The sequence below is a fragment of the Komagataeibacter rhaeticus genome, from assembly GCF_003207855.1.
Taxonomy (GTDB): Bacteria; Pseudomonadota; Alphaproteobacteria; order Acetobacterales; family Acetobacteraceae; genus Komagataeibacter; species Komagataeibacter rhaeticus.
This window is the reverse complement of record NZ_NKTZ01000016.1, coordinates 1-49,146: the sequence shown is the minus strand read 5'-3', so window position 1 is coordinate 49,146 and position 49,146 is coordinate 1. Positions and strand designations below refer to the sequence as shown.

At 56.6% G+C, this 49,146-nt stretch carries 51 protein-coding genes and 1 pseudogene; 31 read left to right on the top strand and 21 right to left on the bottom strand.

Going from position 1 to position 49,146, the window contains the following annotated elements:
- Nucleotides 1–76 precede the first annotated feature (76 nt).
- The 16 genes from CFR78_RS12760 to CFR78_RS12685 all read right to left on the bottom strand — a co-directional run bounded on the left by CFR78_RS12760 (nt 77) and on the right by CFR78_RS12685 (nt 14,263).
- Nucleotides 77–385 (bottom strand): LysR family transcriptional regulator, encoded by a 309-nt coding sequence (locus CFR78_RS12760; protein WP_110581244.1) that lies wholly within the window; start codon nt 383–385, stop codon nt 77–79.
- Nucleotides 386–564: 179 nt separating this feature from the next.
- Complete coding sequence (locus CFR78_RS12755) at nt 565–1,455, bottom strand: CopD family protein (RefSeq protein WP_034931184.1); 891 nt, start codon at nt 1,453–1,455, stop codon at nt 565–567.
- Nucleotides 1,452–1,829 (bottom strand): copper homeostasis periplasmic binding protein CopC, encoded by a 378-nt coding sequence (gene copC / locus CFR78_RS12750; protein WP_010517558.1) that lies wholly within the window; start codon nt 1,827–1,829, stop codon nt 1,452–1,454. Before copC ends, CFR78_RS12755 begins: the two co-directional genes overlap by 4 nt.
- A gap of 99 nt (nt 1,830–1,928) precedes the next feature.
- Nucleotides 1,929–3,269, bottom strand: a complete 1,341-nt coding sequence (locus tag CFR78_RS12745) for an aminotransferase class III-fold pyridoxal phosphate-dependent enzyme (protein WP_010517556.1) — start codon at nt 3,267–3,269, stop codon at nt 1,929–1,931.
- Complete coding sequence (locus CFR78_RS12740) at nt 3,266–4,411, bottom strand: methanobactin export MATE transporter MbnM (RefSeq protein WP_050800618.1); 1,146 nt, start codon at nt 4,409–4,411, stop codon at nt 3,266–3,268. The genes CFR78_RS12745 and CFR78_RS12740 overlap by 4 nt, the downstream gene beginning before the upstream one ends.
- Nucleotides 4,412–4,442: 31 nt before the next feature.
- On the bottom strand, nt 4,443–5,348 hold the full coding sequence (locus CFR78_RS12735; RefSeq protein WP_157132976.1) for an MbnP family copper-binding protein: 906 nt from the start codon (nt 5,346–5,348) through the stop codon (nt 4,443–4,445).
- Nucleotides 5,345–5,920, bottom strand: a complete 576-nt coding sequence (gene mbnC, locus CFR78_RS12730; RefSeq protein WP_010517452.1) for a methanobactin biosynthesis protein MbnC — start codon at nt 5,918–5,920, stop codon at nt 5,345–5,347. The genes CFR78_RS12735 and mbnC overlap by 4 nt, the downstream gene beginning before the upstream one ends.
- Nucleotides 5,907–6,728: a methanobactin biosynthesis protein MbnB gene (mbnB, locus tag CFR78_RS12725; protein ID WP_010517450.1), complete on the bottom strand. Its 822-nt coding sequence runs from the start codon at nt 6,726–6,728 to the stop codon at nt 5,907–5,909. Before mbnB ends, mbnC begins: the two co-directional genes overlap by 14 nt.
- Nucleotides 6,729–6,782: 54 nt before the next feature.
- Nucleotides 6,783–6,881, bottom strand: a complete 99-nt coding sequence (mbnA, locus tag CFR78_RS16750) for a methanobactin (protein WP_074448733.1) — start codon at nt 6,879–6,881, stop codon at nt 6,783–6,785.
- 125 nt (nt 6,882–7,006) lie between these two features.
- A complete protein-coding gene (locus tag CFR78_RS12715) occupies nt 7,007–9,187 on the bottom strand; it encodes a TonB-dependent receptor domain-containing protein (RefSeq protein ID WP_082770917.1) in 2,181 nt (726 codons plus the stop codon).
- Between the two features lie 145 nt (nt 9,188–9,332).
- Nucleotides 9,333–9,704 carry a DUF2946 family protein gene (locus tag CFR78_RS16680; RefSeq protein ID WP_228122168.1) on the bottom strand — a complete coding sequence of 124 codons (372 nt, stop codon included), beginning with the start codon at nt 9,702–9,704 and terminating at the stop codon, nt 9,333–9,335.
- Between the two features lie 478 nt (nt 9,705–10,182).
- The gene (locus CFR78_RS12705; protein ID WP_034931190.1) at nt 10,183–11,352 is read right to left on the bottom strand and encodes a site-specific integrase; all 1,170 of its coding nucleotides are present in this window, start codon (nt 11,350–11,352) and stop codon (nt 10,183–10,185) included.
- Nucleotides 11,353–11,526: 174 nt separating this feature from the next.
- Complete coding sequence (locus tag CFR78_RS12700) at nt 11,527–13,224, bottom strand: recombinase family protein (RefSeq protein ID WP_110581243.1); 1,698 nt, start codon at nt 13,222–13,224, stop codon at nt 11,527–11,529.
- A 14-nt stretch (nt 13,225–13,238) separates the two neighbouring features.
- Nucleotides 13,239–13,619 carry a helix-turn-helix domain-containing protein gene (locus CFR78_RS12695; RefSeq protein ID WP_034931849.1) on the bottom strand — a complete coding sequence of 127 codons (381 nt, stop codon included), beginning with the start codon at nt 13,617–13,619 and terminating at the stop codon, nt 13,239–13,241.
- The gene (locus CFR78_RS12690; RefSeq protein WP_110581242.1) at nt 13,609–13,932 is read right to left on the bottom strand and encodes a type II toxin-antitoxin system HigB family toxin; all 324 of its coding nucleotides are present in this window, start codon (nt 13,930–13,932) and stop codon (nt 13,609–13,611) included. The genes CFR78_RS12695 and CFR78_RS12690 overlap by 11 nt, the downstream gene beginning before the upstream one ends.
- A gap of 100 nt (nt 13,933–14,032) precedes the next feature.
- Nucleotides 14,033–14,263, bottom strand: a complete 231-nt coding sequence (locus CFR78_RS12685; RefSeq protein ID WP_110581241.1) for a hypothetical protein — start codon at nt 14,261–14,263, stop codon at nt 14,033–14,035.
- A gap of 107 nt (nt 14,264–14,370) precedes the next feature.
- On the opposite strand from CFR78_RS12685, the gene CFR78_RS12680 reads away from it, so the two are divergent.
- From CFR78_RS12680 to CFR78_RS16770, 4 genes are all read left to right on the top strand, one after another.
- On the top strand, nt 14,371–15,096 hold the full coding sequence (locus tag CFR78_RS12680) for a DUF2726 domain-containing protein (RefSeq protein ID WP_110581240.1): 726 nt from the start codon (nt 14,371–14,373) through the stop codon (nt 15,094–15,096).
- 203 nt (nt 15,097–15,299) lie between these two features.
- A complete protein-coding gene (locus CFR78_RS12675) occupies nt 15,300–15,980 on the top strand; it encodes a DNA methyltransferase (RefSeq protein ID WP_110581239.1) in 681 nt (226 codons plus the stop codon).
- A gap of 109 nt (nt 15,981–16,089) precedes the next feature.
- Complete coding sequence (locus tag CFR78_RS16775; RefSeq protein WP_408884607.1) at nt 16,090–16,539, top strand: transcriptional regulator domain-containing protein; 450 nt, start codon at nt 16,090–16,092, stop codon at nt 16,537–16,539.
- On the top strand, nt 16,505–17,074 hold the full coding sequence (locus CFR78_RS16770; RefSeq protein ID WP_110581237.1) for a DUF2285 domain-containing protein: 570 nt from the start codon (nt 16,505–16,507) through the stop codon (nt 17,072–17,074). The genes CFR78_RS16775 and CFR78_RS16770 overlap by 35 nt, the downstream gene beginning before the upstream one ends.
- Before the next feature lie 105 nt (nt 17,075–17,179).
- On the opposite strand, the gene CFR78_RS16060 is transcribed toward CFR78_RS16770, so the two are convergent.
- Entirely contained in the window at nt 17,180–19,366 is a 2,187-nt protein-coding gene (locus tag CFR78_RS16060; RefSeq protein ID WP_146221291.1) for a CHAT domain-containing protein, read from the bottom strand.
- Nucleotides 19,367–19,620: 254 nt separating this feature from the next.
- On the opposite strand from CFR78_RS16060, the gene CFR78_RS12660 reads away from it, so the two are divergent.
- From CFR78_RS12660 to CFR78_RS12630, 7 genes are all read left to right on the top strand, one after another.
- The gene (locus CFR78_RS12660) at nt 19,621–19,890 is read left to right on the top strand and encodes a helix-turn-helix transcriptional regulator (RefSeq protein WP_064274290.1); all 270 of its coding nucleotides are present in this window, start codon (nt 19,621–19,623) and stop codon (nt 19,888–19,890) included.
- Entirely contained in the window at nt 19,891–21,009 is a 1,119-nt protein-coding gene (locus tag CFR78_RS12655; RefSeq protein WP_110581236.1) for a replication initiator protein A, read from the top strand.
- The gene (locus tag CFR78_RS12650) at nt 21,006–21,521 is read left to right on the top strand and encodes a DUF2840 domain-containing protein (protein WP_110581235.1); all 516 of its coding nucleotides are present in this window, start codon (nt 21,006–21,008) and stop codon (nt 21,519–21,521) included. Before CFR78_RS12655 ends, CFR78_RS12650 begins: the two co-directional genes overlap by 4 nt.
- Nucleotides 21,518–22,123: a S26 family signal peptidase gene (locus tag CFR78_RS12645; protein WP_110581234.1), complete on the top strand. Its 606-nt coding sequence runs from the start codon at nt 21,518–21,520 to the stop codon at nt 22,121–22,123. The genes CFR78_RS12650 and CFR78_RS12645 overlap by 4 nt, the downstream gene beginning before the upstream one ends.
- The gene (locus CFR78_RS12640; protein ID WP_110581233.1) at nt 22,107–22,442 is read left to right on the top strand and encodes a DUF736 domain-containing protein; all 336 of its coding nucleotides are present in this window, start codon (nt 22,107–22,109) and stop codon (nt 22,440–22,442) included. The genes CFR78_RS12645 and CFR78_RS12640 overlap by 17 nt, the downstream gene beginning before the upstream one ends.
- A gap of 4 nt (nt 22,443–22,446) precedes the next feature.
- The gene (locus CFR78_RS12635) at nt 22,447–23,100 is read left to right on the top strand and encodes a lytic transglycosylase domain-containing protein (protein ID WP_110581232.1); all 654 of its coding nucleotides are present in this window, start codon (nt 22,447–22,449) and stop codon (nt 23,098–23,100) included.
- Between the two features lie 79 nt (nt 23,101–23,179).
- A complete protein-coding gene (locus CFR78_RS12630) occupies nt 23,180–25,393 on the top strand; it encodes a relaxase/mobilization nuclease domain-containing protein (RefSeq protein WP_408884606.1) in 2,214 nt (737 codons plus the stop codon).
- Here CFR78_RS12630 and CFR78_RS12625 read toward each other — a convergent pair.
- The gene (locus tag CFR78_RS12625; protein WP_220032405.1) at nt 25,385–26,305 is read right to left on the bottom strand and encodes a LysR family transcriptional regulator; all 921 of its coding nucleotides are present in this window, start codon (nt 26,303–26,305) and stop codon (nt 25,385–25,387) included. The genes CFR78_RS12630 and CFR78_RS12625 overlap by 9 nt on opposite strands.
- A gap of 41 nt (nt 26,306–26,346) precedes the next feature.
- Between CFR78_RS12625 and CFR78_RS12620 the strand changes: the two genes are divergently transcribed.
- The 3 genes from CFR78_RS12620 (at nt 26,347) to CFR78_RS12610 (ending at nt 29,065) form a co-directional block, all read left to right on the top strand.
- Nucleotides 26,347–27,321, top strand: coding sequence for a quinone oxidoreductase family protein (locus CFR78_RS12620; RefSeq protein ID WP_110581229.1), 975 nt, complete (start codon nt 26,347–26,349; stop codon nt 27,319–27,321).
- Nucleotides 27,322–27,454: 133 nt separating this feature from the next.
- Nucleotides 27,455–28,417 carry a LysR substrate-binding domain-containing protein gene (locus CFR78_RS12615; protein ID WP_258366115.1) on the top strand — a complete coding sequence of 321 codons (963 nt, stop codon included), beginning with the start codon at nt 27,455–27,457 and terminating at the stop codon, nt 28,415–28,417.
- A gap of 45 nt (nt 28,418–28,462) precedes the next feature.
- The gene (locus tag CFR78_RS12610) at nt 28,463–29,065 is read left to right on the top strand and encodes an isochorismatase family protein (RefSeq protein ID WP_110581227.1); all 603 of its coding nucleotides are present in this window, start codon (nt 28,463–28,465) and stop codon (nt 29,063–29,065) included.
- A 23-nt stretch (nt 29,066–29,088) separates the two neighbouring features.
- Here the strand turns inward: CFR78_RS12610 and CFR78_RS12605 are convergent, their stop codons facing one another.
- Together CFR78_RS12605 and CFR78_RS12600 are read right to left on the bottom strand one after the other, a co-directional pair.
- Nucleotides 29,089–29,313, bottom strand: a complete 225-nt coding sequence (locus tag CFR78_RS12605) for a helix-turn-helix domain-containing protein (protein WP_110581226.1) — start codon at nt 29,311–29,313, stop codon at nt 29,089–29,091.
- A gap of 49 nt (nt 29,314–29,362) precedes the next feature.
- On the bottom strand, nt 29,363–29,647 hold the full coding sequence (locus CFR78_RS12600; RefSeq protein WP_110581225.1) for a helix-turn-helix domain-containing protein: 285 nt from the start codon (nt 29,645–29,647) through the stop codon (nt 29,363–29,365).
- A 105-nt stretch (nt 29,648–29,752) separates the two neighbouring features.
- Between CFR78_RS12600 and CFR78_RS12595 the strand changes: the two genes are divergently transcribed.
- From CFR78_RS12595 to CFR78_RS12520, 17 genes are all read left to right on the top strand, one after another.
- Entirely contained in the window at nt 29,753–30,049 is a 297-nt protein-coding gene (locus CFR78_RS12595; RefSeq protein ID WP_110581224.1) for a DUF2285 domain-containing protein, read from the top strand.
- A gap of 118 nt (nt 30,050–30,167) precedes the next feature.
- Nucleotides 30,168–32,156: a conjugal transfer protein TraG gene (locus tag CFR78_RS12590; protein ID WP_110581223.1), complete on the top strand. Its 1,989-nt coding sequence runs from the start codon at nt 30,168–30,170 to the stop codon at nt 32,154–32,156.
- A gap of 2 nt (nt 32,157–32,158) precedes the next feature.
- Nucleotides 32,159–32,602, top strand: a complete 444-nt coding sequence (locus CFR78_RS12585; protein WP_456305885.1) for a ribbon-helix-helix domain-containing protein — start codon at nt 32,159–32,161, stop codon at nt 32,600–32,602.
- 172 nt (nt 32,603–32,774) lie between these two features.
- A complete protein-coding gene (gene trbB / locus CFR78_RS12580; RefSeq protein WP_110581222.1) occupies nt 32,775–33,752 on the top strand; it encodes a P-type conjugative transfer ATPase TrbB in 978 nt (325 codons plus the stop codon).
- Nucleotides 33,749–34,081: a TrbC/VirB2 family protein gene (locus CFR78_RS12575; RefSeq protein ID WP_110581221.1), complete on the top strand. Its 333-nt coding sequence runs from the start codon at nt 33,749–33,751 to the stop codon at nt 34,079–34,081. The genes trbB and CFR78_RS12575 overlap by 4 nt, the downstream gene beginning before the upstream one ends.
- Nucleotides 34,081–34,356, top strand: a complete 276-nt coding sequence (locus tag CFR78_RS12570) for a VirB3 family type IV secretion system protein (protein ID WP_110581220.1) — start codon at nt 34,081–34,083, stop codon at nt 34,354–34,356. Before CFR78_RS12575 ends, CFR78_RS12570 begins: the two co-directional genes overlap by 1 nt.
- Nucleotides 34,357–34,369: 13 nt before the next feature.
- The gene (gene trbE, locus CFR78_RS12565) at nt 34,370–36,811 is read left to right on the top strand and encodes a conjugal transfer protein TrbE (RefSeq protein ID WP_110581219.1); all 2,442 of its coding nucleotides are present in this window, start codon (nt 34,370–34,372) and stop codon (nt 36,809–36,811) included.
- Nucleotides 36,808–37,545, top strand: coding sequence for a P-type conjugative transfer protein TrbJ (trbJ, locus tag CFR78_RS12560; RefSeq protein ID WP_181417541.1), 738 nt, complete (start codon nt 36,808–36,810; stop codon nt 37,543–37,545). The genes trbE and trbJ overlap by 4 nt, the downstream gene beginning before the upstream one ends.
- Nucleotides 37,546–37,550: 5 nt before the next feature.
- A complete protein-coding gene (gene trbL / locus CFR78_RS12555; protein ID WP_110581217.1) occupies nt 37,551–38,966 on the top strand; it encodes a P-type conjugative transfer protein TrbL in 1,416 nt (471 codons plus the stop codon).
- A gap of 5 nt (nt 38,967–38,971) precedes the next feature.
- The gene (trbF, locus tag CFR78_RS12550) at nt 38,972–39,655 is read left to right on the top strand and encodes a conjugal transfer protein TrbF (RefSeq protein WP_110581216.1); all 684 of its coding nucleotides are present in this window, start codon (nt 38,972–38,974) and stop codon (nt 39,653–39,655) included.
- Nucleotides 39,652–40,653, top strand: coding sequence for a P-type conjugative transfer protein TrbG (gene trbG / locus CFR78_RS12545; RefSeq protein WP_110581215.1), 1,002 nt, complete (start codon nt 39,652–39,654; stop codon nt 40,651–40,653). The genes trbF and trbG overlap by 4 nt, the downstream gene beginning before the upstream one ends.
- Nucleotides 40,650–41,846, top strand: coding sequence for a TrbI/VirB10 family protein (locus CFR78_RS12540; RefSeq protein WP_110581214.1), 1,197 nt, complete (start codon nt 40,650–40,652; stop codon nt 41,844–41,846). Before trbG ends, CFR78_RS12540 begins: the two co-directional genes overlap by 4 nt.
- A complete protein-coding gene (locus CFR78_RS12535; RefSeq protein WP_110581213.1) occupies nt 41,843–42,061 on the top strand; it encodes a DUF2274 domain-containing protein in 219 nt (72 codons plus the stop codon). Before CFR78_RS12540 ends, CFR78_RS12535 begins: the two co-directional genes overlap by 4 nt.
- Before the next feature lie 231 nt (nt 42,062–42,292).
- Nucleotides 42,293–43,459, top strand: coding sequence for an AAA family ATPase (locus tag CFR78_RS12530; RefSeq protein WP_258366112.1), 1,167 nt, complete (start codon nt 42,293–42,295; stop codon nt 43,457–43,459).
- Complete coding sequence (locus CFR78_RS12525) at nt 43,452–45,947, top strand: S8 family peptidase (RefSeq protein WP_110581211.1); 2,496 nt, start codon at nt 43,452–43,454, stop codon at nt 45,945–45,947. Before CFR78_RS12530 ends, CFR78_RS12525 begins: the two co-directional genes overlap by 8 nt.
- 162 nt (nt 45,948–46,109) lie before the next feature.
- The gene (locus CFR78_RS16055; protein WP_146221290.1) at nt 46,110–46,982 is read left to right on the top strand and encodes a hypothetical protein; all 873 of its coding nucleotides are present in this window, start codon (nt 46,110–46,112) and stop codon (nt 46,980–46,982) included.
- A gap of 386 nt (nt 46,983–47,368) precedes the next feature.
- Nucleotides 47,369–48,736, top strand: coding sequence for a hypothetical protein (locus tag CFR78_RS12520; RefSeq protein WP_110581210.1), 1,368 nt, complete (start codon nt 47,369–47,371; stop codon nt 48,734–48,736).
- Between the two features lie 126 nt (nt 48,737–48,862).
- Here the strand turns inward: CFR78_RS12520 and CFR78_RS16665 are convergent.
- A pseudogene (locus CFR78_RS16665) lies at nt 48,863–49,146 on the bottom strand (hypothetical protein); the annotation flags it as partial.

Below are 49,146 nucleotides of genomic sequence, written 5' to 3'. Positions count from 1 at the left end.
TTCCTGGGTCATTCTTACCTCTCAAATGACGTCAATAACGACGTCGTTAACGACGGTAAGTTACCAGTCACAATCCTCAATCATAAGGCGGCCTCAAACGGCCGGTTACGGCGCATCTCCGAGTATATTCATAAAGAGCATTTGTGTCGTGCAACAGAGCCTCAGCTTGTCGGAGGAATGCTTCGCCGACTGGCGTAGGCGTTGTGCCAGATGATGTCCTGCGGAAAAGCTGAATTCCGACGCGCTCCTCAAGTAGCCGAAGTGAACGACTGACTGCGGACTGTTTGGAATTTAGAGCGCGTGCCGCGCCATGGATGCTTCCTTGAAGAGCAATTGCGCATACGCATTGCAGTTCCCGTAGATCAAGAGGAGGGTGTCTTACCATTCCATTTCTTTCCTCTCATACAAATTAAAATTCGACAGTTTGTAGTGTGAGTGTTGTAACGCACAATAATATAATTTATGTATACATGAAAAATATAATGTAATATTTATATATGTCTTATATACCACAATTAATACCTAGATATATTTATTCGCATCTATAGATATGCGCGCATGACTCTAGTTTGTAGGCAGAGATAAGATTGTCGGGTCCATTCTCCCAGCAACGGCAACAATTGCAATAACAGCAATAGAAAGTGCAATTTCGGCTATTGTTCCGCGTTGAAGATATTTAAGGCTAACCGTAATGTTTCTTTTCTGGCGTAGATTTTTCACGTATACATAGCGGTTGACGCAGGCGATACAGACCATACCGCTCGTTAATCCCAGCTTGAGAATGAGTAGTGTAGAATAGACAGTGACATGCTTCGGCCATCCCCCCAGGATATTCAGGCCGAGTCCAGAGCCGGTAAGCAGGACCAGAAGCACCGCGATATGCCCCGCAGCCGAGTACCGTGCTAACGCCACTTGCATGGAGCAATCCCACTTCTTTTTTCGTGTATCACTGACAAGCATGGCAACGGGGATGAGGCCCCCGCACCAGAAACTACCTGCAAGCAAATGCACGGCCTGGAAGAACATCGCGCCCACACCGATCATGCGCACGTGACCTGTCAAGGCTGTCGCCGTCAGAAGCACGCATGCGGGTATGACCGACAGGACCGCGCCGCATTTACGCCAAGTTAGAAGTAGAAGACAGACGCCAGCTACGGCCTGAATGATCCATGCCTGTCCAATGGTGGTGTCAACAAGCACGGCTTTGCTTAAAGTCGGCGAGAAGGCATCCTGCCATCCATCTCCGACCTCGGAGACTTCGGCTGGCAGTGTTGCAACGACGATTACCGTCGTAAAAACGCTCCCCCATGCCCAAAACTTTCCCAGGCGGGCAGAGAGTGCGTTTCCGAGTTTGCGCGGAGCCAGCCACCCTGCAAAAAGCAGGCTACCTGTAAGAAAGAGCGCCAGGCTGTCTCGTGCGGCGCGACATAGGATCAGGAAAGCATCCGGTGTCATCGGTTAGTAACTGTGAACCCGTAGACGCCATGAGTCTTGTGTCCATCGACGGCAAGGGCGTGCCAGGTTACGGAATATCGTCCAGGCACGAGGTCAATTTTGAGCGGGATCGTCAGAGTCTTGCCGTCATCCGACAGGGAAACGTTTCCTGTTTCTATAACATTACCCTTGGGGCCAGTGACAACGACGCCGGTGAGCTTGACAACTACTGCTTCAGTAAAGCCTAGCGTCAGGCTCTGCGGCGCCGTTCCCGTGCTATCCGCAGCGGGTATTTCGGCGTTCAGGTGGGCATGTGCATAGGCAGGGTCCGCCATCTGCAGAACGAAGTTCCCTGCGAGACACATAGAGGCAACGATTTTACGGATAGAAGTCATGTTTACTTTCCTTGCTTGGTGTGAATTACAGCAGAAAGACAAATATTTTCAGAGAAAAAAGTCTCTTATTGACCAACGAAAAGGATACCTTCGACGCAGCTATGCTGTTGAAAACAGAATAGTATTGAAAGCTTTCGTCATGCGTTGCTCAAGCTCATCAATGTCTTTTTTAGAAATAATGAGAGGTGGTGCTAAAATTATGCTATCGTGTGAGATTCTTATCAGGACGCCGTGTTCCATACATGCTTTCACAACTGACCGTTTGATGTCTCTCTTCTCATCATTTCGGAAATCAAGCTCCCTGTAGCTACGGAATCCGACTTCAATCGCGCTTAATAATCCGATTGTCCGTGTGGATCGGACCAGTTCGTGTGCCGCAAGTTTCGAAATCATCTTTATCCAATGTTCTGAAATATCCCGCACATGATCTACTATTCTTTCATCCTCATAGATTTTTAGCGTTTCAAGGGCGACGGCAGCGGCAACAGGATGTGCGTGATATGTGCCGCCATGATGAAACCCATGGTGCATAATCGAGCAGTCCACCAATGCGGAGTGAAAATCATCATTCATGACGACCGCCGAAATCGGTTGATAGGCCGCTGAAAGCCCCTTCGATGCGACGAGGCAGTCGGGCGTCTGGTTGACGGTCTGGCTTCCCCACATCTTTCCGGTTCGACCGAAGCCCGTCACGATTTCATCGAAATAAAGAGGAATATCGCGCATCGACAAGACGTTGCGGATTGCTTCAAAATATCCTTCCGGCGCTGGGTACATGCCGCCAGCAATCGAGACTGGCTCGCAGAGGAAGGCCGCGATATTTTCGGCACCCGTGTGATCTATCAGTTCTGCCAGTTCCAGCGCCAGGCGATGTGCATAATCTTCTTCTGTTTCTCCAGCCAACGCGTCACGTGGCCAGCGGGGTTGCGCAGCATACAGAATATCGTCACCCGTCAGATCGAATGAATTGATAATGCTTTCGATCCCGCCAAGTCTCGTGGCAAATATCGTCGATCCATGGTAGCTCCCCCGACGCGTGATTATTTTATGCCGTTTTGGATTTCGTTGTTTATTGATATACCAAGTCGTTTTAATGAGAGTTTCGATAGCTTCCGATCCGGTTGTGGCGAAAAGAACGTGAGCGTCCGGTATCGGCGCTGCCGCGCTGAGCGCGTCCGCAAGCGCGTGGACGACAGGGACCGTCCGGTTTAGCGCGGTGGGATAGACTGGCAGCTCTCGCATCTGGCGTGTGGCGGCTTCGATCAGGCGTTCATTATGAAAGCCGAGCGTAGCGCAAAACAGTGCCGACACCGCGTCGATATAGTCTTTACCCGAAGAATCGAAGACGAAGACACCAGATCCAGATACCATATCGACGCCTGATGACATGGCGGAGTTGCTAAGATGCGATAAGCCGTACACCAGTCGCGAAGTCATCATTGTGCGCCTTTACCAGAGGGAGAGGCTGAGGGCAGAGCCAAAGGGCAGGTCTTTCCCGGATCTGAGAACGCCGGGTTGGTGAGGAAGCTCTGATCCGTCAGGGAGTTCAGGAAGGCGATCACGTCCGCGATCTCCGCCTCGCTGATATCGAACGGCTCTATGAACTGGTCGCGCAACGGGTTCTCTCCGTGTGGCCCTGTCGCCGACCGACCTCCCTTCGAGTAATGTGCTGCCAGCACGTCGTGCAGCGTGGCGATGGAGCCATCATGCATATAGGGACCCGTCAGAGCGACGTTGCGCAGGCTTTCCGTGCGGAATTTCCCCTCGTCCTCGGCATTGCCTGTCACTGTCCGCAGCCCGTGATCACTGGCAGGATAGGCCCCCTTGCCGTCCTCGTTATACAAGCCGGTATTGTGAAAGCCTGTTTCTGGAAAGGGCATGTTAGCCGCGCGGATATTGTCGGTCAGATTCAGGCCATTATGGCAATGCGAACATTCGAGCTTCTCGCCGAAGAAGAGCGCCTCGCCTCGTTGCGCGGCCGGGGACAGCGCCGTCTTGTCGCCATGCAGCGAGTGGTCGTAGGGACTGTCGAAGGACAGCAGCGTGCGCTCGAAGGATGCAATCGCCTTCGTGACCGTGGAGAGTGTGATCGCGCCCTTCGCCTCGGGGAAGGCGACACGGAACAGGCGCGCATAGCAGGGATCATCCGAGAGCCGGGCAAACAGCGCCTTTTCCTGGCCGCCCATGCCCAGCTCGACCGGTTGGTCGCTGAACATCGGGATCAGCATCTGCTTTTCCAGAGTGGTGAGCTGTGGATTGGCCCAGGTGTAGCTCGGCAGATAGGCTACGTTCGCCAGTGGCATCGGCGTGCGTAGTCCCGGCTCGCCATGCGCGCCTACATGCGTCGGGACACCAGAGGCAAAGCCCAGTTTCTGGAGATGGCACGACGCGCAGGCGAGCGTCCCATTCTCCGATAGCCGTTTGTCATAAAACAGCCGCCGCCCCAGTGCGACCTTCTCTGCCCTCATCGGATTGTCGGACGGGACGACTGGCGCAGGCGCCCAGGAGGGGATGTCCCAATGCCACGTCGTGGGCCGGGTTGCGGCCGATAGAAGCAGCGCCCCCCCACCCAGAAGGGCCATCTGGAGAACTTTGCGAAATAACGTGCGCATCTTATCGACCCCGAAATACCGACTGAGCCGGCGGAGAGGTCTCTGATCCGAATGGCAGGCCGAACTCACGGAACACACCTGCGCAATCCTTGTCGTCCGGTCCAGACATGCAACCTGGCGCACTATTAATCTGGTTGGTGCTGACATTACTCAGAGCGAGCAGTCGACTTATGTCGAGCTTCACGGTCTGATGCGCCGGATCGAACTCCGGCAGCGTGACCGTGACGAGGTTCGGGGCCGTGCACGCGCCCTTCGGCGCCTCGACCGCGCTGGCGGACTCACAGCCGGTGCTCCCGATATGGACAGGGAAGCCGTGCGGTCGCGCTTTGTCGCCAGGCTTCGGAATCATCGTGATGTCGAGCGTGAAAAAACGATATCCTGACTGCCAGGTCCAGAACATGCTCGTCATGTTCAGTGGTGGCTGTGCAATCGTAGGATCGCCGTGATTGGCGGCCATAGGCAGCCCAACGGTGAAGCGCAGGCCGGTGAAATGGCCTTGCGGCCAAACAAAACTGATAGCCGAGTTCGGCGACGGAGTCGTATCGCTGCATGGAATATTGCGATCGATCAGGTCGATCAGCGCTATCCCGTCACGCTGCCAGAGGCCGGACGGCCCTGGCTTGACCAGCACCGCACGGCCGTCCTTCGTGAGCAGCGCCACATCGTGGATGTAGAAGCGTAGATCGTTGATGCGGACCGTATTGTCGCTTGTCCCCACCGGGCTTATGGTTCTAGCACAACTTACCGGCTGGTTTCCGAATGCCGCCTGGAAAGTAAGGCGCCCGAGCTTTGGTGCTGCGTGGGCTTCGTTTGAAGAAAAGGCCGGGAAAATAAATAGACCCATCCCAATGAATAACAAAAAAAAATTTATTCTATACACTGACGGCGCATAGGTCAAATTGCTCACAGTATGCGGCTCCATCCAGGGAATACAGAAATTTTGTTATCAAAAATAAGGAAATACGACGGAATATCATCTTCCGGGCTTAAATCCGCACCAATTTCAATTTCTTGAATTTCTCGTTGCAGATCTACCGCACGGCACTTCCAGCCGACAGTCCAGTTTTGTTTGATACCGCGGTAAATGGCGATGCCTAGTGCTTCTGTGCGATCAGATATGGCCCACCGAGCAGCTGCAGCTCCCGCCAATTCCGATAGAATGATTTCGGAATTAGAACTATTCAGCATCTCATTTTCTTGCAACCAAATGATAACCCAGAGGTGTAATGGCCAACCAAAACAAATTTTTCGCTCAGAACCCCACCTCATAAAGGGCCGAAAAATATTGAATCCGTCTTGATCACCAGAAAAATCCAGTAGGGATGGACATGGATCATAAAGAGCATGCCAATAACCGCGCCACGCAATATCTAATCGCACCAACGCGCGCCTGTTGTCAGAAAACAAAGAAAACTGATCTGGGCGCGACATAAAGTCTATGACATCGATATCACGCAAATATTTTCTATGATTGTTCATTGTATACACTCTGGTTTTTCGATTTCAAGCGAAGGCTGTTTAAATCTTCCACTATAAGGTCGTAATCAAAATTTCCGTCTCGTTCGTAAGTAATTGTAGTATTTTCACGAAAAAACAGATCAGCATAACGATCTATGAAGATCTCCGTTTCTGATGAAATCTGCTCCGAATGTGAATCAATTAAAATATTATTATCGCTTGGTGCTGGAGTGTATCCTGCAACATGATAGTGTAGCGTTTTCGATATTACATTCTTCCAGTCGTCTATGTCTGCGCCCGTATTCCTAGAGGCACAAACAGCATTGGATATATCAAACAACACATTACATTCAGTTTTCTTTGATATATGCTCGAAGAAAGTTGGAGCTTCATAAGAACCGTCGAGCAGTGAAGGATAATTCTCTAAATATAGAGTATGACCAAGCATATCCTGCCATCGCCGAATTTTATCAAAATATATTGACCCTATTGCATAATTTATTTCGGCGAGTTGATAAAAATTAGTTCCGTTATGCTCGAAAAGTGCGATATGATCGGAAATATAAAGTGGCTGAAACGCCTCAGACATTTGCGTTATTCTGCTTGATATATACTTTAATTCTTCCTCACCTCGCTCCAAAAAACGGGATTGCATAATATGGAATGCGACAGGGCAAGGAAATTTCTTTGCAATTTCTGTTGGATTGAGATGTAAAAAATTGTCGATCAGGAGTTCGACGTAATCTATATGTCCCTCGTCAATAAGGGACATAATAGATGAGTAAGATTGGCCGCCAGTGAAATTTATGCCAATAGAACCGTTACACATCGTATACCTCCTAGGGCGAGACTGGCGCGGAAAGGCGCCAGTCTCTGTATTGTTTTAAGCGTTATAACCGCAGACACCCGAACCACACTGCAGTCCGGCCCGGACAGGTACAGAAATTTGTTTGGTTTTAAGTATAGTTATAGTAATAGCCATTTCATACCTCCAGTAACCACAATAGACATTCTATGCGGCGTCTAATTATACATAAAAACAGGAAATAAATCAATGGAATTACGTGTAATAATTTGATTTATTTCAGAATAACCTCCTGGCGATTGTCAAAATCTATATGATAGATCAAAGCGAAAGCTGCGACCTACTTCAGGAAAATCAACGTTTGTGGAAGCCATTTTATACATACTGTATTCCTTGTCGAATAAGTTGGTAACAGCAAAATTAATTCGCCAAGGCTTGCGAGGAGGTGCCCAGGTTGCGAGTATGTCGTGCACCATATAGCCGGGACGCCGACGAATAATAGTTGCATCGTAGTTCTGAGCGTCTACGGCCATGAGGCTGTACATTAAAGTCAGTCCGATGTTCGGAAAACGGTAACGCATATCAGCGGCAACTTTATCTGGAGGCGAGTACAACCCAGCACCGGTCCGAGCGTTTGTGACTCTTATGTGGCTGAAGCTCAGATCAAACCCCCAGTTTCCTATGTCGTAATTACTATGTAGCTCAATACCGTAACGTGTGGCGTGTCCAACGTTCTGATATTGATAAATGGGTCTGTTTTTCCCATATTTTCCATTAAAACGCCCGATAGCAACTTCTTGAATGAGATTGGTTACGTCTTCGTAAAAACCTGTAGCGCGGACGCTCGCACGATCGTGCTCGCTAAACAGTGCGCTCTTTGTATAAGTAAATCCGCCTTCGTATGTTTTGGCAGATTCGGGTTTTAGATTTTTGTTAGAAACAAAATTTGCGAACCATTGATTGCCTGTCAAATCCATGTCGCTTTGCGCTGGGGTGGGAGCATTATAAGCTTTCCCCCAACTGAGATATATCATCCATTCGCGTGTTGGTTGCCACGATAATGTTATTTTTGGAAGAATAGCACCGTTTGAGCTATTTGAGAGACCTTTCCCGTGTTCAGGAAAGGTATTGTATCTATCGTAACGCAAGCTAGGGGAAAGAGTGACATGGTGGCGAAATTTTATTTCATCTTGCCCGTAAACCCCATATACCTGCTGTTGTGCGTTGGGTGTATTTGAACCAGATGTGGTGTACGTATAAAAATCGCGGTAGTAATTTACGCCTCCAGTAAATTTATGTCTTCCAAACAATCCGAAATTACGAAAGTATGATTTTTGTAAGTCGAAACCATAGGTCTCAAGGACAGTGGACCCGCCATTAGAGTCCATGCTGTTCGGCACCTGCTTTGAGGCCATTTTCGTTCTGTAAAGGGTCAGCCTTCCATCTTCCTCGCCTTGCTCGTTACGTGTTGTGAGGTGCAATGTTGACTCGTCCTGTCGGACATTTTGCTCTTGGCAGGTAGAACAGTGGTAAGTGGAAGGACCTTTTTGTGGCACTGAAGATCTATAGTTTTCATCAAGATAAAATTGCTGACCAAAATCTATTCTAATTCGGTCATTGATGTCATATCCAAGTTTAAGTAGTGCGCTGTGGCTTTGCCCGTCATTGGGTGAAAGTCTCTCGCCGCCCCCTAATCGTATCGAGTTGAAGGTTTGCCCAGAATAAGCAAGAAGCGCATCGAACTTGCCCCATTTTCCGTATATTTTTGCTGATCCCTTCCCATTTCCGTTGGCGCTTTGATAGCCGCCATCAATTTCTCCGCCCAAGCCTTGACCCGGTTTCAGAAGGGACTTTGCGTCAATAGTCTTAATTGACATAACTCCGCCGAGACCACCTGTTCCATAAAGAGTGGACGCTGATCCGGCGACAACTTCTACACTCTGGATAAAGGCGGGATCGATATAAAGCGGCGCTTCAATCCCTTGGGAATCCCAATTACGCCGTGCGCCATCGACCATCAAAATGATCTCGCGTCCCGCAAACCCACGGATTTGGGGAACCTGACCTTCCATACGCGCCGTGCCGACCATATCGACATCAGGCAAGCGATTGAGGGCATCTGAAATCGTGGAAGATTGCCTCATTTGGATGTCCTGACGTGTTATCAGGCTGACCGAGGCGGGAACGTCCTGGATCTGCTGTGGCGTTCGCGTGGCTGTGACAACGAGCCGCTCAGCTGCGTTGCTGGATATAGGGACGGCTGCTCCTGTTTTTACGTGAGCGCCGAGTTGTTTTGACGTGTTTCGTGATGACTGTTCCGGAGTTTTTTTAATCGCCGCCTGCCTGGTTGATGCGGCACTCTCACGCTCTTTTCCGGGCAGTTCATTGGCATGCGCCGCGAAGGACGGGATAAGAAAAATTGCGGCGGCAGAAAGTAAGTGCGCGCGATGGAACGTGTGTGCGCAAACATGTGTCGAAGACATGGAAGCTGATCCTGAGCTGAGAATATCGTTCAGCCAGCAGGACGGTCATTGTCTTTTTCGTCATTAGTTTATGACGTCAGCGACGCACTATGCGTTAAGTGAACGCGTACGGTCGATGAATGACAGCTTAAACGGCCTGCGGGCGCTAGAAGACCGCAGACACAGGGGGGCCACAGGAGAAAGGAACACCAAGTGTGATGACAGGTGGAGCACGGGGGTTAACGATGTTGACGTGGCGTTGCCAACGAATAAACGCCAGTGCCAGCAAGATCACGAGAGCTGTGAACAGGAATACTGGCAGGTGCAGGAGGGGGCATAACGGACAGCTTCCATCGTGATGAGAAGGATGCCCGGACATGTGGTCGTGGTCGCCCTCATTGTCGGCTGACACAGCCTGCGTCACATTGTCCATTGTCATGCCAGGCATATCCGCACAGACGGAGTGCTTATGTGGCGTGTGATAAAGATGTGGAGCGATATCAATGCCTGTCAGGCGCAGGATGGTAGCACGAGGCATTTCTCCCGGCATTGCCTGACTCTGGATCAGGAGTTGCCCCAGAAAGCCCATGAGCGTGAACGCGACCAGAAACCAGCGGCTCAATGAAGAGCGGGGCGCAGGATGTATGGCATGGGCCATCTTTTGAAAACATATGCTCCTGTCACGGTAGACTTTTTATAAAATCCATTATGGTTGCGAGCCTGTCAACCCGATATTGCACACACATGGCAGGCATTCCTACCAGGATGCTTGAAGAGCCCATTTTGGCTTGGCGGCGGCTTTGTTTCGCAAATACGTGGAAGATCGCCGAAGTTCACATCCACGTTGCTACTTTTAACCGCTTCACAACGCTCGGAACCTCAATCACTTAGGCGGTCGTATAACAAAAAACATAAGAGCGTTCAGCACGACCAATCAGTGAATTGTGCAACAAAGCCGAATATATTTTTAGGTATTTTTAAAAATAGTTCTGTGAGGCAGGGCATAATTGACGTGTTCAGATGTTGCTCTCGCTGCCTCCTGAAACAAGTGCCGTAAAAATTTTCAAATCGATCCCTTTGACTGCACGCTGGATTGGTTCTTTCTTGAGGTGAGCATAACGTGCGGTCGATTTGAGATCGCGATGACCCAGCAGTTTCCCGATCATGACCAGATCCTCGCCGAGTTCCAGCGCATCGGATGCAAAGGAATGGCGGAGATCGTGAATGCGGACATCATGCAGCCCGGCTTCCTTTCGGATGCGCCGCCACGGCTTCTCCAGATCGGTCAGGTGACCACCGTCTTTCCGTCCCGTGATGACATAGGGATTGCCCTCAACCCGCGTGATGTCTCCAAGCAAGCCGATCGCACTCTCGCCCAACTGAACCGTGCGGGCACCATTTTTGCTGTCAGGTAATCTGATTATCCCTTCGTCCAGAAAAACATATTCCCATTTCAGACGTTGGATTTCCCGCAGGCGGCAACCGGTTAAAAGCAGGAGTTGGAACGCGTTGACGGCTTCCGGCATTGCGGAACGGCCGTCGTCGAGTGCTTTGCCAAGACGCTGATGTTCTTCTGTTGTGAGGTAGCGCTCGCGCTTCTGCTCCTTATAGCGTTTCACGCCCCTGCATGGATTGACGTTGTCTGTCCGCACACCCCAGAGGATTGCCAGAGAGAACATTTTCGACAGCACACCCAGAGTCCGGTTCGCCTGATACGGGATATGGCGATAGGCGTGGTGGAATGCGACCACATCCGAGTGGGTCAGGGTGGCCACCATCCGGCTGCCAATTTTTTTTATAATGAACAGGTCAATCGCGCGTTGATATTCGGCTTGTGTGGTTGATTTCAGATGCGTCTTTACATGCCGTTCAATGAAAGTCTTGCAGAACTGACTGATTGTGGGGGAGGTCCGCTCTTCGCCGCGTTCGGTGTTTGGGTCGTTGCCGTCTTTCACACGAGCGAGGATTTTAATCGCTTCATCGCGTGCTTTGTCTGCCGTCCAGGGACCATGATGGCCGATCGTATAACGTCGGAACCGGCCATTGGCTCGATAATGAACCACGTAGCTCATCCGACCCGAAGGCCAGACCCGCAGGGCGAAGCCGGCGACCTGATCGTCCCAGACGATGTAGTCCTTCTCAGCAGGCTGGAGGGTGGCGATTATGCGCTTTGATATCCGGGGCATGGCTGCCTCCACAGGATGCGTATAGGATGCAAATGGGATTGAAACGTCAGCGTGAGTAAGCGTAGACAGAAGAGCCAAAATGAACGACTTATTCAATTAAAATAATAGGATAGTAGTGGTTCTTCGGGATGCGTCGGGGAATTTCGTGGCAGGGCGTAGCTCTTGCCTACAAACTCATAACCTGAAGGCCGCAGGTTCAAATCCTGCCCCCGCAACCACTGATACCGACACTCCCGTGAGGCCAGCTCCGGGAGTGTTTCTTTTTTCAGCCTTTTCAATGGCTTGCTGCTCGATCCAGCTCAGGATCGTGCCCAATTCCCCATACAGCATGGCGTCGATCTCGCCCCGGTTCGGGCCGGGTGTCAGCACGACCTTCTCGATCAGCGCCCGCAGTGCCTCGGCTGCTTCCAGCCGTTCCTCGGGGCGGTTGAGGGCGTCGGTCAGACGGCCGACCTTGCGGGCATAGATTGCCGAGGCACTCGGCAGCAGGTCCGGCACATCCTCGGGAACGTCGGACAGGAGGGTCGTCAACTCTGCTTTGCGGGCTTCGAGCGTATCCATCTCCGCCTTCATGCTGGGATGGAACATGCCCTCCTTGATAGCCTCAATGATGCCCCGGATCTGTTTCTCGACTTTCACCTGTTCGACCTGCCAGACATCGGCGTTGGAGCGGCGCTCGCGGTTGAGTCGGTTGGTCTCCTCGGCATAGGCGCGCATCGCCTCGGCCGCGATCTCCGGCGCCATCATCCGATCCTTCAGCCCGGAGAGTACCCGGCGTTCCAGGTCGGGGCGGGGGATGGTCCGGCTGTTGGTGCAGGAACCATTGGTGACGTGGGATGAGCAGGCGAAACGGTCGGAACCGCGCAGCGTGTAGGGACCACCGCACTGGCCGCAGAACAGCAGACCCGACAGGAGCGATTTCGGCCGACGTGTGCCATTCAGCCGGTTCCGCTTGTGATGCGCCCGCACGGCCTCGGTGACGTTGACGTATTTCTCGGCAATGACGCTCTGGCGCGCTTTGGTCGCCTGCCACAATGCGTCATCGACGATCCGTAGATCGGGAACCTCTGTTACCACCCATTCTGATTCCGGATTCAGACGCGAGACACGCTTGCCCGTGGACGGGTCTTTGACATAGCGCTGACGGTTCCAGACCAGCCGACCGATATACAGCTCATTGTTGATGATGCCGGTGCCACGCTTCACATGGCCCCGGATGGTGGTGTCGCTCCACAACTTGCCCTCGGGACCAGCGATGCCCTGGTCGTTGAGGGCTTTGGCAATGGCGCGCGGGCCGATGCCGGCGGCGAAGTCACAGAAGATGCGGCGGACGATCTCCGCCTGATGCGCGTCGATCTCGCGGTCGCCCCGGATCTGTTCGCCTTTGGCGTCGAACTGGCGGACGACACGATAGCCGTAGCACAGCCCACCGCCGGATTTGCCGTCCTCGACCCGGCCGCGCAGGCCGCGATGGGTCTTGGCCGCCAGGTCTTTGAGAAAGAGGGCATTCATCGTGCCCTTGAGGCCGACATGGAGTTCGCTTATCTCGCCTTCGGCCAGGGTGACGATCGGTACGCCCGCGAATTTCAGGTGCTTGAACAGTGTGGCCACGTCCGCCTGGTCGCGCGAGATGCGATCCAGTGCCTCGGCCAGCACGATGTCGAAGCGTCCGGCCTGGGCATCCTGCAACAGGGTCTGGATACCTGGACGCAGGATCATGCTGGCGCCGGAGATACCCGCATCCTTGTAGGCACCGATGACCTTCCATTTCTCGCGCTTCGCGTGTTCCCGGCAGATGCGGAACTGGTCCTCGATCGAGGCGTCGCGCTGGTTGTCGGACGAGTAGCGGGCATACAGGGCGACGCGGGTCATGGGGATGTTCCTTATCAGGCGACCTTGTCCATCCGGCTGGGCCGGATCAGCACCTCGGCCGAGATGCCGAGGCCGTCATGCAACTGGCGGATCATGTCGATCGACAGGCCGCGCTTGCGGTTCAGCACGTCCGCCACCCGGTTGCGCGGGCCGATCATCGGCTCCAGATCCTTGCGCGTGAGGCCCTGCTGCTCCATGCGGAAGCGGATCGCCTCGACCGGATCGGGCGGGTCGATCGGATGGTGCTTCGCCTCATAGGCGTCGATCAGCGTCGCCAGCACGTCGAGGCGGTCGCCGTTCGGCGTACCGCTCTTCGCACCCCACAGGCGACCGACCTCGTCGAGTGCTGCATCGTAATCCGCTTCGTTGCGGATGGGTTTCAGATCAGCCGTCATGCTCCACCTCCGTCACGTCGATCCTGTCATACGCCTTGTGTGTGCCGATCCATTTGATCCAAACGATGCTCTTCTCGAAATCGACCGCCACGACCAGGCGATAGGCGTTGCCCTTGATGTTGAAGACGATCCGCTCCGCGCTGACGATGCTCGCCGTGGCATAGAGCCGCTTCACATCGGCGGTGCTCATCCAGGCGGCCCTGCCGACTTCGGCGAACCAGGCGTCCAGCGCCGTCTTGACGGCCGGCTGGTCTTTCTGGCCCGCCAGACTGTCGACGAACTCTCTCAGCGTGCGGCGGGCGATGATCCTCATTGATTGACCTTATATCACGGGACCATAATGGTCACAAGGAAAATGCACGACTGCCCGGCGAGGGGGCATTCGCCGGGACAACACTGGCGAGAAGGGGAGGCTACCGCATGGGGCTGGATCGGTTCTGCCGGGTCTGTTTCCGCTCCAGAGCGCGGGCACGCTCGAACTGTTCGCGGGCCATCTGCCGGCCGATCAGGCGGGCGAGGGACAGGATGGCCTCATTGGACGGGCGGAACGCCTCTTCGGCCGTTTCCGCCACACCGGCGGGGCCGAACACCTCGATCCTGATCCTGTCGGGTTTGCGTGCCATCCTGTCCACCTTCCCGGTCATGGGGCGACAGAAACGATGAAGGACAGGACAAGGGGATTTGAGAAGACTATGCGACGGTCCGTGCGGTAATCGGCGGTGATCGCGCAGAAAAGGGAGGCTTATCGGTCGTGGAAAAGGTGATCATTCTTCTGGCGATTGGATATGCCATCGGATTCTACATCCGGGGGCGTCGTGCGACGGCCGATCTGGTGCAGGCAGGAAAGCAGATTGCCGAGAGGAACACGCGGCTTCAAAGTCTGGATCGTCAGGTCTCGGGACGCGATACAGAGCTTTCGTCGTTGCGCCGTCGGATTGCCACGCTGGAAACACAGGCTGCCGACCAGAAGAAGGACGCAGAGCGTCGGCGGCAATATTTTCAGGACAACGACCTGTCCAACACGAAAAATCAGTTACACTTCATCAATCAGTGCAGTCTGCGGGCCGTCCGTCCCGTCAACAAGGAGGCTGTGCAGGTCCTCTACGCGCTCGACGAGTGGATCAGGACGTATCAGCCCGACTGGCGTTTCGCTTTCGAGGTTTCGATGGGTGGGTTCATCAGAACGACTTACGATCCGGAAGATCCGCGTCAGAAGCAGGCTTTCAGCTCCTATAGCGGCAAGCGTGTCGATTTCCTGCTGATTGATCGCTATGGGCTGCCAGTTATGGTGATCGAATATCATGGCACAGGCCACGATTTGTCCGGCGATGCGGATGACCGCATGGCGGTAAAGCGTCTGGCCTTGCAGAAGGCCGGTATCCCGCTGCTCGAAATTCCCGAAAAGATGGCCAGGCTCCAAATTATGGCTGCCATTTCCGAAGCTGCTGGGGCGGCTCTCAGGGTAAAAACAGGCTAAGGGCTCCGCCCTCGCGCCGGCAAGGGTGCGCGTCAGCAGGCTGACGCCGCCCGATGGGGTGTCCCCGATCTTCCTGCGCTGCGCTCCGTGCAGACCGGGCGATACCCCTACCCATCGGTCGCCCTTGCCGTTGCTACCCCGCTGCTCGCCGCGAGGCAGAGGAACAGCGGGGGCTGTTCCTCGCGGAACAAAGGGCAAAGACCATGACCGGCAACACGAACACGGCGACCGATTTCCGCAATACCATTCTCAATGGCGATAGCGTGCAGTTGATGCGCGCACTTCCTCGCAATACGGTGGACTTCATCCTCACCGATCCGCCTTACCTTGTGAACTATCAGGGCAGGGACGGCCGGAAGGTCCGCAACGACGACAATTCCCGCTGGCTCCGGCCTGCTTTCAACCAGATGCACCGTGTCCTGAAATGGGGCGGCTTTGCCGTTTCGTTCTATGGCTGGAACCGGATTGATTTATTCGCCGATGCCTGGAAGGCGGCGGGGTTTCGCATGGTCGGGCATATCGTCTTTCGCAAGTTGTATTCATCCTCTTCCCGGTTTCTCCGGTATGAACACGAAAGCGCCTACCTGCTGGCCAAGGGAAACGTGACGCCTCCCGCGAAGCCCATCCCGGACGTGATCGACATGCCCTATTCCGGCAACAAGCTGCACCCGACGCAAAAGCCGGTGGCGGCTCTCCTTCCCTTGGTGGAAGCCTTCTGCCCGGTGGGTGGTCTGGTGCTGGACCCGTTTGCGGGTTCCGGTTCGTCGCTGGTGGCGGCGCAGCATCTTGGGCGCGATTGGCTGGGGATGGAACTGGACGCGGACCACGCGGCCACGGCGACCCGGCGCCTGGCCTGGCACGCGGCGAAGAAAATAGCGGCATAGGGAGTGAACGCCGCAGGGCCCACAATTCGGTTCTGCGGTTCCCGCTTCCTTGGCCTATCTGTCCGCATAAATTTGCGCCGATCCGACTGCGCGGATCGACGGCAGAAAGATGGAAAATAAGCACCGCTCGCCGGGCGAGTGCCCGGCTCGCGAACTATTCTGGCAGGTGTGGAAGAGCGACATAATATCGTGCGATCGCGTTACGAGATCGACATATCTCCAAATGCAGTCTGCACAAAACCTTCCCATCGCGCATCATGATTGTCCTGCTGCCAGAAGCAGGCGCAAGAGGAAGGGTAACGCGATGCCGATATCAGATTGGCAGTCGCCGGCCGCTTACGAACACGCAAAAGACATTGCAGCCGCCGGCATGGCCTGGGAATATCTTCGACGTGACGACGAATATCGTCGCGCGTTTCAGCGAATAAAAATGCTCGCGGCTCCGAAGGCAGGGGGGAGGAAAGCCTTTTCCGAACGATGGGGTTTGCGATTTCCCTGTCGATCCGGCGCAGCCTGCCGGCCGCATGCCTGTTTTCTGGATACCGGAACTCTCGCCTGACGTCATAGAACTGCGCACGGTTCTCGCGGACGCGGATGATCCAGCCGTCATACCGATCAACCTCGCAGCGTTGCCCGATCTGGTTGCGCGGCTGGATGGCGGTGATGCGTGGCATGGCTTCTGGCGGTCCGACGCGGCGGCACACCAGTTCTGGCTCCCGACACATCCGGCGGATAGACCCGCCACCTATGTCGTGATCCTGCCGCTTGATAAGTTGCTGGAACTTCGCGCGGAGGCCGTGCTGCGTTTATGGCGCGCGTTAGTCGGCCGGTCTGGGGGCAAGCGGGGGCGAGACTTTCCGCAGCAGACACGTGACCGGCATATCCTGATGCTCCGGGCGCTTGACGGCCGGGCGGCTGGTGCGAGCTATCGCAAGCTCGCCGAGGTTCTGCTTAGGTTTCGAGGTAGGAAGGCGGATTGGGACAACGATCCTCGCAAGAACCAGATCCGCCGCCTTGTTGCCGATGGTCGGTATTATGTTCGTGGGGGTTATCGTGAGCTCTTGCACTACCCGTTCCACTTGTCTAACGGTTGAGAAGAAACAAATAATAGATGTCGTTCTGTAATTTCCTAACATTAAAAGATATTAAAACAAATGGTATTATATTAATATTGTAATATAATAAAGTAAAACTAATTTTTATGTCATAAACACAGGAGAGCCCCATGATAGAATACTTTTAAAGTCTTCCATATCATTTTCCAATCGAAATTTACATCGTAAATCTTTTCCAAGTCGAGACTCTATATTTGTAATAATATTATTACAATCTCGCATTTCCTGCAATGTTCGTGAAAATATGTTCATAAAAGAACTGTTCTTATTTATATTTGAAGCAAAAAGTGCGCCGAATGCTAAGCTGAGGCTTGGTGTTGAGGGCCAGAGATGGGCAATAACAGCTTGATGTGAATCTACTAAAGATGGACCAATGCCCATTCGGGATAATCCTGACATTCCCTGTGTGGCTGCGCCGCTACAAATATTAAGAATCAATAGTCGCCTATCGAGCGTATTTTTCTCAACCAGCGCTAAATCATCCATGGGTAATAATTGAGAATTTTTTTTGTCATCTGACATTATGACGATTCCGCATCGTTGCGGTTCATCATGAACGAATTCGCCGTGTCCGATCACCCACAATATATCGATATCGGGTTGTTGGTAAAATTCAACAAAGTCTTCTTTTGTTCCTCCGTTTTTGGGTAGGAATATTGAAACGGATATTCCATATTTTTTTCCAAAATCTTCTATTATTTCTGTTTCAAAGTGTGTGTAAAATGTTTCTCCAGCCCAAATAGATATTCTATTGATTCTTCTGTCATTTTTGGGCTCAGATAAGCTTATTTCTATAGGAAGACATAATGAAGTGTCGCGATAAAGTAGTGCTTGTATTGGATCGGAAAGTGACGGGAATATCAGAAGAGATCGTGGTTTCTCTATAATTTTTAATTTTCTAAATAAATCTCTAGACAAATAGTATTTTGTCATTTCTTCTTCAAGAGCATTTCCTTTGCTATGATCTGGAGTCCATTCTTTTGATTTATTATAAGAAAGTGGATTTTCTGGATCTATCCACATACCTGTAGCTTTGCTGAGGTGTTCTTTTACTCTGTGGTGACCTTCGTTTTTATCAAAAATATGCCCCCAACAGCCCCCTATCCATAAGATACTTAGTCCGTTATCCAAACCTGGGCATATAAACAATACATTATCATCGCACTGGGTTGATGTTGGATTTTTATACCATGCTGACATAACGTCTATGATTGAATGAAGATCTTTTTCTTTTACTAGAAAATGTATTAACGGCCTTAACAAACTTGCCCTATATTCTTTTGAATATGGAACATTTGCTCCTATGTCACCAGAGTATTCATATATTCCAACAACATTTTTTATTTCCTGTATGATTTCGTTTTTTAATAAGACCCAATCACTATAGCTTCCGATTGAAGCAATTAAAAATTGCAATTTTTCATGTTCCCTAAAATGTTCTCCATAATTTTTTATTATGTATTTTGCCCACTCCTGTGATGTTTTTCTTGTAAATACGTATGCTTCGGTAATAAATATAGTGGCTAGAGAGGGGCGGAATGCATCGGGGAAGCATGGATCATTCCAAATAGTCAATGCATCTTGTGTCCATATCTCTGTATTTTCGTGGTCACAACTCATAGCCCACGCTACAATCGCTGCGATAGCAAAAGCGATGTCTCCAACAAGGGGTGAATATTTTTTTTTGGAATTACGGTATAAATTTATTAAAACATCAAAAAAGTAATTTGCTAAAATATTTGCCAGTTCTGGTGAAAGATTGTATTCTCTGGCGGTTATAAAAACATAAGAAAGCCAGCGGGGAAGTAGGAAAAGAGATTTAGTTCCAAGAGATTCGATATCTCCAGATTGGTATAGAGGAACAAAAGAGTAAACGCTATTGTATCTATTATTTTGATCGTAATCTGAAGATGTTGCTTTGTGTATCCAGTGATAGGCTTCTGCTTCTTGTCCGCAAGAAATGGATAATTCTAGTGGTTTAGTTCCTATTATAAGTTTTAGAAACAAATATCCTCTTTTTTCAATCTCATCCATTTCATGATTGAGAATATTATTTATATCTTCAATTGCTTTATCTGATATTTCATAGCACCACTCAATAGAGGTAGTGGAGGAATGAATTTGATAAAATAGTATAGCATCAAGCAATGCAGTTACCGAATCATCATTCCTGATGGAGAAGGGACTGTCCCAGCAATAATTGTTGCCTAAAAATATTAGAGGCTTAATCATAGAAAGATTCGGAAATGTTTCTCGAAATGAAGGCGTCATATTTAACATCAAATCCTATTATAAAGAAATTTCGATCTTATTTTATGTAAGTGAATAAATTAATATTCATTTTGTGGCGTGTTGTCATACTTTTTTCTACTTCGAGAGGGATTTTTCCGAAAGTATCGCTTCTTTGGGTGCCGTAATCAACCCTACCTGTTTCCGGCACTCTCCAGACCGCCGATCCTCCGCCACGGTTCGCCATGGCCCGCTGTCGTGACCGACAGTCGCCGAACCCAACCGGAGGCCCGATCATGCTCGATCCCAAGACGGGGTTGCCACCCCGTTTCCTGCGCACGCCCGATGCGGCGCGCTTCCTTGGCATTTCCATCCGTACTCTGGAAAAGCATCGTACCTACGGCACAGGCCCAACCTATCGGAAGATTGGTGGTCGTATCGTTTACACCCTCAACGACCTCCAGGGATGGACCGAGAACGGTGTACGTAGGTCCACGACGGATGAGACATCCTGCCGCGTGTTTCCGGCCCGTCCGCTGACAGCAGCCGAAAAGGCGACCCTCTGAATGGCCGGCGTCATGCCGCAGCGGGGCCAGCAGGGGCGGGAGAGCGAGCGGCTGGGCCTTGATCCCTTCGTGATCGCGGGGGGCGATGCCAGCCCTCGTGACCAGCGCGACCTGATGGAGCGCCCGTTCTTCTCCCTCTCCAAGGCAAAGCGGGTCGCGCCGATCCTGTACGAGGCCGGTGGCCAGCAGGTCGAGATTCATGGCCTAGCCGAGCACGGCATGGCGACGATCTGGGATGCCGATGTGCTGATCTGGGCCGCCTCGCAGATTGTCGAGGCCGAAAATGGTGGCCTCAGGACATCCCGCTTTCTGCGCTTCACCCCATACCAGCTTCTGACTGCCGTGGGCCGAGCCACGGGCGCACGGGATTATAGGTTGCTCAAGGCGGCGTTCGCCCGCCTGCAATCGACCGTGATCCGCACCACCATCCGTAACGGCGAGCACTGGCGCCGACACCAGTTCTCCTGGATCAATGAATGGGAGGAGCGGACGACCCGCGACGGCCGCGTCGAGGGCATGGAGTGCGTTCTGCCGGACTGGTTTTATCGCGGCGTCATCGACCGCTCATTGGTCCTGACCATCGACCCGGCCTACTTCCGCCTGACGGGCGGTATCGAACGCTGGCTCTACCGCGTCGCCCGTAAACATGCCGGGCATCAGCCGCGGGGCTGGCTGTTCGAGATTCCCCATCTCCACGAGAAATCCGGCAGCCTGGCGCGTGTCTCCGATTTCGCGCTCGATCTGCGGCGCATCGCCGCCCGCCAGTCGCTCCCCGGCTATCGCCTCGCGATCCGGCGCGAAGGACGGCGGAACCTGCTGCATATTCGTCCCGTCAATTTATCCACAGTGCCTGTGGATGACGGTGTGGACGGACACGGGATTTCGGGCGCGGAGACTATCGGGACTTCGGGCGCATCACTATCGGGATTTCAGGCGCACGAACCCCAGCTAAGCCTTTGGCCTGAAAAGCGGAATCGCGCTCCTAACTTAGAGTCTAACTTAGACTCTAACTTTTTGATGTTGGGGCGACCGGATGCCGATCGTGGTGCCGGTGCCGCTGACAGGCCGTATGATCCTCACGCGTGTGGTCTTTCTCCCATGCTGGGAGACGGGCCATGAGCAGCGCCACAACGGCCCGTGCGCGGGGCCACTCCCTGCCGTTTGCCCGTGACACCTTGACCCATGTCGAACTGACCCACATCGAGAAGCGGGTCGAGAACTGGGTCAGATTCGGCCATGAGGCTCAGGAGCAGATCCTCGACCGCCGCCGCCGTGTCTTTTCCTTCCGTCCCGGCAGCATCTTTGCCTTTGTCCGCTGGGCGGCCAACGATTTCGGCACGGTCGGGTCATGTATCGACATCCTGCGCGCCGTGGCACCGGGAGACCCTTGCCAGACCGTGCCGTTCGTCCAGCCGGGCAGTGAAATCCTGCTGCGGGTTGCGGGCTGGCCGAAGGTCGAACAGGTGCTCCGTCATATCGATGCGGTGGAAGAGGCCGGCCTCGACGCCTGCGCGGTTTCGCCGGATCACTGGCGGCATGTCGGCAACCGGCTGAACGCCGGTGAGCAGCCGCGCCCCTACACGATTGCACGTCATCGGGCCTGGCTCAGACGACAGGAGATCGTGCCATGACCCGCTTCGGTTATGTGATGGCGACGTATTTTGCCGCGATGGGCGTGGCCGTTGCCTCCATCGTCCCCGTGCCGGTGAAGCTGCTCTGGAACGCCTCCGCCAGCACGCCCCTCGGCCTCTACGACCTTACCGCTTCGAACGGGTTGAAGATCGGTGATCTGGTCGCCGTCAGGCCACCGAAACCGCTGGCCGATTTCATGAGCGAGCGCGGTTATATCGGGCGGAACGTGCCGTTGCTCAAGCCTGTTGCAGCCCTTCCGGGGCAACAGGTGTGCCGTGTCGGCCGTACCGTCACCGTGGATGGTGTGCGGCTGGGCGAGGCGCAGGACCGTGACCGGCGCGGGCGCGCGTTGCTGGTCTGGCAGGGCTGTCGCCGCATTGAACCCGATCAGATTTTTCTCATGAACCCGTCCGTTCGCGACAGTCTGGACGGCCGCTATTTCGGCCCGCTCTCGCGTGGTGCCGTGATCGGTCGAGCGACGCCGCTCTACACCGACGCGTACGGCGACGGTCATTTCGTCTGGCACGGCCTTTTCGCTGAGAGGCCGATGCCGTCCTTCCCCAACATCGCTATGGAGACTTCCCATGCCGCAGATCGGTAGCTTCACGCGCGACAAGACCGGCTTTGCCGGACGCATCCAGACCTTCCTCGGTTCCCATGAGATCGTCATTGTGCAGGCCGAGAAATCGGAATCCGACAACGCCCTGGATTATCGCATTCATCGTGATGACGAGGACGGTCCGGAGATCGGTGCCGGCTGGAAACGCACTGGCGAGCGGGCCGGCGATTACGTCGCCCTGGTGATCGACGATCCGCTCCTGCCGCAGCCGTTGCGCGCCAATCTGTTCCGTGACGCCAGTGACGGTGGCATCTGGTCGCTGCACTGGAACCGGCCGCAGAAGCGCGACGGACGGGACTGAGACCATGCGCAATCAGACCCGGATCGCCTGTCTGCTGGTGACGGGATGTCTCGTGTCCATGGTGCCGGTCGCTGTATCGGCGCAGACAATCGACATCCCGTATGCCGCTCAGATCGCCGAGGCGGCGCGGCGTTTCGACATTCCGGTGACATGGATCAGAGCGGTGATGGGCGCCGAGAGTGCAGGCGATCCGGGCGTGGTTTCGTCGGCGGGTGCGATGGGGCTGATGCAGATCATGCCCGGTACATGGGCGGATCTGCGCATCCGGCATCGTCTCGGCCGTGATCCCTACGATCCGCGCGACAACATTCTGGCGGGCGCGGCCTATCTCCGTGAGCTGCATGACCGCTACGGTTCGCCGGGTTTTCTCGCCGCCTATAATGCTGGTCCCGATCGTTATGAGGCGTCTCTGGCAGGGCGTCCGCTGCCGCAGGAAACGCGCGCTTATGTCGCTGCCGTTGCGCCGATCATCGCAGGTGGCGGCGATGCTCCCGTCATGATCGCGGCGGCTGATCGGTTTGCCTGGACCCGTGCGCCGCTCTTCATCGTGCAGCCGGATCGCAGCGCGGCGGTCGCGTCAGGGCGGGATAGTTCGGGGATCATGCCGCAATCGGATGGTCTGTTCGTCGCGGGTGGCGGCATGGGATCGCGGCCATGATGGCAGTGTGCAGGAGAGTGGGTGGAGAGGCGAAAAGAGAGCAGAAAAGGGAGCGCAAGATTAAAGCGGACGGCACCCCATGGGTCCGATCCGCAGGGCAAGCCCTTGTCTGCACATTGTTTTGGGTGGCACCCCCTTTGAGGGGGTATGGTGCCGCGACAGGCGGCGAATCCCGTTTCCGCCCCGTTTTTCGCGGCACTCCTGCCTGTTTCTGGCAGTTTTTGGCGGATCGGCGGCCATGAGCGTGGGCGACGACAACTGGTTCCGCCCGAGGCCGGGTCGCATCCGCGCCGACACGCCGAAGGTCGGTCGTGCCAGGAGTTTTTTCACCAAAGTGCGGACGGTTACGCGCCAGCAGCAGGCGGCGAGTGGTGGGAGCGGACGCACCCGAGGTGGCGGTCCTAGCCATGCGCCGAGGGGAAAGGGAAGCATCGCGTCCGGACGTGGTGTACGGCGTGGACGCGGGGCGACCTTCGTGCGTGCCCGGAACCTCTCGAATGGCTGGAGTCATCGCCGACCAGGCAGTCGTCGCGTTGTCGTCAAATCCCGCTCCGTCCGGGCCGCCGGGCGGAATGGCAAGGCCGCCGCCCATCTTCGTTACATCCAGCGCGACGGCACCGCCCGAGACGGTGAGCGAGGGCGGCTGTATTCGGGAACCGAAGACCGCGCCGATGGCGACGCCTTTCTCGATCGTGGGCGCGATGACCGCCATCAGTTCCGCTTCATCGTTTCGCCAGAGGACGCCGGGGATCTTGCCGACCTGACGGGCTATACTCGCGACCTGATGGCGCAGGTCGGAGCCGATCTTGGCACGAAGCTCGATTGGGTGGCCGTTAACCACCATAACACCGGCCATCCGCATGTGCATGTCGTCGTTAACGGCTGTGACGATCTGGGCGAGGATCTGGTCATCAATGGCGATTATCTCGCCAACGGCATCCGAGAACGGGCAAGCGAACTGGTGATGCTGGAACTCGGCCCCGTCACCGAGATCGAGCAACGTCGCAAGCTGGTCGCCGAAATCGACCAGGATCGTTTTACTCGCATCGACCGGGCGATGCTAGCGGAGGCCGACGGCCGGTTTCTCGATGTGCGCCACGAACCTGATGATCCGCGCGGCCAGGCGGATCGGACGTTCCGCCTGCGCCGTCTTGGCAAGCTGGGCGATATGGGGCTCGCCACGGAGCGTGCGTCCGGCGTCTGGGAACTGAGCGAGCGGCTGGAGCCAACGCTGCGCGAGATGGGCGAACGCGGCGACATCATCCGCACGATGCAGAAGGCACTGCGGGCGGAGGGCGCCGAGCGTGACCCGATGAGCTTTGCGATCCATGATGCAGCACCTGCGACGCCGATCGTCGGTCGCGTCCTCGACAAGCATCTGTCGGATGAACTGGGTGAGGAACTGACGCTGGTGGTCGATGGGATCGATGGCCGCACGCATCATGTCGCCGGCATCGACCCGGTCCGCGTCGCGGAGGCACGGGTGGGCAGCATCGTCGAGATTGGCCCTCCTGATAGCGCCGGGCGTCCCTCCGATCGCGCGATTGCCAGCATCGCCGAGGGAAGCGTTTATCGGCCGAGCCGTCATCTGGAACAGGCCCGGTTCGAGGGGCGCGTGCCGGGCGGAGACTATGACGGTTTTGTCGCGTCCCATGTCCGGCGGTTGGAGGCCCTGCGCCGGGCCGGTATCGTCGAACGGATCGACGCAGATCAGTGGCGCATCCCCGATGATTTCGCCACCCGTGCTGCGGCCCATGATGCGGGGAGGGGCGGACGGGCCAGTGTCCGCGTCCTGTCGTCGTTCGATCTTGAAAGGCAGATCGGTGGGGATGGCGCGACCTGGCTGGACCGGCGGCTCGTCGGAGGTGCGGTGTCAGATCTGGCGCCTGCCGGCTTCGGGGAACAGGTGCGCGAAGCGATGGAGCAGCGGCGGGAGAGGTTGATCGGGCAGGGGGATGCGGTTCGCCGACCGGATGGGCGCGTCAGCTACCGGCGTAACCTGATCGCCACGCTTCAGAAGCGGGAGGTCGCCCGTGTCGGGGCGGAACTGGCGGCAACGAAATCCTCGCCGTTTCGGGCCGCCGCCGATGGAGAGAAGGTCAGTGGGATGTTCACTGGCACCGTACAGCTATCCAGCGGGAAATTCGCCATCGTCGAGAAGTCTCATGAGTTCACACTGGTCCCGTGGCGGCCGGTGATCGAACGCCGCCTCGGTCAGGAGGTGACAGGCGTTATACAGGGTGGATCGGTATCGTGGCAGTTGGGACGGGCTAGGGGATTGGGATTAGCTTGATGACGTAGCGGTCGGACATTGGCGGCTAATCGTTTGTGTTAAAAAGTCCATTGAAGCCCGAATTGCCGCAGAGCGTTTCAAATCGGGATAGGTCACAAGCCAGATGTCGCGGGTTGGTGGTGCCAGATTAGTTGCAAGGCGCACAAGTGCAGTATCATTGTCTCCCATGAAATGGGGTAAAACCACGGCTCCCAGACCAGCTCGGGCAGCCTCTTGCTGCCCGAACAAGTCGCTAGCTTGAAATACAATGGGGCGCCCTGCCAGCAGAGTCTTTAACCAAACTTGCTGTGTAATATGCTCTAATGCTGGATCATATCCGATGAATGTCCAGTCGGTAGATGGCTTCGTCGCAAATTCTGGTGTCGCATATAGCGCGAACCGCATTACCCCGATGCGTCGAATGAGCAGGTTAGGGTCTTGAGGCCGTGATAAGCGGATCGCAATCTCGGCTTCACCACGATCCAGTGCAACATTGTGGGAAGCTCCAGACAAAACGAGCGTGATACCAGGGTGCTCCCGATGGAAGCTCACGACATGCGGCGCAATAAGACGTGCGGCGACAGCGGGTGACGCGCTGACACGCACTGTTTCAACTGCAGAAGCAGAATATCCCTTCGCTTTTCGTTCGAGGGTCTGAATCTGGCCTGCGATTTGCTCTGTTAGGGCGGCAATCCCTTTTCCTTCCCGTGTCAGAGCCGTGCTTCGCGGTAGGCGTTCGATCAGTCGAAGGGACAGAGCCTTTTCAAGTGATGAGACGCGCCTTCCGACCGTTACGTGATCGACGCCCAGTTCACGTGCGGCGGCTGACAGAGAGCCAGCATGAGCGAGAACAGAAAAGAAGTGAAGATCTTGCCAATCGACCATAGGTGAATTTTTGCACAGGCAGGGTGAAAAGTTAAGGAGTTTTCTCACTGATCAAAATGTGGCTTTGTTCTCTGAAAAGGAGATTGATTATGTCAATAGCGATGGCCATGAAACATCCCGGTGGACCTGATGTTTTGCAAGAGATTGAGGTGGAGGTTCCAGAACCTACCAATAATCAAGTGCGTATCCGACAGTCTGTTATTGGTGTGAACTTCGTCGATATTTATCATAGGAACGGTCTTTATCCGATCAATTCTTATCCGGCGATTTTAGGGTTTGAGGGGGCAGGTACAGTCGAATCTGTCGGAGCGGACGTAACATCTCTGCGTCCCGGCGACCGGGTCGCTTATCATGGTGTGCCTATGGGAGCCTACACGGAGGTTCGCATATTGCCAGAGAGCCGTTTGGTAAAACTGCCGGACGGAATTTCCGAACGAGTAGCTGGAAGCACCATGTTACGTGGTCTTACTGCCCATATGCTTTTGCATAAGGTTCGTGCCGTGCAGCCTAATGATTGGATTTTGGTACACGCAGCGGCAGGTGGGTTGGGTCAACTGGTGACGCGTTGGGCAAAACGTCTTGGCGCGAACGTGATTGGAACTGTTGGTTCCGAGGGCAAAGTAGAGCGCGCAAAGGATGCTGGCGCTGACGAAGTACTGCTACATGGCCAGAGTGATTGGACCGAACGAACCCGAACCATTGCGGAAGGAAAGGGCGTACATCTGGCAATTGATGGTATAGGCGGCTCCATGCTGGCTCAGACCTTGAGTGTAGTCCGTCCGTTTGGAATCGTAACAAGCCTTGGTCAGCCAGCAGGCCCGATCCCGCCAGTCCGCGTGGAAGAGCTCGGCTTTGCTCGCTCAATAGGGTTAGCGCGCCCTAGTTCGATGGCATATGCAAACGACCCAGAATTATATCGGCGTGGCTGTGCTGATCTGTTCGCTGCCTTACAGGCAGGTCTAATCAATCCCGTTGGTGCAGAATATCCGTTGCGTGACGCTGCTCGTGCGCAGAGTGATCTCGAAAGTGGTCGGACAACCGGTAGCGTTATTCTTGTGCCGTAAATTGTAAGAAACCATCGAGTAAAAGGTAGATCTGTTTTTCATATTATTCCGATGTATAAAAGTATGTAATAATATGCGGCGGATACGGCATGTTTCCAGAATGACAGGTCTAGCAAGTGGCAGGATACCGCTTGTGACGCTCATTCAGCTTCTTTCTGTTGCCGAACATCTGAACTTCCGGCATGCGGCCAACGCGCTTGGTGTCACGCAATCGAGCGTCAGCACCCGGATCAAGGCACTAGAAGAGACGCTGGGCATTGTCCTGTTCGAGCGACGTCATCGCGGCGTCCGGCTGACCGAGACCGGACGCCGTTTCGTCGCCGAGGTGTCGGCAGGTATTGAGCAGATCGATCATGCCGTCAGAACGGCTGGTGCCGTTTCCGATGGTAAATTGGGGCGGCTCACGATTGGGCTGAATGGCTCGATAGCGACAGGGTTTCTTGCCGATTTGCGTCGGCGCTACAGCGCAGCCCACCCGGCAATCGAGCAGAGCATCATTGAGGGACCATCGTCACATACCCTCGCCATGATACGCGACGGCAAGCTTGATGTCGCCTTTATCATCAATGTCGCCGATGTGTCGGACTGCCATAGCCGGCACCTTTGGAACGAGGCCCTGATGATTGCCTTTCCTGCCGCGCATCCGCTCGCAGCTCTGGAAACCCTCGCCTGGGCAGATATCGTCAAGGAGACCTTTCTCGTCCGGCAGGGTGGAGCAGGGCCGCAGGTTTTCGAGCATATTGTGCGGCGCGTGGCAGAGCATGGACGATCGCCGCGTCTCCATCGGCGTGACGTCGGACGGGATACTCTGATGCATTTGGTCGCGGCAGGAGAGGGGATCACGCTGACCCATGAGGCGGGCAGCCATGTGCCATTCCCCGGCGTCGTCTTCCGTCCGATCAACGACGAAAACGAACAGGCCCGGTTCAGCGCCGTTTGGTCGCCTCAAAACCGCAGCCCTGCGCTGCGTAATCTTCTGGATCTCGCCACGCACATGAGTCGCCTGGATGGTTTGGCCATGCGCGGTCAAACCATGACATCATCGTTTTCAGCCACAACGACGGGAAATCGCACAACGGGCGGCGTACGTTTATGAAGCGCCAGTCTTTCAAAACAGCCTGTTACCAGGAGGAAAATCCCCATGCCCCTCGAAACCTTCCGCCAGATCTACGGTCTCGACGACAGCCCGTCACAGCTCGACCGGTCAGTACTGATCCTGATCGACATACAGCGCGAATATCGCGACGGACGGGTGCCGCTTGCCAATGTCGATGCGGCAGCGGATGAGGCCGGGCGGCTGCTTGACCTTGCGCGGCGCAACGGCGTTCCGGTCATCCATATCGCCCATGACGCGGGACCAGGCGCTCCTGCCTTCGCCAGCGATGGACCATATCGTGATTTTCTGCCGCAGGTGACGCCCCGCGAAGGGGAGACGGTTCTGTTCAAAACTCACGCTAATGCGTTTATCGGCACCGGGCTCGCGGACCGGATCAAGAAAACGGGTCGGAACGAGGTCATCATCGCCGGCGATACGGTGGGAGTCTGCGTCTCCACCACCGCTCGCGCGGCAGCGGAGGAATACGGCCTGCGCGTGACCCTGGTGGCGGACGCTATTGCCGCACGCGATGTCGCCGATCCGCTAGGCGGGACGATCGCGGCCGAAACCGTGCGTCGCGTCGCCTTGGCCGAACTGGCGGATATGTTCGCCGTTGTCGTGAAGGATAGCACCGCGTGGAAGGACTGAGGGCGTCTTTTCCCCTCAACCGGTCAGCGCGGGCTGGCCGGGACAGCTTTCAATAACGCGCCCGGTTCTACGTCCAGTGCCTCTGCAATCTTTCCCAGGACCGTAACGCTTGCCGACACGTTCGCGCGTTCGATCGCCCCGACATAGCGGGTGCTTAGGCCGGCGCGATCGGCCAGCTCTTCTTGCGTCATGTCCCTGTCATGACGCATCCGACGCAGGTTGACCGCCATGACCTCCTTGAGGTCCATGCCATCATCGAGACCTGCGTCAGAACGATCGTTCCAGGAATGATCGTTCCTATTCGTCCCAACCCGTGGTATTGTCCCCGTCCGGTGGGGACTTTTCCGTGCCGTGTGCGAGACGGACGAGAAGATCCGCGCTGGAAACGCCAAGGGCGGCTGTTATGTCCACGAATTCGATGACATCGATTCGTCGCTCGCCATTCTCATATTTGGCGACGAAGGATTGGGGTTTGCCGAGTGCGGCCGCCAGCTCCGCCTGCGTCATACCCGCGGTCTTGCGCGCTTCTGTAAGGAGCGATTGGAGCAAAAGCTGTCGGGGTGTGCGCAGGGATTTCTTCATGCGGAATGGCTCTCCGGCAGGGAGGGGAGCCGTTCCGATAATCCTGATTCAGGATTATCCCATTTTGGGATATGATTGACTGCAATCCTGCTGGAGGGCTGTCGGATGACAGCAAGACCCGAACTGGACCCTGATGTCGATGACCTGGCGCCGACCGTGCCGGAGATCACGACCTATGACGAAGTGCATTTCATCACCTATCTCCGCCTGCTTGATGCCGAGGCGGATCGGGCCGAATGGGCGGACGTGGCGCGGATCGTGCTGCATCGCGATCCAGCGGACGCAGAGCGCACGCGCATCTGCTGGGAAAGCCATCTTGCCCGTGCGAGGTGGATGACGAAAATCGGCTACCGGAAGATTCTCGAACAGGCGGTGATCGACGCCCGCGCAACCCGGCACTGACCGTCCTTTTTCTACGCCATGGTATCCGGCAGTACGATCGCGACTCATTATAGATTGCCTGCCGTCGGGTCGCCCCTTCTCTGATCGGTTTCATTTCCCCAAGCCGATTGGAGCCCCGATGTCCGGAAGCCGTGTCCTGTGGGGGCAGGTCGCCCTCGTCCTGCTGATCGTGTTCGTCGCCCTCTGGAGTGCCACGGAGTGGACGGCCTGGCGCCTGGGCTTTCAGGCCCAGCTTGGTGCCCCCTGGTTCCTGGTAGCGGGCTGGCCGTTCTACGATCCGCCGGCCTTCTTCTGGTGGTGGTATTTCTACGACGCCTACGCCCCGTCGATTTTCGTGACGGGCGGATATATCGCCTCGTCCGGTGGAGTTATCGGCTGCGTTGTTGCCATCGTTTTGTCCATCCTCCGGGCGCGGGAAGTTCGGAATGTCGCCACATATGGTTCGGCCCGCTGGGCGGATGCTGCCGAGGTGAAGCAGGCAGGACTGCTCGACCCCGACGGCGTGGTTCTGGGCTGGTGGGATCAGGACTATCTCCGGCATAACGGCCCCGAGCACGTCCTGTGCTTTGCGCCGACCCGCTCGGGCAAAGGTGTCGGGCTGGTCGTGCCAACACTGCTGACCTGGCCGGGCTCGGCCATCGTTCATGACATCAAGGGCGAGAACTGGGGGCTGACCGCCGGATTTCGTGCCCGGCACGGGCGCGTGCTGCTGTTCGACCCGACCGATCCGTCATCCTCGCCCTACAATCCGCTGCTGGAGGTCCGGCGGGGTGACAGGGAGGTACGCGACGTCCAGAACATCGCCGATATCCTGGTCGATCCCGAAGGCGCGCTGGATCGACGCAACCATTGGGAGAAGACCTCGCACTCTCTGCTGGTGGGTGCGATCCTGCACGTTCTCTATGCCGAATCAGACAAGACGCTGGCCGGTGTCGCCAATTTCCTCTCCGATCCCAAACGGCCGGTGGAGGCGACGCTGCGTGCGATGATGTCCACGCCGCATCTCGGCAAGGCGGACGTGCATCCCGTCATTGCCTCGTCGGCGCGTGAACTGCTGAACAAGAGCGACAACGAACGATCGGGCGTGCTGTCCACCGCCATGTCGTTTCTGGGTCTCTATCGCGACCCCGTGGTGGCAAAGGTGACGGCACGATGCGACTGGCGCATCGCGGATCTCGTGTCCGGCGGCCAGCCCGCCAGTCTCTATCTCGTTGTGCCCCCATCCGACATTGCCCGCACCAAGCCACTGATCCGGCTGATCCTGAACCAGATCGGCCGGCGGCTGACGGAGGATCTGCATGTCGCCGCCCATCGGCACCGGTTGCTGCTGATGCTCGATGAGTTTCCCGCTCTCGGCCGGCTCGATTTCTTCGAGAGCGCGCTGGCGTTCATGGCGGGATATGGGATCAAATCCTTCCTGATCGCGCAGAGCCTCAATCAGATTGAAAAAGCCTACGGCGCGAACAACAGTATTCTCGACAATTGTCATGTCCGCGTCGCCTTTGCCACCAACGACGAGCGCACCGCCCGGCGTGTGTCGGATGCGCTCGGCACCGCGACCGAGATGCGCGATTCCACCAATTATGCCGGCCATCGGCTATCGCCCTGGCTCGGGCATCTCATGGTCTCGCGACAGGAAACGGCACGACCGCTGCTCACGCCCGGCGAAGTGATGCAGCTTCCGCCGAGCGATGAACTGCTTCTGGTCGCGGGCGTGGCCCCCGTCCGCGCGAAGAAGGCACGCTATTATGAGGATGCCCGGTTCATGGAGCGTGTCCTGCCGCCCCCGGCCGCCGGAACGCAACGCCCGTCCGCGCCTCCGTTCGATGACTGGTCGGCGCTGGAGGTGGGCGCTCCATCAGGAGGGCCAGAACCGGGTGGGAACACGGGCGCCGACGGAGATCCCGCCAATGCCGGCATCCGCCGCGAACCGGAATTGCCGGAGCGTGAGGACGTCGTGCCGCCCGAGCATCCGGGCGTGCAGGAGTTCGATGTGCTCGACGACGAGCCGGATGTCGATGCCGCCAGGGCGCACGCCATACGCCAGCAGGCCCGCTCGGTCGCCCGTCAGGCGACAATGGACCCGGCTGATGGCCTTGATTTGTGAGGATGCCCATGTCGAGTAAGACCCGCATGAACGTGTATTTCGAGCCCGAGCTTCTGAAGCAGGTCGAAGCGCTGGCGTTGCGGCGCAACGTCTCGAAATCGGCGGTGATCGAGGCCGCTGTCGCGTCCTTTCTCTCGGCTGACGCCTCCGAGCGACTGGAGGCAGTGTTCGCCCGTCGCATGGACAGGATCGACCGCCAGATCGCCGGGATGGATGAAGACCTCGCCATTATGGGCGAGACGCTGGCACTGTTCATCCGCTTCTGGCTGACCGTCACTCCGCCATTGCCTGACAGCGCCCAGGCGTCGGCCAGGGCGAAAGGTGTCGAGCGGTTCGAGGGTTTCCTGCAATCGCTCGGGCGGAAACTGGCGACCGGAGATCGCTTTCTCAGAGAACTGTCGCGGGACATCGACACGCGGCGTAATGGTGGTGAAAACCCCCAGTAATCGTCAGATTGCGTGGGGTTGCCGCAAGGATTCGTCAATCCCGCCGATTACCGCCGTTTTTGCGCGATGACCGCACGGTGCGCGATAGTTGTTGAACCGAGCCGAAATGGCCCTCTTTTAATTATCCCCATGTGGGGACCATCTGTTCCGGTCCCGTTCGAGCGGGGATCAGATGGCGCTTTCGCAACATAATTCGGAAAGTCAGGCACGCGGCATTTCCATGCTGCGCACGGCGATGGGGCTGGCGATCGCGGGACACCTTGCTGATCCTTCCGTGGTCGAGGTGATGCTCAATCCCGACGGGCGGCTATGGATCGACCGGCTGTCCGAGGGGCTGTCCGACACGGGCGAGACGATCGCGCCCGCCGATGCGGAGCGCATTGTGCGGCTGGTGGCGCACCATGTCGGGGCGGAGGTGCATGAGGGAATGCCCCGCGTGTCGGCGGAACTGCCGACCGGCGAGCGGTTCGAGGGATTGCTTCCGCCCGTGGTCACGGCCCCGAGTTTTGCGATCCGCAAGCCCGCCGTCGCGGTCTTCACGCTCGACGATTATGTCGCTGCCGAGATCATGGCAGAAGGGCAGGCGGCATATCTTCGCCAGGCAGTTGCGGACCGTAAAAACATCTTGGTCGCGGGTGGCACATCCACGGGTAAGACCACCCTAGTCAACGCCCTGCTGGCCGAGGTCGCGAAAACCGCCGACCGGGTCGTGCTGATCGAGGATACGCGCGAACTGCAATGCGTGGCGCCCAATCTGATCGCCATGCGCACAAAAGACGGTGTCGTCACCCTGTCCGAACTGGTGCGGTCGGCCCTGCGCCTGCGGCCCGACCGCATTCCCATCGGCGAGGTGCGCGGTCCTGAGGCGCTCGACCTCCTCAAGGCATGGGGCACGGGTCATCCCGGCGGGATCGGCACGCTGCATGCTGGCACCGCCATCGGCACCCTGCATCGCATGGAGCAGTTGATCCAGGAGATCGTGGTCACGGTGCCCCGCGCGCTGATCGCCGAGACGATCGACGTCATCGCTGTCCTGTCCGGGCGGGGCACGCAGCGTCGGCTGTCCGAACTCGCCATGGTGGACGGGCTCGACCCCGTCACAGGTGCCTATCGCATTCATTCAATCGATACCGATGGAGAATTCCAATGACCCTCACGCTGTTGCGCGTGCGTCGGCACGCGCCTGTCGTCTCTGCCATGCTGCTGTTGTCCATCGCATGGTGTTCCTCGGCCCTGGCGTCCGGGTCGGACATGCCGTGGGAGGAACCACTCAACCAGATTTTGGAATCCGTGCAGGGACCGGTGGCGCGCATCGTGTCGGTGATCATCATCACCGTGACCGGTCTGACCCTGGCCTTCGGCGAAACATCCGGCGGGTTTCGCCGCCTGATCCAGATCGTCTTTGGCCTGTCCATCGCTTTTGCCGCGTCCAGCTTCTTCCTTTCCTTCTTCTCCTTCTCCGGGGGAGCACTGATCTGATGGCGGGATATGACGATGACGCGGTGCCGGGCTTCCATGTCCCGGTGCATCGCTCCCTGACCGATCCGATCCTGTTGGGCGGGGCGCCACGGACGCTGGCGATCGCCAACGGCACGCTGGGGGCGGCGATTTCTCTGGGTCTCCGCCTGTGGCTGGTCGGGGCCGTGTTCTGGATCGTAGGGCACAGCCTCGCGGTCTGGGGGGCGAAACGCGATCCACTGTTCGTGGAAGTCGGGCGGCGGCATCTCCGCTATCCCGCCTGGCTGCGGGCGTAGGGAGGGCAGCGCAATGATGTCCCTTGGTGAATATCGCAATCGTGCGGCACTTCTGTCGGATTTTCTGCCCTGGGCGGCGCTGGTCGAAAAAGGCGTTGTCCTGAACAAGGACGGTTCGTTTCAGCGCACCGCAAAAATTCGCGGTCCCGATCTGGATTCTGCTACCTCGGTTGAGCTTGTGGGCGTGACTGGTCGCCTGAACAACGCCCTGCGCCGCCTGGGCTCCGGCTGGGCCGTGTTCGTGGAAGCTCAGCGGGTGCCAGCGACAGTGTATCCCGAGAGCGATTTCCCGGATGCGGCCAGCCAAATGGTCGATTTGGAGCGCCGGGAGCAGTTCGAGGACGAGGGCGCGCATTTCGAGAGCCGGTATTTCCTCACTCTGGTCTGGCTGCCACCGGCGGAATCATCAGGCCGTGCCGAGCGTTTTCTCTATGAGGGGAGGGAGCGTGAGGGGCCGGACCCGCACGGCATGCTCCATTCGTTCGTGGATCGCTCCGACCGGATGCTTGCCCTGCTGGATGGTTTCATGCCCGAGGCAGCCTGGCTGGATGACGGCGAGACGCTCACTTATCTGCACAGCACTATTTCGACGAGGAACCAGCGGGTTCGCGTTCCGGAAATCCCCATGCATCTCGACGCCCTGCTGGTGGATCAGCCTCTGGTCGGTGGTCTGGAGCCGAAACTTGGCGACGCCTATCTGAAAACCCTGACCATCACGGGTTTCCCCAGTCGCACTTTCCCCGGAATTTTGGATGACCTGAACCGGCTGGCCATGCCCTATCGCTGGTCCACCCGTGCCATCCTGCTCGACAAGACGGATGCGACGAAGGTTCTGACGAAAATCCGTCGGCAGTGGTTTGCAAAACGCAAGAGCATTTCCGCCATTGTCCGCGAAGTCATGACCAATGAAGCATCCATTCTGGTGGACAATGACGCAGCCAACAAGGCGGCGGATGCCGACCTCGCGTTGCAGTCCCTCGGTGCTGACGATGTGGGCCAAGCCTATATCACTGCCACGGTGACGGTGTGGGATAGTTCCGCGTCCATAGCGGCCGAGAAACTGCGGCTGGTCGAAAAGATCATTCAGGGGCGCGACTTCAGCTGCATGATGGAAAGCCTCAATGCGGTGGAAGCATGGTTGGGATCTTTGCCGGGGCATGTCTACGCCAACGTCCGCCAGCCGCCGGTCTCGACTCTGAATCTGGCGCATATGATCCCGCTCTCTGCCGTCTGGGCGGGGCCGGAACAGGACGGGCATTTCAGGGCTCCGCCGCTGTTCTACGGAAAAACGGCGGGGGCGACACCATTCCGGTTTTCCCTGCATCTCGGCGATGTCGGTCATACGCTGATCGCAGGACCGACAGGAGCGGGCAAATCCGTCCTGCTGGCGCTGATGGCGTTGCAGTTCCGCCGCTATGTGGGATCGCAGATTTTCGCCTTTGATTTTGGCGGGTCCATGCGGGCGGCAACGCTGGCGATGGGTGGGGACTGGCATGACCTCGGCGGTGGTCTGACCGAGGAGGATGCCGCTGGAGAACAGGGTAGCGGTGTATCACTCCAGCCGCTGCTTCGGATTGACGATCCTGACGAACGCAAATGGGCCAGCGAATGGCTGGGGCAGATCCTTGTTGGCGAGGGCGTGGCGCTGACGCCGGACGTCAAAGCCCATCTCTGGTCGGCCCTGAATTCCCTTGCGTCATCGCCCGGCCATGAACGCACGATTTCCGGTCTGGTGGCACTTCTCCAGTCCAACGCCTTGAAGCAGGTGCTCGCACCCTACTGCCTCGGCGGCCCCTATGGCCGTCTGCTGGATGCGGACGCCGAGCGACCGGGTGATGCCGATGTGGTGGTGTTCGAAACCGAGGGCTTGATCGGCTCGGGCGCGGCGTCATCCGTGCTGTCCTACCTGTTCCATCGGATTGAAGGCCGTCTGGACGGCCACCCGACGCTGCTGGTGATCGACGAGGGCTGGCTGGTCCTGGATGACGGGGATTTCGCCGGGCAGCTCCGAGAATGGCTGAAAACCCTGCGTAAGAAGAACGCCAGCGTCATCTTTGCCACGCAGTCCCTGTCCGATATCGCCAATTCTCCGATTGCGCCGGCTGTAGTGGAAAGCTGCCTGACGCGGATCTTCCTGCCGAACGAGCGGGCTATTGAGCCGCAGATCATGGCGCTCTATCGCGATTTCGGCCTGAATGACCGGCAGATCGCGATCATCGCCCGTGCGGCGTCCAAGCGGGAGTATTACTGCCAGACGCAGCGGGGGAACCGGCTGTTCGAACTGGGACTCGGGCCGGTCGCACTCGCCCTGTGCGCGGCGTCGGGCAAGGACGATCACAGGCTGATTGATGCGGTTTTGGCGGAACATGGGCGGGACGGTTTTCTCCCTGCCTGGTTTGACGCGCGTGGCGTGTCATGGGCGGCAGACCTTCTACGGGAAGGGAGCATGCCATGAGATGTCGTCTGATTCCTGCCGTCATGGTCATTGCTTTTACGGCTTCCGCTGCCCCGGCTGCCCATGCCCAGTGGGCGGTTTATGACGGGGCGAACCATGTCGAGAACGTGCTGATCGCAGCACGCACGCTCCAGCAGATCGACAATCAGATCACATCGCTGGCCAATGAGGCCCAGATGCTGGTCAATCAGGGCCGTAATCTGGCGAGCCTGCCGCTGTCGACATTGTCGACGTTGCAGTCAACGATTTCCCAGACGACGGCTCTACTCGCTCAGGCGCAGAACATCGCCTACAGCGTCCAGTCGGTCGAGCAGCAATACCAGCAAGCGTACTCGTCCGTGTCCTCTGGCATGTCCGACAGCGCCCTGTTCAGCCAGGCGCAGACGCGGTGGCAGAATTCCGTGGGTGGGTTCGAGGATGCCCTGAAGCTTCAGGCGCGGGTGGTAGGAAATATCCCGACCGACAGTTCGGCCATGACGCAACTGGTTTCGGCCAGCCAGACGTCAACCGGGGCGTTACAGGCGGCACAGGCGGGAAACCAGCTTATGGCCCTGCAATCCCGGCAATTGTCCGACATCCAAGCCGAACTCGCCGCCAATGGCCGCGCCACAGCCCTGCAACAGGCGCGCGATGCCGCGACGGAAGCGGAAAGTGACGCGCAGTATCAGCATTTTTCCCAACATGATGCCTATGTGCCCGGCGCAGTGTCCATGTTCGGCAGCAGCGGGAATTGACCGCCATGGCGATGGGCAATGTGGGCGTTATCGACACTTTCCTGAATACCTTCACCACCACCATCGACAGCGGCTTCGGTCTGGTGAAGGGGAATGTGATCTCACTGGCCGGAACACTGTCCGTGCTGGACATGGTACTGGCTGGCCTGTTCTGGGCATGGGCTGCGGATGAGGACATCATACAGCGTCTGGTGAAAAAGACGCTGTATATCGGATTCTTTTCCTTCCTGATCAGCAATTTTTCCAGTGTGTCGAAGACTGTCTTTGATAGTTTTGCAGCCCTTGGCCTGAAAGCCGGTGGCGGCAGTCTGGCACTCGGAGACTTCCTGCGGCCCGGCCGACTGGCTTCCACCGGTTTTGATGCGGCCCAGCCCTTACTGGACTCTGTCCACAATCTGCTCGGCCCTGTCGCGTTCTTTACGAATTTCATCCAGATCTTCGTGCTCTGCCTGTCCTGGCTGATCGTGCTGGCGGCGTTCTTCATTCTCGCCGTGCAGCTCTTTGTCGCGCTGATCGAGTTCAAGCTGACCACGCTGGCAGGCTTTGTGCTGATCCCGTTCGCCTTGTTCAACCGCACCGCTTTTCTGGCCGAAAAGGTGCTGGGCAATGTCGTGTCATCGGGCGTGAAGATCATGGTGCTGGCGGTCATTTCCGCCATTGCGTCCGTTCTGTTCGCCCAGTTCTCAACCTCCTACGGCAGCGACGTTCCCACGATCGGGCAGTCCGTTTCGGTGGTGCTGGCGTCACTTTCAATCGTCGGCTTGTCCATTTTTGGCGGCAGCATTGCCAACGGGCTGATCTCCGGCGCGCCACAGCTTGGGGCGGGCGCCGCCGTCGGCACCGGCATGGCGGTTGGCGCGATGGGGGCAACGGCCGTGGCTGGCGTTGGAGCGGTTGCCTCTGGTGGGGCCGCGGCCGTGGGCGCGACCGCTGCCGCCGCGCGTGGCGGAGCTGCGATCGCCGGTGCGGCTACCACCGCATACTCCGTTGGCGCTGCCGGGCAAACCGGTGCTGCTGGTATGGCCGCAGCGGCTGGCAACGTGGGTCGTGCTGCCGGTGGCGCGGCAGTCAACGCCGTCAAGGGCAAAGCAGCCTCCGCCGCGTCATCCCTGAAGGACAGCTATGCCGCCGGCAGCCAATGGGCGGCGCGGGGCATGGGGGGCGGGAAGGGTGGTGGCGAAACCGGTGGACCTGAAGGCGGTGGATCGTCGCCGTCTGACGGTGGTGGTCCCACAGGTGGCGGACCTGGCGGCGATGGTCCGTCAGGTGACGACGGTGGCGGTTCTGGTGAGCCGCCGCGCTGGGCGCGAAATATGAAGCGCCGCAACGCCGCGACCCATGCCGCCGAAGCCGCGCATGTCATCCGCTCGGCCGATGGCGGTGGCGGAAGTTCCAGCATTGATCTCTCGGAAAAGGAATGAGGACGATGTTCCGTCGCTCCACCAGTCGTTACGGGACCACCCCCGAACCGGTCACGCCCTATCAGAAGGCAGCGCAGGCGTGGGATGAGCGGATCGGCTCCGCCCGTGTGCAGGCGTGCAACTGGCGGCTGATGGCCTTTGGCTCCCTGTTCCTTTCGGCCGGGCTTGGGGTCGGGCTGGTCTGGCAGTCTATGCGCGGCACCGTTGTACCATGGGTGGTGCAGGTCGATCGGCTGGGTCAGGCGCAGGTCGTGGTTCCCGCAACAGCGAGCTATACGCCCACCGATCCGCAGATCGCCTGGTATCTGGCGCAGTTTATGCAGGATGTACGCTCGCTGTCGTCGGACGCCGTGGTGGTCCGGCATAACTGGCTGCGCGCCTACGATTATACCACTACGTCCGGCGGCGTATCCTTGAACGATTATGCGCGCCTGAATGATCCGTTCTCGCGGATTGGCCGTGAGCAGGTCGAGGTCGATGTGTCGTCGGTCATCCGGGCTTCTCCCGGAAGTTTCCGTGTCGCCTGGACCGAGCACCATTACCGCGATGGCGCTTTTACCGGCACCGAGCGCTGGACCGCCATCGTGTCGGTTGTTCTGCGCACGCCCCGCGATGCAGATCATCTGCGGAAAAACCCGCTCGGAATTTACGTCTCCGGCATCAACTGGTCGAAGGAGCTCGGACAATGATCCGCATGGTCATGCGCGCCGTTCCACTGGCGCTGCTCACCCTGTCCGCCTGCGCGGGGCAGTATCATCCGCCCGTCATCCGCTACGATGATGCGGCCCAGGCGACACGCCAGCCCGATCCACCGAAGCCTGTGCAGTTCGTGGAAGTCCCGAAAATCCTTCCCCTGCCGGGCCAGCTCAAGCCGCTTCCACCGTTACGGCGCGTCCACTTCGCACCCGAAGCGGCCGATCCCGCCGTGCGCGTGACCCAGGCCAATCTTGCCGCCCGCATCCAGCCGACGCGGGCCGGGTTCATCAATGCCGTGCAGGTCTATCCCTATTCTCCGGGCGCCCTCTATCAGGTTTATACCTCGCCCGGCGAAATCACCGACATCATGCTCCAGCAGGGTGAAAAGCTGGTCGGTACCGGGCCGGTTGCCGCCGGTGACACGGTGCGCTGGATCATCGGTGATACTGAGAGCGGTGCAGGGGCAGTGAAGCGCATTCATATCCTGGTCAAGCCGACCCGCCCGGACCTGACCACCAATCTGATCGTCAATACCGATCGGCGGACGTATATGGCCGAACTGCACTCCACGCCAGCGACATACATGGCGTCGGTGTCCTGGGACTACCCCGAGGACGATCTGATTGCCCTGCATCGGCAGGACAGTGCGGCCGATGACGCAAGCCCAGTGGACGCAGGGCTGGACCTGAACGCACTGAATTTCCGTTATGCTATTCAGCCGGTGAAAGGAGGCACGCCGCCCTGGCTGCCCAGCCGCGCTTTCGATGACGGGCGGAAGGTCTATATCGCCTTTCCGTCGGGGATCGGGCAGGGGGAACTGCCGCCGCTCTTTGTCCTAGGGGCGGATGATGGCCCGGAACTGGTCAATTATCGGGTTCGGCAGAACTGGATGATCGTCGACCGCCTGTTTGCCGCCGCCGAATTGCGCCTGGGTGACAAGCATTCCGAACAGCGTGTGCGGATCGTGCGCACGGATGGCAGGAAGTCATGAGCGGCGCGGAAGAACGCCGGGATGAGGACGGGGGCGCTACCGGCGACGGGAGCGCAACGGGAGCGGGGTCGTCCCCAGATCTACGGCTGCGCGCGCAGCGTCCGCCGGTCGTAAAGCTGTCGCGCCCCGTCATCTGGACTCTGGGGGCGGTTGGGATGCTCGCCATCGGTCTCGCACTGGGTTACGCGCTGCAAGGCAACACGCCAAAAGGGCCGGTTCAGGCAGCACAGGATACCGACGCGCGGGCCTCGGCCGACGGGCTGTCGGCTTTGCCCAGCGACTATACCAATGTACCGAAGCTGGGGCAGCCTCTGCCCGGTGATCTGGGCGGGCCGATCCTCAATGCGCAGCGGCAGGGACGTGCGGGGCCGGTTCCCGGCATGGGGAATCGTCGCGGCGACCAGGAGATCGAAGCCGCGCGCACCAGCAGGCTCTTCGCGCAGGTCGAGGTGCGGGAGGCTCAGAGCGCGCAGACGGTGCCGGTCTCGGCACAGGCCACGTCCGGAGCGCAGGCATCATCGGCAGGAACCGACCAGCAGGCTGGCAATCGCGCCTTTCTTGCGGGCCAGCCCGATCGTGTGACGGTGAGTCCCGACCGGATTATGCCGCCCGCGTCCCCTTATATCCTTCAGGCAGGGACCGTCATCGCCGGAGCATTGAATACGAAAATCAGCTCCGACCTGCCGGGCCAGATCGTGGGCCATGTGACTCAGAACGTCTATGACAGCCCGACCGGGCGCTATCTCCTGATCCCGCAGGGCAGCACCCTGTTCGGAGTCTATAACAGCAGCGTCTCCTTCGGGCAGCAGCGGACCCAGATTATCTGGACGCGTCTGATCTTCCCGAACGGCGAGAGCTTAGTAATGGAGAAACTGCCCGGCGGTGACGCGGCCGGTCAGTCCGGCCTTTCCGATGAGGTGAACAACCATTGGGGCCAGCTTTTCAAAGCCGCGCTGGTCACTACCCTGCTCAGCGTCGGCTCCGAAGCCGGGACGTCATGGAACGAGAACAACCTGATGCAGGCCATCCGTAGCGGTGCCAGCAATGGTTTCTCCATGGTCGGCAATCGTTTGATTGACCGTAGCCTCAACGTTCAGCCGACGCTGAGAGACCGGCCCGGCCTGTCGTTTACGCTAATTCTGAATCGCGACCTTATCCTCAAGCCCTGGAAAGAGAAGGAATTCCGACCATGACGAAGCTGAAGCTCGGTCCGATAGAGAACAACAAGCCCGTGAAGGTCACGCTGGAACTGCCAGCCACCTTACATCGTGATCTTGCCGCCTATGCCGAAATTTTGGGTCGCGGAACCGGGCAGGCCCCCGCTGATCCCGTGCGTCTCATTGTGCCCATGTTGGAGCGTTTCATGGCTACGGATCGAGGGTTTGCGAAGGCAAGAAAGATAAATTGAACATCAGATAAAAAACCGACGAACGATGGTCGGCCTTATAGCGCTGCAACCGCTGGGGATGAAATGCAACAAAATTCCCATGTACGCATCTAATTTTCTATTTCGCGCAACAAAGTTCGTTGACGAGCAACGGAGGATGGTGTAGATGCATCATGTAATCGAGATTTTGCATCAGATCGGGTTTTGCGCATGGAACACTTCTCAATCATTCAGGCGCTTTGCAGGTCGGCTATGGCCGACCCTTCAGCAGCCCTGCGTAAGCAGGTCGAACGACTGCGTGATGCACTGACTAAGGATGGTGAGGAAAAACAGGCTGCGTCGCTTACGGGAATTCTAAAGGCTGCGGAACGTTTGAAGGAAATAACCCCCAGTCGGATTGAGCGGTCCCGTGCATATCTTTCGGGAGAAACACTTGGTCGAAACACTCCCGTGCCGGTTGATCGTGAGACGGCTGCGCCTCTGGCGGAGATTATTTTTCCGGGAGAAATTGACGGAACTGCGCCCCTTTTTAATGCCACCGTATCGCAAGCCATTGGTACGATAGTTGATGAATGGACAAATTTTGAGGCGCTCGCGACTGTAGATATTCTTCCCGCCAAGACCTGTCTGATTTATGGCCAGCCAGGGACGGGTAAGACCCGGTTGGCTTTTTGGATTGCACGTAAGCTCGATCTTCCTGTCGTTCTTGTGAAACTTGATGGTCTTGTGTCATCATTTTTGGGAACGACGGCACGAAATATTGGGAATTTATTTACATTTGTTAATCGATATCGTTGCATCTTGCTCCTTGATGAATTTGATGCCATCGCGAAAGTTCGTGACGATCCACAAGAGGTCGGCGAGATCAAGCGTGTTGTGAATGCGTTGCTCCAAAATTTGGATGTAAGGCAGAATATCGGTTTCACGATTGGCATTACCAATCATCCAAAATTGCTTGATCCGGCAGTATGGAGACGCTTCGAAATTCAGCTTGAGATTCCTACTCCTGATTTTGAAGTGAGGAAGGCCATTGCTGCTCATTTTATGCCGCCAGTAAAAGCCCCGGATAGCCATCTTCGCATGATCGCATGGTTTACTGAAGGTTCGACTGGAGCCGAGATTGAATCACTGGTTCGCACATACAAAAAGGCAACAACGGTGCGAGAAGAGGATCGACCGGGTTTGCTGGATACGCTGCGACAGTTCGCAACACTCAATGCAGCGCGTATTCAAAGTGAGCGTCGCGCACTGCTATTCGGTGAACCAGTTCATCTCTTCAGGGCCATGCGTGATGATCCCATCCAGGGGTTTTCAATGGCCGATATCGGCGACATCGCAGGCAAAGATAAATCGACTGTCAGCCGGTGGCTTGGCCGTCAGGCCAACGCAGCAGACGATAAGGAAGTGACGCATGGCTAGTCCCATTCAAATCGTCCTCAATCCCGAAAATTTCGAGGAAGCGCGTGAGAGCGGCGGTGGGGGTGGTCGCAAAGATTTCTATGCGAAGCGCGATCGTGAGTTCAGTGCCCATAAAGCTGCTCTTATGGGGCAGATCGACACGATCTCAGGAGTTCTTGCCTCGCAGTCCCAAGGGCCAATTGGCTATGTCAAAGTCACCTTAAAAAAGGAGGCTTGGGCTAAAAGCCATCGGCCCGTCGGAGCACTTTTTCGACCAGATCGCGTACCGGTCGTTGGCGGTGGAGATCTGGGGGTAATGATCGTTGAAGGTAGTCCCTCCGGGCTGGCTCAGGTTAAAACTGAGATCGCAAAGGCCGAAACACAGACGCGTATGCGGTTAGATGACAAGACGGGAAAAGAAGTTCCTCACCCGTCAGTGCAGAAAAGTGAAACTGGCGCGATCGAGCGGCTCGATCTGTATGGAGCATCCGATAAACGGCGTTTTTCCGTGGAAGAAGCTGTTGCTTGGCTCTCGAAGCCGCTCACAGGGAGTGCATACGAGGTAGAACTGTTTAATGTTCTACCTCCACGGTCAGAGTGGGACCGTCTTAATGCTTCACACCGTCGCTTGGTTGAGAGCTTCATTCAGGGCTTTATTTCTCTTGGATACAGTATGTCGGTTGAACGGCTACCAAGCTGGCAGCATCGACTTCCGGTATTGGCTGTTCGTTTGGATCAGGCGGGCGACGGGGCCGTGCTGCGTTTAACTGGCCCAACAACTGAACGTCGGGAATTGGCACCTTTCGATTCAGATATCCAACGTCACACACAGCTTCTGGAGTTTCTCGACAATCACCCGTTGGTGAGGCGTATCGAGTTGCCTGGTATGGTTGTGCGCTCGGAGCAGCCTTCTGCTTCCAACCGAGCACGCCCTACACATATGGACTTGCCCGTGCGCGATACCCGGCGAACTCATCCGAGGATTGGTATCATTGACGGTGGGATTAGTCCCGCGCTGGCAGACTGGGTTATAGATCGGTGGGATATTCTGGCAGATGAAGACAAGGATCTTTCCCACGGTACATTTATTGGTGGCCTTGCGGTAGCTGGGGCCAGTCTTAACGGTACAGAAACTTGCCCTGAACCCGATGGCGCGGAGCTTATTGATCTCGCGATTTTTCCAAATCAACAGAAAGCAACAGCTTTCCCTTCATATTACGCGGGTGGTCTACCGCAGTTTTTTGATGAGTTGGATGCATCTGTTGCAGATGCACGCGCTCGTTTTGGCGTCCGCGTATTTAATATGAGCTTGAATATTCTTCAGCCTACAACTCCCGATCGATATAGTCCGCATGCTATTCGTCTTGACCGCATCGCTGAAGAAAACAACGCCGTCGTGTTTGTATCAGCCGGCAATATTCAGCCACAAGATATGCGACCGGAATGGCCAGCAGATCCATCGACTGCGCTGTCAAACTTGGCGATAGCCAGAAATGATAATTTGCTTCTTCCGGCAGAGAGCGCCCGTAACGTGACAGTGGCGGCTCTTAATCCTCCTGGTGCAAACGGATGTTTGCCCTTTGCCCCGGCACGTTACAGCCGCCGAGGGCCTGGTCTGCGTTCTGGTGTAAAACCTGATCTCGCCCATGTTGGAGGCTCTGGCACACCGCACTCAATACTTGGTCATGGCCTGTTTTCCGTTCTTCCTGATGGTACGATCGTCGATGGTTGCGGTACCAGCTATGCCGCTCCATTGGTGGCAAAAACGGCGGCTGTCCTCGATCATGCAATCGAGGGTGAGGTATCTCGGGAAACCTTAATCGGATTGCTGGTTCATAATGCAGAAATTCCGCAACCATTACGACCAAAACCACTTCTGCCTGTTGCACGGCATTTGGTCGGTTTCGGGATGCCACCTTCGGCTCAGCAAATCTTGGAAACAGACGACCATTCAATTACCTTGGTTTTCGCGTCTCGTATTCAACTTGGGCAGCAAATCAATTTTAGATTTTCGTGGCCAGCATCTCTGGTAACCCCTGAAGGTAAGTGTCGAGGGCATGCCAAACTTACGCTGGTGTCCACGCCTCCGCTGGATGCACGGTTTGGTTCAGAATTTGTTCGGGTTAACGTCAATGCAGCACTTCAGCAGGAGCAGGAAAAAAGTTGGAAGGGTAGGCTCGATCCTCTTTATCTTCCTTCTTCGCGAACATCACCCGCAGTGGAGTCTGTGCTCATTGAGCACGATTTAAAATGGAGCCCCGTAAAGGTCTTTGAAAAAACCTTTCCGCGCGGAGTGGGGCCTTCCTCGAACTGGCGGTTATTTGTGGAATATTTAACGCGGGCAGGGGAGATCATGCCGGAGGGTGGTGTACCGTTTACCGCTATTCTCACCATTAGTGATCCTGGTGGGGAAGGGACCGTGTTCAACGATATGCGCCAGAGTCTTCAGGCTATAGGCACTCAGATCGCAGATATTCGCACGGCCGCCCGTATTACACCGCGTGTTTGATCAGGAGATATCACGTCCAGAGTGAGTTCTTTAAATAGCAACGACAATGTTTGTGTGTATTGGGCGGCATAGGTAATCACCTAACCTAGCTACCTCTCTGTAGCGCGATATTTCGTGTGCTCCTGCGTTACAGCTAGATACGACAAAAGAGAATGAAAGCCGATGAACGAATATTCCGCTGACAACTCTAATTTGCAGAAACAATATAAGAACATTCGACAAGCGCTAGCTTTGGCAGCGTCTATAGCGGTGCCGACGGGTGGGGCAGCATTGATCCTCTACGGCTTAGAGAATGGCTGCTTCCCGGATATGGCGCAGAATCTGTCACTTCTCAATCTAACAGTTATTGGTGCGGTGACGATCATCATTATCACTGTGGCTCTACTCTATGGAATGATCTGTAGTGCATGGCTGGTCATGCTGATCGTTGCTTGGCGACGAACGCGGCGTGGCACACATATTCTGCTTCCACCGGGTAAGTTCGATCGAGTGATCCTCGGGCTTGGTTCGTTCTCGTGTTTCTTACTCTTCGGTATATTGGTAGCTTGTAGCGTAGCAGGGGTACTGGATCATGATATTGCCTATCTATTTGGATATTTTATGATAGTGGGCTTCATAACCATGGCTATTATCGATCCACCCGATGGAAAATGGGTAACAGCAGGCAAGCTAAGCTGGGTCGCAGCCATGGCGGCGATAGGCATGTTAGCAGCCATGCCACACACACTCTCGCCGCTTATGAATCTCGTCATGTCAGTCATGGAATATCGCTCTAGCGGTTCTGAGGCGGTAATCGTCGATAATGATGCTTACCAACAACTCGTTAATCGTTTGGGCCTTTATGGCCGGAAGCCAGACGCATGTGCAATTAAGCTCGGTACACGTCCCATGTGGTACTTGACCCATGGTCAAGTCGTTCTTCGTGGGATCGGTAATAAGACCTTAATTACCGCAGATCCTACATTATCGGTCCTGTCCCTACAGCCAACACAAGTTATTACTCTACCCCGACATGGTCTTGAGAATTGTAATTAGGTCTCATTTTTTTATAAAATTCAGGGATTTATTAAGGATATAGCGTAGAGAGTTATTATAAAATATTAATGTTGTTTATAAATTATATCTTCGTCTGAAGTGACTGTCGGTATCGGTGTTTGCGTGCCCCCGCAACCATACGTAAGCGTCCGAAAAGACACAAAAACTCGCCCCCACAAAGGCGGGTTTTTTGTTGCCCAAAATCCCACGCAGGAAACACATAGGAAACAGACGAAAAGGTAATCGGGCGCAGTTTTGTCTACTTTCACAAATGCGTGATTTAAGAGCGAGGCACCCTGTCGCCTGTTTCGGGGTATCATTCCAGGCTTGTCGAGTCAGGACAGTCTGCCCTTCTGCTGTCCGTATCAGGAGACGCACGAGCAGCCATGGCCGCAGACGAACTCACGGGACTGATCCATTATCTCGGTCAGGAGGACTGGCAGGAGTGCTTTGGCGAAGTGCTCGGCGATCACATCGGTCCGGCGCTGGAAGCGGGCGACATCTCCTTCGAGGATCTGGCGGAGATGATCGGCCCTGACGTTGCCATGACGCTGTGGGGCTGCGCTTTCGAAGATTTTCTCGGGCAGGACTGGGACGATGGCCGGAACTTCGTCGACGTTTATCTCAAACGGCGGGGCTGGAAGGAAGGGCCGCGCAACAGCGCCTACATGCGTGCCCTCAAGGCTTCGGTCATGAGCCTGTATGAAGTCTCGGATATCAAACCCGGCCAGAGCCTGATGGCGCGTGACCTGCTGCGGGGTGGGGAACCCGTTCTGGTGTATGAAGGCACGGCTACCCGGGCGCTGGAACAGTGGGACCGGATTGCAGCACGTCTCGTGCCGTCCGATGGAAAGACCATTCTGGCAGGTGGGCTGCTCGCCTATTCACGGGGTGCCTGCGAAGATCTGGCTGCGAACCTTTACAGGGCTCTGCGGAAAAGACGGGGCAAGGCCGAGTTTCCAAAAGTCGATACGCAGACGCTGCATGAACTTGCGCCGATGTTCACGCTGACCTGGCTGTTTCGGACACTGGAGGACATGGCCCGGCAGATGGAGGGGCCAGCGCTGTTCAATGGGGACGGAGAGGATTTGGTCTTCCACGAAGTGTGTTTCCCGCTGGCAAAGGGCGTGACACAGAAGACAGTGGCGGACGTGCTTGACGGGGTCATGGCCCTGCGACCGGAAAACCGGTCATTCTGGAACTGGCTGAAAGAGCCGAGTAATCCCGTGGGCAAGGCTGGACGGGATGAAAACGGACGGTTCCTGCATACAGAGATGGATGATGGCGCCATCGTGCTGGGCACGCTGGATCTGAAGGGGCGGCAGTTGCGGCTGCAGGTGAACTCGAAAGAGCGTGCCGAACGTGGCCGTGCCATGCTGCAGGCTGGTCTGGGGGATCTCGTGCGCGCTCCGCTCACGCAGATCATGACGCCGGTGCAGGCGGTGGAAGACCGGGGGGCGCATGGACGGGAGGTCTCGCCAGAACTGCAGATCCCGCCCGAGGAGGAAGCCCGGATTATTGGGCAGATGCTGGAGCGGCACTATCGGCAGGTGCTTGATGAGCCTGTTCCGGCCCTGGGGGATATGACGCCGCGTCAGGCCGTCCAGGCAGCCTCAGGGCGTAAAAAGGTGGCCATCTGGTTGAAGGATATCGAAAACACTACGGTCCGCGCCCAAGGGAGTGGCGGTGCCATGGCTGCCTACGATTTTGGGTGGATGTGGCGCGAACTCGGAATCATCAGGCTTAGGAAATAGTCCGCTTACGCCCTCATGGAGGACACCCAAGCGGTTATGACAGTTGCTCGAAAGCCGACATGAAGTCTCCATTACTCCGCTGGCAACCCTTTGAGATATATCCGGTGACGTTTTCGCCAGTTTCGCCTATTTGGACGAGGTCAACTTGCCCTTGACCCCATCAAACAGACGTTCGAGCATGAGACGCTGCCGGCCATTGATCGATTGACCGGCCAAATTCTTCCAGAAACGGCCTTTCTCGATGACTTTTCCAGAACCAGTTCGCACGATCAAAGGCGAGATCCAGAGCCCCTCAGAAGCCACTACATCCTCTAGTGTCCTGATTCTGAAGTTTCGCTGATTTTGGTAGTACGGAGGCAGAATCGCTTGACGGCCTGCAGGATGTCGTCGGCGGATCTGGTCCATTTGAA

Coding starts and splice junctions, on each gene's coding strand:
- CFR78_RS12760 (WP_110581244.1), bottom strand. CDS start 385: ATGGTAAGACACCCTCCTCTTGATCTACGGGAACTGCAATGCGTATGC.
- CFR78_RS12755 (WP_034931184.1), bottom strand. CDS start 1,455: ATGACACCGGATGCTTTCCTGATCCTATGTCGCGCCGCACGAGACAGC.
- copC (WP_010517558.1), bottom strand. CDS start 1,829: ATGACTTCTATCCGTAAAATCGTTGCCTCTATGTGTCTCGCAGGGAAC.
- CFR78_RS12745 (WP_010517556.1), bottom strand. CDS start 3,269: ATGATGACTTCGCGACTGGTGTACGGCTTATCGCATCTTAGCAACTCC.
- CFR78_RS12740 (WP_050800618.1), bottom strand. CDS start 4,411: ATGGCCCTTCTGGGTGGGGGGGCGCTGCTTCTATCGGCCGCAACCCGG.
- mbnC (WP_010517452.1), bottom strand. CDS start 5,920: ATGAACAATCATAGAAAATATTTGCGTGATATCGATGTCATAGACTTT.
- mbnB (WP_010517450.1), bottom strand. CDS start 6,728: ATGTGTAACGGTTCTATTGGCATAAATTTCACTGGCGGCCAATCTTAC.
- mbnA (WP_074448733.1), bottom strand. CDS start 6,881: ATGGCTATTACTATAACTATACTTAAAACCAAACAAATTTCTGTACCT.
- CFR78_RS12715 (WP_082770917.1), bottom strand. CDS start 9,187: ATGTCTTCGACACATGTTTGCGCACACACGTTCCATCGCGCGCACTTA.
- CFR78_RS16680 (WP_228122168.1), bottom strand. CDS start 9,704: ATGCCTCGTGCTACCATCCTGCGCCTGACAGGCATTGATATCGCTCCA.
- CFR78_RS12705 (WP_034931190.1), bottom strand. CDS start 11,352: ATGCCCCGGATATCAAAGCGCATAATCGCCACCCTCCAGCCTGCTGAG.
- CFR78_RS12700 (WP_110581243.1), bottom strand. CDS start 13,224: ATGACCCGCGTCGCCCTGTATGCCCGCTACTCGTCCGACAACCAGCGC.
- CFR78_RS12695 (WP_034931849.1), bottom strand. CDS start 13,619: ATGACGGCTGATCTGAAACCCATCCGCAACGAAGCGGATTACGATGCA.
- CFR78_RS12690 (WP_110581242.1), bottom strand. CDS start 13,932: ATGAGGATCATCGCCCGCCGCACGCTGAGAGAGTTCGTCGACAGTCTG.
- CFR78_RS12685 (WP_110581241.1), bottom strand. CDS start 14,263: ATGACCGGGAAGGTGGACAGGATGGCACGCAAACCCGACAGGATCAGG.
- CFR78_RS12675 (WP_110581239.1), top strand. CDS start 15,300: ATGACCGGCAACACGAACACGGCGACCGATTTCCGCAATACCATTCTC.
- CFR78_RS16775 (WP_408884607.1), top strand. CDS start 16,090: ATGGAAAATAAGCACCGCTCGCCGGGCGAGTGCCCGGCTCGCGAACTA.
- CFR78_RS16770 (WP_110581237.1), top strand. CDS start 16,505: ATGCCTGTTTTCTGGATACCGGAACTCTCGCCTGACGTCATAGAACTG.
- CFR78_RS16060 (WP_146221291.1), bottom strand. CDS start 19,366: ATGACGCCTTCATTTCGAGAAACATTTCCGAATCTTTCTATGATTAAG.
- CFR78_RS12660 (WP_064274290.1), top strand. CDS start 19,621: ATGCTCGATCCCAAGACGGGGTTGCCACCCCGTTTCCTGCGCACGCCC.
- CFR78_RS12655 (WP_110581236.1), top strand. CDS start 19,891: ATGGCCGGCGTCATGCCGCAGCGGGGCCAGCAGGGGCGGGAGAGCGAG.
- CFR78_RS12650 (WP_110581235.1), top strand. CDS start 21,006: ATGAGCAGCGCCACAACGGCCCGTGCGCGGGGCCACTCCCTGCCGTTT.
- CFR78_RS12645 (WP_110581234.1), top strand. CDS start 21,518: ATGACCCGCTTCGGTTATGTGATGGCGACGTATTTTGCCGCGATGGGC.
- CFR78_RS12640 (WP_110581233.1), top strand. CDS start 22,107: ATGCCGCAGATCGGTAGCTTCACGCGCGACAAGACCGGCTTTGCCGGA.
- CFR78_RS12635 (WP_110581232.1), top strand. CDS start 22,447: ATGCGCAATCAGACCCGGATCGCCTGTCTGCTGGTGACGGGATGTCTC.
- CFR78_RS12630 (WP_408884606.1), top strand. CDS start 23,180: ATGGGTCCGATCCGCAGGGCAAGCCCTTGTCTGCACATTGTTTTGGGT.
- CFR78_RS12620 (WP_110581229.1), top strand. CDS start 26,347: ATGTCAATAGCGATGGCCATGAAACATCCCGGTGGACCTGATGTTTTG.
- CFR78_RS12610 (WP_110581227.1), top strand. CDS start 28,463: ATGCCCCTCGAAACCTTCCGCCAGATCTACGGTCTCGACGACAGCCCG.
- CFR78_RS12605 (WP_110581226.1), bottom strand. CDS start 29,313: ATGGACCTCAAGGAGGTCATGGCGGTCAACCTGCGTCGGATGCGTCAT.
- CFR78_RS12600 (WP_110581225.1), bottom strand. CDS start 29,647: ATGAAGAAATCCCTGCGCACACCCCGACAGCTTTTGCTCCAATCGCTC.
- CFR78_RS12595 (WP_110581224.1), top strand. CDS start 29,753: ATGACAGCAAGACCCGAACTGGACCCTGATGTCGATGACCTGGCGCCG.
- CFR78_RS12590 (WP_110581223.1), top strand. CDS start 30,168: ATGTCCGGAAGCCGTGTCCTGTGGGGGCAGGTCGCCCTCGTCCTGCTG.
- CFR78_RS12585 (WP_456305885.1), top strand. CDS start 32,159: ATGCCCATGTCGAGTAAGACCCGCATGAACGTGTATTTCGAGCCCGAG.
- trbB (WP_110581222.1), top strand. CDS start 32,775: ATGGCGCTTTCGCAACATAATTCGGAAAGTCAGGCACGCGGCATTTCC.
- CFR78_RS12575 (WP_110581221.1), top strand. CDS start 33,749: ATGACCCTCACGCTGTTGCGCGTGCGTCGGCACGCGCCTGTCGTCTCT.
- CFR78_RS12570 (WP_110581220.1), top strand. CDS start 34,081: ATGGCGGGATATGACGATGACGCGGTGCCGGGCTTCCATGTCCCGGTG.
- trbE (WP_110581219.1), top strand. CDS start 34,370: ATGATGTCCCTTGGTGAATATCGCAATCGTGCGGCACTTCTGTCGGAT.
- trbJ (WP_181417541.1), top strand. CDS start 36,808: ATGAGATGTCGTCTGATTCCTGCCGTCATGGTCATTGCTTTTACGGCT.
- trbL (WP_110581217.1), top strand. CDS start 37,551: ATGGCGATGGGCAATGTGGGCGTTATCGACACTTTCCTGAATACCTTC.
- trbF (WP_110581216.1), top strand. CDS start 38,972: ATGTTCCGTCGCTCCACCAGTCGTTACGGGACCACCCCCGAACCGGTC.
- trbG (WP_110581215.1), top strand. CDS start 39,652: ATGATCCGCATGGTCATGCGCGCCGTTCCACTGGCGCTGCTCACCCTG.
- CFR78_RS12540 (WP_110581214.1), top strand. CDS start 40,650: ATGAGCGGCGCGGAAGAACGCCGGGATGAGGACGGGGGCGCTACCGGC.
- CFR78_RS12535 (WP_110581213.1), top strand. CDS start 41,843: ATGACGAAGCTGAAGCTCGGTCCGATAGAGAACAACAAGCCCGTGAAG.
- CFR78_RS12530 (WP_258366112.1), top strand. CDS start 42,293: ATGGCCGACCCTTCAGCAGCCCTGCGTAAGCAGGTCGAACGACTGCGT.
- CFR78_RS12525 (WP_110581211.1), top strand. CDS start 43,452: ATGGCTAGTCCCATTCAAATCGTCCTCAATCCCGAAAATTTCGAGGAA.
- CFR78_RS16055 (WP_146221290.1), top strand. CDS start 46,110: ATGAACGAATATTCCGCTGACAACTCTAATTTGCAGAAACAATATAAG.
- CFR78_RS12520 (WP_110581210.1), top strand. CDS start 47,369: ATGGCCGCAGACGAACTCACGGGACTGATCCATTATCTCGGTCAGGAG.